This window comes from Vibrio sp. B183 (assembly GCF_000740665.1).
Classification (GTDB): Bacteria; Pseudomonadota; Gammaproteobacteria; order Enterobacterales; family Vibrionaceae; genus Vibrio; species Vibrio coralliilyticus.
Map to the genome: position 1 here is coordinate 1 of NZ_JPQB01000018.1, position 57,671 is coordinate 57,671.

The window sequence follows — 57,671 nt, forward strand, 5'->3', positions numbered from 1 at the left end:
CTATGCAGGTGGATTTTTACTCGCTGCTTATAACTTCCTTTCTGCCGTTGCTATCGGCGCTTGTTTTATAGCCAAACTCTAGACAGAAAGATATCTACGTCCTGAGCTAAAAGTAGCTTTATAAAACAACCTGAGCGTTACATTAGATAATAAAAGAGCCGATGTTCTCACATCAGCCCTCTATGCCTGAGTAAATGACACGCCTCAGTTAATATTGCTCCTCAGACCATCCATCAGAATCGGACATATCCGGTGCGCCTGGAATACTGTTCTCTTCATCGGCCCATTCACCAAAGTCGATCATTTGGCATTGTTTACTGCAGAATGGACGGTAAGGGCTTTGTTCTCCCCACTCGACGTCTGTACCGCATTTTGGGCAAGGTACGATGGTAATTTTGGACATGAGATTATCTCTGAAAATGTTGAACTCTGGTCGAGTATAGCGCTATCTCAGTTAGCTACATACTGCCAGACGGAATTGAATGTTATCAACGGAAGCTTGTCCTGAAGCAAAGTTGATGAATTTAATCGCAAAACGGTTTTTATGGCCGGAAATCATAGGGAACACACCGTATTGCATTGGAATTTCGAGGCGTAGAATATTGGCATCCTCTGCATCACTTTGGTAGAAACCAGCGGCGGCTTCTTGTGGTTGGAAGTGGCCTGTTTCACGAGTTAGGCGCAACCAAAGTTTGAGTGCATCTGTCAGGGGCTGAAGTGTATCCAGCCAGAGGTTGGTGTCTCTGGTTTTCTGCTCTACAGGTAAGTGAAGCCAATGGTGCAGAGCTGGTAGGTCAAAGCAGCATGATCCGCCGGGTAAGTTGAACCTTTGACGTATAGCACTGAGAAAACGATCTTCTTTCAGGCTTTGACCAAAACGTTCTGCAGCCATCAACTTACTGTGCACATTATCGACTTCAGCCAGGATGTTACTTAGCATGTCCTGATCGACCCCCTCGACATCAAGCCATGAGCGATAGGTTAAGCGCTGTTTCTCAATGTCTTTAGCCAGTTCACTTTTTAACTGTATTTGTTCGAAGATTTCTAATAGATCAAACAAGGAACGAAAGAACAACAAGTGCTGCATGTCATCACTAAATTGAGAAGAAACACTTAACTGGTTCAGCAAAGCTTCAACGCGTAAATATATGCGAGTTTTCTCATTTAATGGATGTTCAAAAAAGTGCGTTGTCATTACATGCGGCCTTAGATTCTTCTTCCTTTATTCTCACCGATTTTCCCTACATATTTCTAGGTACTTTTGATGTAATTCTGTGATTTGAGGCAAAAGTTCTTGGTTTGTTGCATTATTTTTAATCACATCATCTGCGATCGCCAGCCGTTGTGTACGACTAGTTTGCGCAGCTAAGATTGACTCCACTTGCTCCAGTGGAACACCGTCTCTTTCCACTGTTCTCCGCATTTGGGTTTGTTTGTCTACATCAACTACCAAGACTCTATCTGCCAAGCTTTGCAGGTTGTTTTCGACCATTAACGGAATCACCAACAAACCGTAGGGTGATGTAACCTTAGCGATATCAGCCTGCATTTTTTCGCGAATCATGGGGTGAAGCAATCCATTGATCCAAGCTTTTTCCTCTTCATTAGCAAAGATGACTTCTCTAAGCTTAGCTCGGTTTAATGTTCCGTCATGTAATAAGATACCTGACCCCCAACGCTCCTCAATGGCTTTTAAGCCTTCACTTCCGGGTTCAACCACTTCCCTAGCCACGACATCAGCGTCAACAATCTCAATGCCAAATTGGCTTTGAAAAAGGTTGGCTACGGTGGTTTTTCCACTGGCAATGCCGCCAGTCAATCCGACAACAAAAGGCATATTAGATCCCCAAGATTTGTGTGAAGTACCAATTTATGATGTTCTCTCCCCACATGGCACTGACCCATCCCGCAATAGCGAGATAAGGGCCGAATGGAAAAGCTTTATCTATACCTTGCTTTTGTAGTCGCAGTTGAATAATGCCAAAGACTAGGCCCACTAATGAGGAAAGTAACACGATAACAGGCAAGTACTGCCAACCTAACCAAGCGCCTAGTGCGGCAAGAAGTTTGAAATCTCCATAGCCCATGCCTTCTTTACCAGTGAGTAACTTGAAGCCCCAGTAGACAGACCATAAACATAAATAACCCGCCATAGCCCCAATAACAGAATCTTGCAGGGAAACCGGGCTGAAGTCTAATAAGGCAAGAGCAATACCTGACCAAATGAGCGGAAAGGTAAGCTGGTCTGGCAGCAGCATGGTATCAAAATCAATGAATGTTGCCGCAATCAGGACGAAGGTAAAAAATAGCAGGGCGATGGCAAAAGCGCTCAGTTCAAACTGATAAGCAATAGCAAAGCTCATTGCACCTGACAGCAACTCAACCAACGGATAGCGAGGGCTAATTTTGGCCTGACAGGCACGACATTTACCACGCAAAAGTAGCCAGCTAATAACCGGGATATTGTCGAGATTACGGATTTGCGTTTTACAGCTTGGGCAGGTGGAGCGAGGAATACTGAGGTTATAGGTACCGTGTGGAGGAGCGATACCGTATTCTGGGAAGCTTTCAGCACACTCGTGTCGCCACTCTCGCTCCATCATTTGTGGTAAACGGTGGATTACTACGTTGAGAAAACTGCCAATGATCAGGCCAAAAATAGTGGCAAGTGTGGGAAACAACCACGGGTAATAGTTAAACAGATCCATAAATGATTCAGCTGGTTGTGCACGTCGTATTTGAGTTATGGCGGATATACTATCCCATAATGTTCATTAAGTTAAAGATAGGCAGATACATAGCGATCACCAAACTTCCCACCAACCCGCCAAGTAGCAGGATGAGCATGGGCTCGATAGCTTTGCCCAGATTCTCGATGACAGACTCAACCTCTGCTTCATATTGATTGGCGATTTGGTTGAGCATCTTGTCAAGTTGACCGGATTCTTCCCCTATCATGATCATTTGCAATAGAAGCTCGGGAATGTTGCCTGACCGACGCATCGCCGCATTCAATGCAACTCCAGTGCTTACCTGCTGTGTGACTTGTTCGATGATTCGCTGATAGTGACGGTTATCAGTGGTACGTGCCGCGATATTTAAGCTTGAAATGATGGGTAATCCAGAGTTCAGGCTAATAGCAAGCGTATGACTGAAGCGAGCTAACGAAGCTTTCACTAGTACATTGCCAACAATCGGTAAGTGGGTTTTGATCTCATCAAGCCAAAAGCGAAAGCGACTCGAACAGCGATAACCAAGCGTAATGCTCAGGGCTGCGAGAAGAATGCCTGTCGTGAGATGGATGCTGTGATGTTGCGTTGTCTGAGATAAAGCCAGCACTTGCTGAGTGAACCAAGGCAGCTGTGCCCCGTATCCGCCAAACATGCTCTCAAATTCAGGAATAACTTGGGTGAGCATTAAGAATGCGACAATTAACGCCGTCATGACCACTATGCTGGGGTATATAGCAGCACGCAGAACTTTGGCCTTGAGCTGTTCTGACTTTTCTCGATAGCTCGCAATCCGTTCCAGAGATTCGGAAAGGCGACCTGTCTGTTCTCCCACTCGAACAATATCTAGGTAAAGACAATCAAAATATCGAGATGATTGCTTGAGCGACTGCGAAACAGATTGACCAGACTGGAGTTGTTGCTGAATAAGCCACAGGACGGATTTCATTTCAGCGCAATGAGTGTTTTTCGCAATCAGTTTGAGCGATGTAGTAATGTTCAAGCCGGACATCAGCATAGTTGACCATTGACGAGTGAATCGGGTTATGTCACTGGCTTTTATGCGGTGATTCATTCGCTGATAGCTGGAAGGAGAACGATGATTAATGAGACGTACTTGAACGTTGCGCTCATTAAGTTGGTCAATCACCTGCGCCTCACATATTGCCAGCATTTTCCCTCTAACTCGAACACCTGATGTGTTGATACCTTGCCATTTATACAGTCTCAATTTGGCTTTGAAATGAGAGTCTTCGGCTTTCATACGGGTTACTAAATTAGCACTCGCTGCAGTTCTGCCTGGCTAGTGATACCTTGGGACAGCTTTTCTAAGCCCGAATGCGGTAATGTTTGCATGCCTTGTTGTATCGCTAAGTCCTCAATCTGGTGAGCTGTGGCGTCGTCGTTAATAGCTTGCGCAATTTCAGGTGTCACTGTGAGTACTTCATAAATACCAGTTCGTCCTGAGTAGCCTTGGTTGCAGTCCTGACAACCTTCAGAAGAAGCCTCATATTGACCTGTCTGGACTTTTGTAGGGCGCTTGCATTGAGGGCATAGGCATCTGATCAAACGCTGAGCAATGATGAGGCTAAGAGAAGCAGCAAGGTTGAAAGCTTCTATTCCCATATTCTGAAGGCGAAGAATAGCTTCTGCTGCTGAGTTGGTATGGAGTGTTGAAAGGACTAAATGGCCTGTTTGAGCCGCTTTGGTGGCTATCTCGGCGGTTTCTCGATCGCGGATTTCCCCCACCATAACCACATCGGGGTCCTGACGTAGAAAGGCTCTGAGTGCGTGAGCGAAATCAAAGCCGATTTGAGGTTGAATTTGCACCTGATTGATTCCAGTTAGGTGAATCTCTACGGGATCTTCTGCCGTCGCGATGTTGATCTCATTCTGATTGATGATGTTAAGTCCACTGTATAAAGACAGAGTCTTACCGCTTCCCGTAGGGCCTGTTATTAGAATTAGTCCCTGAGGCTTGCTCAGCGCCTGACGATAGCTTTCGCTTTGAATGTGATTGTAGCCAAGGCTGCTTAAGTCAAAGCTGGTCATTCTGTTGTCGAGCAATCGAAGGACAACTTTTTCACCCCATATGGTAGGCAGAGTCGATACACGTATGTCGATAGAATCAGTTCGAGTCACATTGAGAGTGATACGACCATCTTGCGGGAGTCTGCGCTCGGCGATGTCCAGTTTAGCGAGGATTTTGAGTCTGGCGGTTAACCTTTGGCATAGGTGCTGAGGAGGTCGCTGCACTTCAACAAGCAAGCCATCACAACGAAACCGGACGCGAAACCATGATTCATGAGGTTCAAAATGGATATCAGAAGCTTGCTTACGTACGGCATCCAGCAGTATCTGCTGGATATAGCGACTGATTGGCGAGCTATCGTGATTGAGATCCTCACTGTCTATTAATTCATGTTCTTCAGCTTCGACTAATTGTTCAAGGTCTAGGACGCTAACCTCTTTGTAGCCTAAAGATTCACTGGCGCTTTGAGCTCCATATAGGTTGTTTATCGCACGGGCTAAAGTCGGTAACTCGGCCAATACGAGTTTGATTGCTAGGCCAGTTGCAAAACGAAATTCTTGTTCTATCTCGGAAATGGAAGGATCGGCGAGCGCTAGAGTAAGATGTTGTCGCTCTACTTCTAGTGGCAGTGCCGTGTGGCTGCGAATTAAGTCGCCAATGCCGAGCTGCTCGCAACAAGTTCGATAATCGAAGTCATCTAACGACACGATGGGGAGAGCATAGAGCTCACTGATAGCTGCTGTCAGCTGTTTGGATGTCAGGTCACTAATCTCTAGCAGAGCAGAATACGCCTCAATTTGTCGGGTTTCTGTAGCTGATATTGCTTGCAGGGCTTGTTCTTCAGTAATTTTATTGGCTTTTTTCAGCAAGAAGGGCAGTTCACTCATGGCTAGTGACTCGGGCACCAGTTTTGGCTGTCTGTACCGCTGCAACTGACAGTCCACGATAGCCCGCTGTTGGAAGCATCAGGAGTCAGACTTACGCTGGCGTTACTCGGCAGTGATCCTTTCGCTCCAGACAACGCGGCTTTGATGATGCTGATAGCTCCGCTTGCCTGAGCTGAAACGTAGAAACCGTTGAAATTTTGCTGAGAGGGTATGCCGTTACTGCCCGAAGTGCAGCTAGCGGCTAAAGCATTATTTGACAAGCATATCCCCACAGCTGTCTTCATTGAAGAAGTGGCACTTAGCATATCGCTTGCGTGGGCACGCATGGTGTAGTTTTGGTAGGCAGGTACGGCAAAAGCAGACAATATGCCGATGATCGCTACAACGATCATTAGCTCTATCAGGGTAAATCCTCGTGGTGTATTGACTCTGGATAAAGTCATGTTGCTCTCCAACGCTGTTCGATTTGAGTCGCTGAAGAGTAATTGTTAGAGAAAGATTGAGAATACTTTGGTGAAGTGGGGAGTCGAGTAGGTAAGTGGTGATTAGTTAGTATTTCACATGCGAGTTTCACGTGAAGTCGATCTGAGACACTTTTGGCTCGGGAGAGGTACGGCTTTCAAAACGAAAAAAGAGAGGCATCGCCTCCCTTTTTCTCTAATTCATTGGACTATTTAAAGCGCATCGACAAGTCCATGGCTTTGACGTGCTTGGTGAGAGCGCCAACAGAAATGTAGTCGACCCCCGTTTCAGCGTATTCACGCAGGGTTTCTAGAGTGACATTACCTGAGTTTTCTAGCGCAGCGCGACCAGCATTAATTCTTACCGCTTCACGCATCATGTCGGTAGTGAAGTTATCAAGCATGATGATGTCAGCACCGGCCTCAATGGCCTCAGTCAGTTCTTCTAGGCTTTCTGTTTCAACTTCAACAGGTTTACCCGGATTCAACTGCTTAGCGTTCTTAATCGTTTGAGCGATGCCGCCGTTGGCAATAATGTGATTTTCTTTAATTAGATAGGCATCGAAAACACCGATACGGTGATTGAAACCACCACCACATGCAACAGCGTACTTTAGTGCGCTACGTAGGCCTGGGATGGTTTTACGGGTATCCAGCAGTCGACAATTTGTGCCTTCGAGGTGCTTTGCGTACTCTGCAGTAATAGTGGCACAACCTGATAGGGTTTGGATAAAGTTCATCGCATTACGTTCGCCGGTTAGTAACGCGCGTGAAGGACCAGAAAGGTGACAAAGTACCTGATTAGGTTCAACTGCATCGCCATCTTGCACGTGCCATTCAATCTTTACTTCACCACCCAGTTGCTTGAACACCTCATCAGCCCATGCTTGACCACAAAATACGCCGTGTTCACGGGTAATGATGGTGGCTTCGTTGTGAGCATCAGCGGGGATTAGACTTGCGGTGATATCAGCGGCTGGATCTAAAGTACCACCGAGATCTTCTTTTATGGTTTCGGTAACGGAGCGAGAGATTTCCAGAGGTAAATGCTGCTTCAAATATTCAAGACGTTCTTGGCTATTGTGGGTTTCTTTCATTGCAAATCTAATAGGCAGTTGAACATAAGGTGCGCATGATACGATGACTGCGAGGGAAATTCAGCCATTATTCTGGTATTTCACCATTGAAAGTCTAAAATCAAGAGCTTAGTAAGCAAAAGGAGACAAACATGATTGATGAAAGCGGTTGGTATCAAGGTGCCAGACATGTTCCGTCTCCCTTTTTTGATCAACGAACCGATGTAACGGATATCTCCTTGCTGGTGGTACATAACATCAGCTTGCCACCAGGCCAATTCGGCGGGCCTTACATTGAGCAGTTTTTTACGGGGCAACTGAACGCTGAAGAGCATCCGTTTTTTAAGGTTATTCATCAGATGGGCGTCTCTGCGCATTGTCTGATAAGGCGTAATGGTGAAGTGGTGCAGTTTGTGCCGTTTACAGCAAGAGCGTGGCATGCGGGGGTATCAAGTTTTGCGGGGCGAGAAAAGTGCAACGACTACTCAATTGGTATTGAATTGGAAGGTTGTGATTACATCGCGTATACCGATGAGCAATATCAAGCCCTCAGTGAACTGACCCAATCGATACAACGTCAGTACCCTAAAATCACCTTACCCAGAATCACAGGTCATCAATATATTGCCCCATTGCGCAAAACTGATCCGGGTTTGGTGTTTGATTGGGTGAGGTATCGAAACGCGCTACGTTCTTAGCAATAATAACGAACTTCGTCCTTCGGGAACGAGCTGCAGGAAAACTGGAGTTGAGCCCTCAATCGAAGTGGGCAAGTTTAGTTTATCCAGTTATCCGAAGAGCGAAGTCCGTTCCCGCCTCCCGCTTTTATAGCGTTTCCTGATATTCCACTAAAACTTGTTCAATCCAAGTCGCAATGCGCTCGTCGCTTAACTCATACTGAGAATCTTCGTCTAGAGCGAGGCCGACAAATTGGCTGCCATCTTCCGTCAGCGCCTTTGATGCTTCAAACTCGTAGCTTTCATCGTTTGGCCAGTAGCCAATCAGGTTAGCGCCTGTCTTCTTCAGTTCGTCGTGCAACATGCCCATTGCATCCAGATACCATTCGCCATAGCCTTCTTGATCGCCTAAGCCGAACAATGCGACGGTCTTGCCATTTAGTGATACGCCATCGATTTGATCCCATATCTCATTCCAGTCTTCTTGAATTTCGCCGAAATCCCAAGTTGAAATGCCTAAAATCAGAAAGTCATAATCAGCCATCTCTGCCAGAGGCGTTTCTTTGACATTGCGGATATCCACCAGTTCTTCACCTATGATGGCACGCATTTTCTCCGCTGCCATTTCTGTGTAGCAAGTCGTAGAACCGTAAAACAGACCAATTTTCATCACTTTCTTTTTCATTATTTTGAATCAATAGCGAATTCTAAACACAAAATGGCGAGCTTTGCAGCGAATATCCATATCGAATGGCAATTTTTATGGCTTTATTGCTGCGTGGCACTTACATTGAGCGCATATCATAAAGTTGAGGATTACTGTGTCAGAAGTGATGTCGCCCGATCAGGGGATGGTGGAGCAGTTTCTGGATGCGATGTGGTTGGAGCGAGGGTTGTCGGATAATACGCTGGCATCTTATCGCAATGATCTATCCAAACTACTCCAGTGGATGACTGAAAATAACTACAGGCTCGATTTTATTAGCCTGTCTGGTTTACAGGACTACCAAAGTTGGTTAATGGATCAGGGATACAAGCAGACCTCACGAGCCCGTATGCTGTCTGCAATTCGTCGCTTATTTCAGTATCTGCATCGAGAAAAAGTGCGAGCGGATGATCCTAGTGCTTTATTGGTCAGCCCTAAGTTACCTAAGAGGCTACCCAAAGACCTGAGCGAAGAGCAGGTTGAAGCACTGCTGAATGCGCCGGATCCAAACGATGCGATGGAACTGCGTGATAAAGCCATGTTGGAATTACTCTATGCGACAGGCTTGCGTGTTACCGAATTGGTCAGCTTGACGATGGAAAACGTCAGCCTTCGTCAGGGCGTTGTTCGTGTTACAGGTAAGGGCGGTAAAGAGCGTTTGGTACCAATGGGTGAAAATGCAGTTGATTGGATTGAAACTTTTATCCAACAAGGCAGGTCTGAGTTACTTGGGGAAACTACATCTGATGTCGTCTTTCCGAGTAAACGAGCACGCCAGATGACTCGACAGACATTCTGGTACCGTATTAAGCACTATGCGGTTTTGGCTGGTATCGATACCGAAATGTTATCGCCTCACGTATTGCGCCATGCTTTTGCGACGCACTTGCTCAACTACGGCGCCGACCTGCGCGTAGTGCAGATGTTACTCGGGCACAGCGACTTGTCGACGACACAAATTTATACTCATGTAGCGACAGAACGGCTAAAACAGCTACACAGTGAACATCATCCAAGAGCATAAGGGATTATCTCTTATCATATTAAAAATAAGGTGAATTGAATGAGCGTACTACGCCGAATGACTCTACTTACGTTACCACTGCTTGTGGCAGCACAGGCAGTATCTGCAGCGGAAGTAAAATTTGATAAAGCTCAGCTTGAAGAGCGTTTTGGCAAGCTAGGACTAGAAGTGAAACAAGTCGTTCCTGCAGAGATCGATGGTTTAGTGGAAGTGCAGACTAGTGGCGGAATTCTTTTCGCTTCGCCAGACGGTGAATACTTTTTAGCGGGCACACTTTATAAGCTTGATGGTAATGGTCAGTATGAAGATGTGCTGGCGAAACGTCAGGCACCGATCAATGCGGCTAAAATTGAAACCTTCAAAGACAGCATGATCGAGTTTAAGGCCAAAGACGAGAGATACGTTATCACTGTCTTCACGGATATTACTTGTGGTTACTGTGTTCGTCTTCATAGCCAAATGAAAGACTACAACGACTTGGGTATTACTATTCGTTACATGGCTTACCCACGTCAGGGCGCAACGGGCTCTGTTGCGGATCAAATGGCAACGATTTGGGGTGCGGATGATCCACAAGCTGCCATGCATAACGGCAAGGTAAAACGTGAATTCCCTGAAAAGAGCAAAGATTTCGCCAAGTATCAGGAAATCATCAAAGAGCATTACGCGCTTGGACGTGAGTTAGGTATCAGCGGTACGCCAGCGATTTTCCTACCAAACGGTGAAATGGTTGGTGGCTACTTACCACCAGAGCAGATGCTGCAACGCCTGCAACAAACACAAAAATCGTAACTTAATCTCCAGAGTTACGTTTTGAGCGCCTGACAAGCGATCTTGTGATGAGAATCCTATGTCATGAATTAGGTTGATATAAGATTCTCATCTGTTAACTTGTTCGCTATTCAGGCGTCCTGCCCAAGAACAAGGCTCAATCCAATCTATGATCGAAATCCAACGCCGGCCTGAGGTTGATCTCAGTCTGCTATCCACCGACATTGCTCCACTTCTTAAGCGTATTTATATCTCACGTGGTATCACCAGTGCTCAGCAGTTAGAAACGACGGCTCGTGCCTTGCATTCTTATCAAAAACTGCACGGGATTGACGCCGCGGTCGAGCTGCTATTTGAAGCTATTCAGGGTAATAAACGCATTATCGTTGTCGGAGATTTTGACGCCGATGGGGCAACCAGTTCGGCCTTGTCTGTGATTGCATTACGCATGCTAGGCTCCAATAACGTCGATTATTTGGTGCCGAATCGTTTTGAAGATGGTTATGGTCTTAGCCCTGAAGTTGTTGATCAGGCAATTGAGATTGGCGCTGAAGTGATCATGACGGTCGATAACGGCGTTTCTTCAATTGATGGTGTGCGATACGCCAAAGAGCAGGGGCTTAAAGTATTAGTTACTGACCACCACCTACCGGGCCATGAGCTACCCAACGTCGATGCGATGGTCAACCCAAATCTCGAAGAGTGTGCTTTTCCTTCGAAAGCGTTGGCTGGCGTGGGAGTAGCGTTTTATCTCATGATGGCGTTGTGCGTTCATATGAGAAAGCAGGGATGGTTTGCCGAGCAGGGCATGGCAGAGCCTAAACTGATGGAGCTGATTGATTTGGTTGCTCTTGGTACGGTTGCTGATGTTGTACCTCTGGATGAAAACAATCGTATTCTGGTTCACCAAGGTCTGCAGCGTATCCGTGCTGGCAAAGCAAGACCTGGCATTCAAGCATTGATTGAAGTCGCAAAGCGAGATGCGCGTCGACTAGTCGCTGCCGATTTCGGTTTTGCTCTAGGTCCGCGTATCAACGCCGCTGGCCGTTTGGATGATATGTCGTTTGGCGTTGAGCTTTTGATGGCTAACAACATCCATGCTGCACGTCGTATGGCGAGTGAGCTGGATGGTCTGAATCAAACGCGTAAAGAAATTGAAGAAGGCATGAAGCAGGAAGCGATGGCTTTTTGTGAGCGTCTTCAGTTTGGTGACAAGGATATGCCTCATGGACTGGTGCTTTTTCAGCGTGACTGGCACCAAGGTGTGATTGGCATTTTAGCATCTCGAATCAAAGAGAAGTTTCATCGTCCTGTGATTGCCTTCGCGGATGGTGGAGAAGGGAGCATTAAGGGCTCATGCCGTTCGATTCCAGGCCTGCATATGCGTGACACTCTCGATCGTATTGATACTCAAAATCCCGGCCTGATCCTCAAGTTTGGTGGTCACGCCATGGCTGCAGGCCTGACGATCATGGAAAAAGACTTCGAACGATTTGCTCAGTTGTTTGATGAGGCTGTGAAACAAGAGTTGGACGACGCCGCACTCAAAGGTGTGATTTTGTCTGACGGTGAATTGAAGCCAGAAGAGTTTTCAATGCACATCGCAGAGATGCTTCGTGCTGGTGGACCATGGGGGCAAGCGTTTCCAGAACCCTTGTTTGATGGTGAGTTTAAAGTACTGCATCAGAAGCTGGTGGGAGATAAACACCTTAAGCTGATGCTGGAACCTTTACATAAAGGTCACCCGACCAACATCATGATTGATGGGATTGCTTTTAATGTCGATCTGCGTCGCTGGCCAGATGCGTCAGTGAAAACCGTACGTTTGGCTTACAAGCTTGATATCAACGAGTTCCGAGGTAATCAGTCGTTACAATTGATGATTGACCATATCGAAGCGAAATAAAGACCTAGGCAGCGCTCTGTGAATAACGGGAGCGCTTTGCTGCTCGAAGCGGGAACAGGTTCGTCTTACCGAATGAGAGTTGAGAACGAATTACGCCCTAATGCATTCTAATTTGAAGGGAAGACCGTGCTTTGTCCTTTGAGAGTAAGGTGTCGTAGATTTATCGGAAGTGGCTGACGGCACTTTTCACTAAAGGAATAGAATAATCCCGCATCCCGCATCCCGCATCCCGCATCCCGCATCCCGCATCCCGCAACTTCCCATCTTTTCACGACATATTCCGTTCATATTTTTTTAAAACTGACCAATTAAAGTGTGATTGCTAGCACGATTTATTCCCATCTGTTTACATTTTGTAATTGGTCAGACCAATTTGATTGCTGTTTTAATCAGCTAATGTTATCAAAGTGTTGATGCATGGCTTGTTCTATGATGTGGGTCAATTTTTGACTGGAACTTGCGTTTTAATTATGTTAATTTCGTCGCCAACTTAAAATTGGTAATACCAATTGACTGCAAAGAGTAGAAGAACAACAACTATGGCTTATCAAAGGATTCGTCAGCCAAAACTCTCTGATGTAATTGAACAGGAGTTAGAACGGCTGATTGTGGAAGGAACATTGTCTCCGGGGCAGCAGTTGCCACCAGAGCGCGAACTGGCAAAGCAGTTTGATGTGTCTCGTCCTTCAATCCGTGAAGCAATTCAACGCCTCGAAGCTAAACGTCTTCTTACTCGTCGCCAGGGTGGTGGCACATTTGTTAGCGAGAATATCTGGACGAGTTTTTCAGATCCTCTGCTAAATTTATTGTCTAGCCATTCGGAAACACAGCTGGATTTACTGGAAACGCGCCATGCGATGGAAGGTATCTCTGCTTATTTTGCAGCAGTTCGTGGCACCGATGAGGACTTTGCCCGTATTCAGGCTTGCCTGAAAAACATCAGTGAAGAGCAAACGAAGAAAAATGTTGAAGCGGAAGCGGCTGCAGTCATGCAGTTTTTGATCGCTTTGACTGAAGCGGCGCACAACGTTGTCCTGCTTCATATTGTTCGCAGTTTGGCCCCTTTGCTGGAGCAAAACGTCCTTCAGAATCTTAAGCTCTTACACCGCCGCGATGAAGTGGTGGAAAAAGTAAGTAAACACCGAGCTAATATCGTTGATGCGATCGTTTCTGGTCAGCCAGAAAAGGCGCGTGAAATGTCGCACTCACACTTAGCTTATATTGAAGAAACATTGTTGGATTTGAGTCGTGAAGAGTCTCGCCGTGAGCGATCTTTGCGTCGAATTCAGCAGGGTAACGACTCGTAAGAGCGTTACTTAAATAAGTAGATCCAACCAACAGAAGGATAGATCGCCATGTCTGATATGAAGCATGACGTAGACGCACTGGAAACTCAAGAATGGCTACAAGCCCTTGAGTCAGTTGTACGTGAAGAAGGTGTAGAGCGTGCTCAGTTCCTACTAGAGCAAGTTCTGGACAAAGCACGTCTAGACGGTGTTGACATGCCAACTGGAATCACAACCAACTACATCAACACGATTCCTGCAGATCAAGAACCAGCTTACCCAGGTGACACAACACTTGAGCGCCGTATTCGTTCCATCATCCGCTGGAACGCAATCATGATCGTTCTACGTGCATCTAAGAAAGACCTAGAGCTAGGCGGCCACATGGCGTCTTTCCAGTCTTCTGCTGCATTCTACGAAGTATGTTTCAACCACTTCTTCCGCGCTCCAAACGAGACGGACGGTGGCGATCTAGTGTACTACCAAGGTCATATTTCACCAGGTATCTACTCTCGTGCATTCGTTGAAGGCCGTCTAACTGAAGAGCAGCTAGATAACTTCCGTCAAGAAGTAGACGGTAAAGGTATTCCATCATACCCGCACCCTAAACTGATGCCTGAGTTCTGGCAGTTCCCAACGGTATCTATGGGTCTAGGCCCAATCTCTGCGATCTACCAAGCGCGTTTCCTCAAGTACCTTGACGGTCGTGGTCTGAAAGATACGACAGCTCAACGCGTATACGCGTTCCTAGGTGACGGTGAGATGGATGAGCCAGAATCACGTGGTTCACTGTCTTTCGCAGCGCGTGAGAAGCTAGACAACCTATGTTTCCTAGTTAACTGTAACCTACAGCGTCTAGACGGCCCTGTAATGGGTAACGGTAGCATCATCCAAGAGCTAGAAGGCCTATTCAAAGGTGCTGGCTGGAACGTTGTTAAAGTTATCTGGGGTAGCAACTGGGATGCACTACTTGCTAAAGATACATCTGGCAAGCTTCTACAGCTAATGAACGAAACTGTAGATGGTGACTACCAAACATTTAAATCTAAAGATGGCGCATACGTACGTGAGCACTTCTTTGGTAAATACCCAGAGACAGCTGCACTAGTTGCAGACATGACAGACGACGAAATCTTCGCACTTAAGCGTGGTGGTCACGAGTCTTCTAAACTGTACGCAGCATACAAAAACGCGGCAGAGACTAAAGGTCGTCCAACAGTAATCCTAGCGAAGACTGTTAAAGGCTACGGCATGGGTGAAGCGGCTGAAGGTAAGAACATCGCGCACCAAGTTAAGAAGATGGACATGACTCACGTATTACACCTACGTGATCGTCTAGGTCTTCAAGACATCCTAACTGACGAAGCGGTTAAAGAACTTCCGTACCTGAAACTTGAAGAAGGTTCTGCGGAATACGAATACCTACACGCTCGTCGTAAAGAGCTAAAAGGTTACACGCCACAGCGTCTGCCTAACTTTACTCAAGAATTTAAAGTACCTGAGCTAGAAGAATTCGCGCCGCTACTAAGCGAGCAGAAGCGTGATATCTCTACAACTATGGCTTATGTACGTACGCTTAACATCCTGCTTAAGAACAAGAACATTGGTAAGAACATCGTTCCTATCATCTGTGACGAAGCACGTACGTTTGGTATGGAAGGCCTATTCCGTCAGATCGGTATCTACAACCCGCACGGTCAGGAATACACGCCAGAAGATAAAGGCATCGTTTCTTACTACAAAGAAGCGACATCTGGTCAGGTTCTACAAGAAGGTATCAACGAGCTAGGCTCAATGGCTTCTTGGGTTGCTGCTGCGACATCTTACAGCACCAACGATCTGCCAATGATTCCATTCTACATCTACTACTCAATGTTTGGTTTCCAACGTGTAGGCGATATGGCATGGATGGCGGGTGACCAACAAGCTCGTGGCTTCCTACTAGGTGCTACTGCTGGTCGTACAACGCTAAACGGTGAAGGTCTACAGCACGAAGACGGTCACTCACACATCATGGCGAACACAGTTCCTAACTGTATCTCTTACGACCCAACATTCGCGTACGAAGTTGCGGTAATCATGCAAGACGGTATCCGTCGCATGTACGGTGAGAACCAAGAGAACGTGTTCTACTACCTAACGGTAATGAACGAAAACTACGCAATGCCAGCAATGCCAGAAGGCGCTGAAGAAGGCATCCGTAAGGGTATCTACAAGCTTGAGTCTTACGCAGGTGACAAGTCTAAAGTTCAGCTAATGGGCTCTGGTACTATCATGAACGAAGTACGTAAAGCAGCGACTATCCTAAGCGAAGAGTACGGCATCGCGTCTGACGTGTTCTCTGTAACGTCATTCAACGAACTGACTCGCGACGGCCAAGCGGTAGAGCGTGACAACATGCTACACCCAGAAGCTGACGCAAAAGTGCCTTACATCGCAGAAGTGATGGGCAGCGAGCCAGCAATCGCAGCGACTGACTACATGAAGAACTACGCAGAACAAGTTCGTGCGTTCATGCCTTCTGAGTCTTACAAAGTACTGGGTACTGATGGCTTTGGTCGTTCAGACAGCCGAGAGAACCTACGTCGTCACTTCGAAGTGAACGCAGGTTACGTTGTTGTAGCAGCGCTAAGTGAACTGGCTAAGCGTGGTGATGTTGAGAAGTCAGTAGTCGTTGAAGCGATTGCTAAATTTGACATCGACACTGAAAAAACTAACCCGCTATACGCTTAATTGAGAAGGTAAATAAGAAATGGCAATCGAAATTAATGTACCAGACATCGGTGCGGATGAGGTTGAAGTTACTGAAATTCTTGTAAGCGTTGGCGACAAGGTTGAAGAAGAGCAGTCTCTGATCACAGTTGAAGGCGATAAAGCTTCTATGGAAGTTCCTGCATCTCAAGCGGGTATCGTTAAAGAAATCAAAGTTGCTGAAGGCGACTCAGTTTCTACTGGTTCTCTAATCATGATTTTCGAAGCCGAGGGTGCAGCTGACGCTGCACCTGCTACGGCAGAGGCTGCACCAGCAGCGGCTCCAGCTCCAGCAGCTGCGGCCCCTTCTGTTGCAAGTGAACTGAAAGAAGTTCACGTACCAGACATCGGTGGCGATGAAGTTGAAGTCACTGAAATCATGGTTGCAGTTGGCGACAGCATCGAAGAAGAGCAATCTCTAATCACTGTAGAAGGCGATAAAGCATCTATGGAAGTACCTGCACCATTTGCTGGTACGCTGAAAGAGATCAAAATTGCAGCAGGCGATAAAGTATCGACTGGCTCACTTATCATGGTATTCGAAACAGCAGGCTCTGGCGCTCCAGCGGCACCTGTTGCAGCAGAAGCTCCAGTAGCAGCGGCTCCAGCGGCGTCTGCAGCGAAAGAAGTGAACGTTCCAGATATCGGTGGCGATGAAGTTGAAGTGACTGAAATCATGGTTGCAGTTGGCGATACAGTGGAAGAAGAGCAATCTCTAATCACTGTTGAAGGCGACAAAGCTTCAATGGAAGTTCCAGCACCATTTGCGGGTACGGTTAAAGAAATCAAGATTGCAGCTGGCGACAAAGTGTCTACTGGCTCTCTAATCATGGTCTTTGAAGTGGCGGGTGCTGCACCTGCTCCTGCAGCGGCTCCAGCTCAAGCGGCGGCACCTGCAGCAGCTCCTAAAGCAGAAGCACCAGCGGCAGCAGCTCCAGCAACGACTGGCGATTTCCAAGAGAACAACGAGTACGCACATGCATCTCCAGTTGTTCGTCGTCTAGCGCGTGAGTTTGGCGTTAACCTGTCTAAAGTTAAAGGTTCTGGCCGTAAGAGCCGCATCCTGAAAGAAGACGTTCAAGCCTACGTGAAGGATGCGCTTAAGCGCCTTGAGTCTGGCGCAGGTGCAGCAGCATCTGGCAAAGGCGACGGCGCAGCGCTTGGTCTACTACCTTGGCCAAAAGTTGACTTCAGCAAGTTTGGTGAGACTGAAGTTCAGAAGCTTTCTAAGATCAAGAAGATCTCAGGTGCAAACCTACACCGTAACTGGGTGATGATTCCTCACGTTACACAGTGGGACAATGCTGATATCACAGAGCTAGAAGCGTTCCGTAAAGAGCAGAACGCTATCGAAGCGAAGAAAGACACTGGCATGAAGATCACACCACTTGTGTTCATCATGAAAGCTGCTGCTAAAGCGCTTGAAGCGTTCCCTGCGTTCAACTCTTCTCTGTCTGAAGATGGCGAAAGCATCATTCTGAAGAAATACGTGAACATCGGTATTGCAGTAGATACGCCAAACGGTCTGGTTGTTCCTGTCTTTAAAGACGTGAACAAGAAAGGCATCTACGAGCTATCTGAAGAGCTAATGGCTGTTTCTAAGAAAGCACGTGCAGGTAAGCTAACTGCGGCTGACATGCAAGGTGGCTGTTTCACTATCTCAAGCCTAGGTGGTATCGGCGGTACTGCGTTCACGCCAATCGTAAACGCACCAGAAGTCGGTATCCTTGGCGTGTCTAAGTCTGAAATGAAACCTGTTTGGAACGGTAAAGAGTTCGAACCTCGCCTACAGCTTCCACTGTCTCTATCATACGACCACCGTGTGATCGATGGTGCTGAAGGTGCGCGCTTTATTACCTTCCTAAACGGTGCGCTATCAGACATCCGTCGTCTGGTTCTTTAATTGAATTGAGATGATTGAGAGGCGGCCTTTTTAGCCGCCTCTGTTAATAGAAACATCTGACGATTGAGTGAAGGAGAACGTTTTCCTTACTGAATTGTTGGCTAGCTCACAGGCTAAATGGAATTGCTTTTCACACCATTAACATCTCTGTAAACTGTTGGCGGTCTGAAAATAACTGTTTAAAACCAACCACTCTTAAACAAAAGAATCAATACCCACTCAGCCTGTTAGGGATAATGACTACAAGAGGTCAAAATGAGCAAAGAAATTAAAGCCCAAGTTGTTGTACTTGGTTCTGGTCCTGCTGGTTACTCCGCTGCCTTCCGTTGTGCAGACTTAGGTCTTGAGACTGTAATTATCGAGCGCTACACCACTCTTGGCGGTGTATGTCTAAACGTGGGTTGTATCCCATCTAAAGCACTTCTTCACGTATCTAAAGTTATTGAAGAAGCGAAAGCTATGGCAGATCACGGCGTTGTATTCGGTGAGCCGCAAACTGACATCAACAAAATTCGTATCTGGAAAGAGAAAGTTGTTAACCAACTGACTGGCGGTCTTAGCGGTATGGCTAAGATGCGTAACGTGACGGTTGTTAACGGTTACGGTAAATTCACTGGTCCTAACTCTATCCTTGTAGAAGGCGAAGGTGAAACAACAACTGTAAACTTCGATAACGCTATCGTTGCTGCAGGTTCTCGTCCTATTAAACTGCCATTCATCCCGCATGAAGACCCACGTATTTGGGACTCTACAGATGCACTAGAGCTGAAAGAAGTTCCTGGAAAACTACTTATCATGGGCGGTGGTATCATCGGTCTAGAAATGGGTACAGTTTACCAGTCGCTAGGTTCTAAAGTTGACGTTGTTGAGATGTTTGACCAGGTTATCCCTGCGGCAGATAAAGATATCGTTAAAGTTTACACTAAGCGTGTGAAGAACAAGTTCAACCTAATGCTAGAAACGAAAGTGACAGCAGTTGAAGCGAAAGAAGACGGTATCTACGTGTCAATGGAAGGCAAGAAAGCACCTGCAGAAGCAGAGCGCTATGATGCGGTTCTAGTGGCTATCGGCCGCGTACCAAACGGTAAGCTTATCGACGGCGAGAAAGCAGGTCTAGAAATTGATGAGCGTGGCTTCATCAATGTAGACAAGCAGCTTCGTACAAACGTACCTCATATCTTTGCTATCGGTGACATCGTTGGTCAACCAATGCTTGCTCACAAAGGTGTGCATGAAGGCCACGTTGCTGCTGAAGTTATTGCTGGTAAGAAGCACTACTTCGATCCTAAAGTTATTCCTTCAATTGCTTACACTGAGCCAGAAGTGGCATGGGTTGGTAAGACTGAGAAAGAAGCGAAGGAAGAAGGCATCAAGTACGAAGTGGCGACTTTCCCTTGGGCTGCATCAGGCCGTGCAATCGCATCTGACTGTGCTGACGGTATGACTAAGCTTATCTTCGACAAAGAGACTCACCGTGTAATTGGTGGTGCTATCGTTGGTACTAACGGTGGTGAACTACTAGGTGAAATCGGCCTGGCTATCGAGATGGGTTGTGATGCAGAAGATATCGCGCTGACTATCCACGCTCACCCAACTCTACATGAGTCTGTCGGCCTAGCTGCTGAAGTATTCGAAGGTTCTATCACTGACCTTCCAAACAAAAAAGCAGTTAAAAAGAAAAAATAATTTCTCTGAAGACTGAATAACAAAAGCCGCTGAGTAATCAGCGGCTTTTTTCATTTTAGGTTTTTTGCAGACACAAAAAAGCCGGGTGAACCCGGCTTTACGATGACACTGGTTAATCTACTTGTAGATGCAAAGCATATCTAGGTAGCTTTGTGTCAGGCGGTTTACAGACTCATCATCTTGAGTACGGTTAGCCTGCACAAACAGTGAGTAGCAGATGCCGTGGAATAGTGTCGCTAGGTCTGCTGGGTCGTGATCATCACATACTTCACCGCGCTCGATTGCTTTGATAAACATGTTCTGAACTAGAAGCTGGTTGGTACGGTTTGTCGTAACAAACAGTGGCCATACTTCATCACGTGTCGATGCACTCCACTCGAACCAAACTTTAAGCCAGTGGCAGTCGTTGACAACAAGGTCAACCATTGCCGAAGTTAGGTTGCGTAGGTTTTCTTTTGCATGAATATCAAGATCGATATTATCTGATAGGAAGTTTGAGAACTGACGAACTACGTAGTTAAGTACATCATCAACCAAGTCTTCGCGGGTTGGGAAGTAGTTAAAAACAGTAGCAACAGAAACCTGAGCGATTTCTGCAATGTCAGCATGACCACCGCGACCAATACCACGACGAGCAAACACCTCTAATGCGATTTCCATCAGTTGTTGTTTACGTTTTTGTGGTGAAAGACGCGTACGCGGTCTCTTAGCTATAGAATCCATAGTTATATTTCCTTGCCAATTGAGTTGTATATGTGGGCTTTTGCCCTAATTAGTATTTTATTATTGCTTTCGCAGTAATGAGTGTAATGGTGCATATGAATTAGGTCAACGATTTCAGTTCATTTAATAATCATTTTTATTAATACCGTGCTAATGATCATGTAGTTGCATATGTTTATTGCAGCCTTTAATCAAGCAAACGTTTCTCCTGCTGCATAGTGGTGTTAAACTACGCGCTTAAAATCATCTGGCGGTATATAAACTAGTATTTAGTGAGTATTCGCTAATGCAGAAAATGAGATTGGTATGAAACATACAGTAGAAGTAATGATTTCTGAGCAAGAAGTTCAGGAACGCGTAAGTGAATTAGGTAAAGAGATTACCGCTCACTACCAAGGCAGCGAAGATTTGGTGCTGGTTGGCCTGCTACGTGGCTCATTTGTCTTTATGGCAGACTTGGCTCGAAAGATTGAATTGACTCACCAAGTTGATTTCATGACTGCTTCTAGTTACGGCAATACGATGGAAAGCTCGCGAGATGTGCGCATTCTGAAAGATCTGGATGATGACATCAAAGGCAAAGATGTGCTGATCATTGAAGACATCATTGATACGGGCAACACGTTAAATAAAATCAAAGAGATCCTGACTCTGCGTGAACCTAAGTCAATTGCGATTTGTACTCTGCTTGATAAGCCGTCTCGTCGTGAGGTGGAAGTTCCAGTCGATTGGGTTGGCTTTGCTATCCCAGATGAGTTTGTTGTTGGTGTGGGTATTGATTACGCGCAGAAATACCGTCACCTACCTTACATTGGTAAAGTGGTTCCTCAGGAATAAATGGAAGCCATCTAATACGAATGTAAAAAGACCCGTCTTGTGCGGGTCTTTTGTTATCTAACCTAGTACAGGTGAAGATAGGATTTTATCTAAGGCTTCCTGATGACTGCTTTCTAACGTTTCTCTACTTGAGCAGCGTACACCTAAATCTTGCAGCTTGCCATTGCCGATACCGTAAACAACTCCGTGGATTTGAATCTCCTGGCCGCGTTCCCATGCTCCTTGCAAAATTGTTGAGTTGCCAAGGTTGTATACCTGTTCAGCAACGTTAATTTCGCACAGTTTGTCGCCCCACTGCTCACGTGGCAACGACTCGATTTCTGTTTTGTATTTAAGGTAGTTATCGCGAATGTGCAGCAGCCAGTTATTGATCAACCCTAACTGAGGGTTGTCGATTGCTGCGTTTACTCCTCCACAGCCATAGTGGCCGCAGATGATGATGTGTTTTACTTTCAGTACATCCACTGCATACTGAACGACAGATAAACAGTTCAGATCCGTATGGACAACTTGGTTTGCGACATTTCGGTGAACGAATAGCTCGCCTGAATACAGGCCGGTTAGGCGCTCAGCAGGCACTCGGCTGTCAGAGCAACCGATCCAAAGGAATCCAGGGTTCTGGCCTTCTTCAAGTTTTGCAAAGTACTCTGGTCGTTCAGCCTTAATGGATTCAGACCACTTTGAGTTATTTTCAAAAAGCTGTTTTATTTCCGGCATCTTACAATCAATCCTTAACAATTCTTTCGCTACTATACACAATGTTACAATTTCGTTCCTGTCAAAACTGTGTAAAAAAGTACTCATCTGACGTGTTCTATCGTTAAAAACCATAAACTTAGTAGCGAACCTAACAAAGAGTTATAACGTGTGCCTGTTGGAACTAGAATGGCACTAACTTTGACCTAGGGTATTTGCTAGAATTTAATTTTCGATGGTGTTTCTCAGAAGATGGCGTCAATGTTTGCCCAAATTAACCACTTTTGGTGGGGTTATTCGGAAGGCCGTCTATTTTATGAGTAGCTCTCATTACCGAGTATCAAAGTAGCATTAATTAAGCAGTGGGGCTGAATTGTGTTTGGAAGTCGTTTTGAAGATATCAATATAAAAGGGGATGTCTTTGGTGGTGTCACCACCGCGATCATTTCTCTGCCATTGGCATTGGCGTTTGGTGTTGCCTCTGGTGCTGGCGCTGAAGCTGGCTTATGGGGCGCTATCTTGGTCGGATTGTTTGCCTCTTTATTTGGTGGTTCCAATTCGCTGATTTCCGAGCCTACAGGTCCAATGACGGTGATAATGACAGCCGTCCTTACCAGTATGATGGCCAAATATCCTGAGACAGGGATGGCGATGACGTTCACGGTTGTGATGATGGCCGGTGCGTTTCAAATATTACTTGGAACATTGAAGCTCGGAAAGTATGTTACCTTGATGCCGTATAGCGTGATTTCTGGCTTTATGTCAGGAATCGGCGTCATCCTGATTATCCTACAGCTATCGCCACTACTTGGTCATGCTGCTCCTTCAGGTGGTGTATTAGGAACCTTATCCGCTCTCCCTGACACCGTTGCCAACATGAAGTTTAGCGAGCTATTTCTTGGCCTGCTGACCTTAGGGATCTTGTTCTTCTTCCCGAAAAAATACCGTAAATACGTTCCGGCTCAACTAGTGGCATTAATTACCGTTACTTTGCTATCCGTTATTATCTTTGATACTGAGGCGATCCGCCGCATTGGCGAGATACCTGCAGGTTTGCCGTCACTAGTGATTCCGCATATCGATGCTTCGATGTTTACCGAGATGGTTATTGATGCGCTAGTGTTGGGAACACTTGGGTGTATTGATACTCTGTTGACCGCCGTTATCGGAGATTCACTGACGCGTAAAGAGCATAACTCGGATAAAGAACTGCGTGGTCAAGGCTTGGCAAATATGATCTCTGGCCTTTTTGGTGCACTGCCGGGTGCTGGTGCAACCATGGGGACTGTAACTAACATTCAGGTCGGCGCTCGTTCCCCTCTGTCTGGTGTGATTCGTGCGTTAATGCTAGCGCTGGTGGTGTTGGTCGCTGGTGGCCTAACAGAGCCTATTCCAATGGCAGTTTTGGCTGGTATTGCTGTTTACGTTGGCTTCAACATCCTAGACTGGAGTTTCATCCAGCGCGCGCACAAAGTCAGCTTTGCCGGTATGGCTATTATGTATGGTGTGATGCTGCTGACGGTGTTTGTCGACCTGATTGTGGCGGTTGGACTTGGGGTCTTCATTTCAAACATCATTATCATTGAGCGTTTGAGCCGTGAGCAAGCGCGTCAGGTCAAAGCCATCAGTGATGCTGACGAAGATGACGTCCCTCTTACGGATAGTGAACGAGGCTTACTGGATAGAGCGAATGATAAAGTGCTGTTCTTCTATTTGTCTGGGCCGATGATTTTTAGCGTTTCAAAAGCGATCTCACGCCAGCATAGCAGTATTTCCGATTATGAAGTGATGATACTCGACCTGACGGATGTGCCTATGATTGATGTAACTGTCGGACTAGCGCTGGAAAATGCGATTAAAGATGCTCTTGAAGCGAATTGCCAAGTTTATCTTCTGTGTCCAAATGAAAGCACTCGTCAGCAATTAGAAAAATTCCATGTTATTGATTTAGTCCCTGAAGAAAACACCTACAGGTTCCGCTACGAGGCTCTCAAAGCGGCGTTGAAACACGTCGAGAGCGATGAGCATCAGTTTCAAGCTGTTTAAACTGATGAATACCTACCCACGCCGCTGACTCTCAGCGGCGTTTTTGCAACAAGGTTACAGCACTTCATATTTCCAAATAAATCGAATCGTGTAATTGTATTCATCGTTATTCAACGATAAACTGAATTACATTCGCGGCGCTCTAACGGCATACGCACGTTACCCACATCCGCACAAAACCAACAATTACACTGAAAACTATGTACGCATTAGAAATTGAACAACTCCGCAAAACCTATGCGGGGGGATTTGAGGCTCTGAAGGGTATTAGCCTCAATGTCGCCAAAGGCGACTTTTATGCCTTATTGGGGCCTAATGGTGCCGGTAAGTCTACGACCATTGGGGTGATCTCCTCTCTGGTCAACAAAACGTCTGGTAAGGTCAAAGTGTTTGGTTACGACATTGATCAGAACTTGGAGCTGGCCAAGCAGAATTTAGGTTTAGTACCTCAGGAGTTCAACTTCAATCAGTTTGAAACGGTTGAACAAATCGTGCTACAGCAGGCAGGGTACTATGGCGTATCCCGCACTTTGGCGAAACGAAGAGCCGAAAAGTATTTAACCAAGCTCGATTTGTGGGAAAAACGTAACGAACGTGCACGAAACTTATCTGGCGGAATGAAGCGTCGCCTGATGATCGCTCGTGCTTTGGTCCACGAGCCTAAGTTGTTGATTCTGGATGAGCCGACTGCTGGAGTCGACATTGAACTGCGTCGTTCTATGTGGGAGTTTCTTAAGGAAATTAACCAAGAAGGCATCACGATTATTTTGACGACTCATTACCTTGAAGAAGCTGAAATGCTATGTCGCAACATAGGTATCATCAGTAAAGGTGAGCTGATAGAAAACACCACAATGAAAGCATTGTTGAACAAACTTCATGTGGAAACCTTCATTCTTGATTTGGAAGATGGAGTGGAAGTGCCTCCTCTGAAAGGCGTGAACAGCCAGAGTGTCGTCAACGGTTCACTGGAAATTGAAATCGAGAAGAGTGAAGGGCTCAATGCCATTTTTAGTCAATTGACGGAGCAGGGCATCAAAGTGCTGTCGATGCGTAATAAGGCCAATCGATTAGAAGAGCTGTTTGTGAATATTGTCCGCGAAGGAGGCCAGTAAAATGTACCGTATTTATTGGACTGCTTTTTGTAGCCTATTGACCAAAGAGGTTAATCGTTTTACTCGAATTTGGGTTCAGACCTTAGTGCCGCCAGCGATCACTATGACTCTGTACTTCATTATTTTTGGTAGCCTGATTGGTTCTCGAATTGGTGAAATGAACGGCTTTAGCTATATGGAATACATAGTGCCGGGCTTGATCATGATGTCTGTCATCACCAACTCATATTCCAATGTGGCTTCTTCCTTTTTCAGTGCTAAATTTCAGAAAAATATCGAAGAGCTATTGGTGGCTCCCGTCCCTAACTATGTGATCATTTGGGGATTTGTCATGGGCGGAGTAGTACGCGGTTTACTGGTCGGTACCATTGTGACTTTTGTGTCGCTGTTCTTTGTTGATCTGCAAGTAGATCACTGGGGCATTATCATCGCAACCGTATTTATGACGTCAGTGGTGTTCTCATTGGGTGGCTTGATAAATGCGGTTTACGCGAAGACGTTCGATGATATTTCGATCATCCCCACCTTTGTGCTGACTCCGCTCACTTACCTCGGTGGTGTCTTCTATTCGATTAGCCTGTTGCCTGAATTCTGGCAAGGTGTGTCGAAAATAAACCCAATTGTCTATATGGTCAATGCATTCCGTTATGGTTTCTTGGGTGTTTCGGATGTTGGGATTGTGACCTCATTTGGTGTGCTCGGTGTGTTTGTTGTTGCTTTATACGCCGTTGCTCACTATTTGGTGACCAAAGGCATTGGGCTGCGAAGCTAATTGTCAATTCGCTTATTGAACCAAAAAGAAAAGGGTTGACGCTTTAACGTCAACCCTTTTTTTGTGCTTGCTTCTCGTTATTCAGCGCTTTCTGACGAGGCTTCAGTGTTTTCTTCTTCCTTCGCCTCTACCACCATTTCAACGACTTGATTGTCGATCAAACGGGCTTGGCCTAAGAAAGCGGACATTAAGATCACCGCTTGAGTCGTTTCTGCTGTGACGGCTTGGAGAGTACGCGCATCACGGATAAAAATCTCATCCGGCTGTAACCCAGCAGCGCGAAGCTGATCGCTGGCATCTTCAATCACAGAAGCGTAATCATCACGTCCACCACGTATAGCGCTGCTGATCCAACGCATTGTACGTGCGAGTACCGGCGCACGTTGTCGTTCATCAATCGTCAGCAGGCCGTTGCGTGAGCTCATCGCTAGACCATCCATTTCACGTACCGTAGTGACGCCAACGATATTAATGTCCATTGCCAAATCTTCAGTCATTTTGCGAATGACAGCCAGCTGTTGGAAGTCTTTCTCACCGAAGCAAGCGGCGTCGGGTTGGACAATATTAAATAGCTTGGTTACCACTGTCGCAACACCACGGAAATGACCGGGGCGCGAGGCACCTTCAAGGATATTCGACAACCCAGTGACTTCGATTGAAGTTTGTTTGTCTAGACCCTCTGGATAAATGACTTCTGGGGTTGGTGTGAAAACAATCTCAACGCCTTCACCACTCAGTTTGCTGAGGTCATCTTCCAGGGTACGTGGGTAGTTGTTAAGGTCATCACTGCGGTCAAACTGCATCGGGTTGACAAAAATGCTTACCACGACGACGTCAGCGTGCTCACGCGCTTTACGAACTAGAGTGAGGTGACCTTCATGCAGGTTCCCCATTGTCGGAACAAAGGCGATTTTGCGGCCGTCACGCTTATACTGTTTGATTTGCTCGCGAAGAGCGGCAATTTCAGCAAAAGTTTGCATCAGTCAAATCCTTACGCAATTGTGTGGGCTTCACCTGGGAATGCGCCACTTTCAACTTCGTCTTTGTACATAGCTACAGCTTTACGCATGTCGCCCGTTTCAGCAAGGAAGTTCTTTGAGAACTTCGGCATGTAATTGGCTGAAATTCCAAACATATCATGCATGACTAAGATCTGGCCGTCGGTGGCATTGCCAGCACCGATACCGATGACAGGTACGTCACATACTTCAGTAATGCGCGAAGCAAGATCACGTGGCACACACTCAAGCAAGATCACCTGCGCACCCGCTTCTTGAAGTGCCAATGCGTCGCGAACCATACGGTCTGCTTTGTCTTGATCACGCCCTTGAACTTTAAAACCACCAAAGATATTGACCGATTGTGGCGTCAGACCTAAGTGAGCACACACAGGTACGGCACGCTCGGTTAGCATTTTGACTGTATCGACTAGCCAATCGCCGCCTTCAATTTTGACCATGTTTGCACCAGCTCGCATGATCTGAGCGGCACTTTCGCACGCTTGCTCAGGTGTCGCGTAGCTCATGAATGGCATATCAGCCATCAGCAGGCAGTTAGGGCTGCCAGCACGCACACAGCGAGTATGGTAAGCAATCTCTTCCACTGTCACTGGGAGTGTGTCACGTGTGCCTTGCAGAACCATGCCCAGTGAATCGCCAACCAGTAGTACTGGCATTTCTTCACTTTCGAACAGTTGAGCGAAGCTCGCGTCATAAGCTGTAGAAGTAGCAAATTTACGACCTTCCTGCTTCCAGTTCATTAGGTCGTTTATGGTGATTTTTTTCATGATTTTTCCTTTTAAGGAGTTGGCTATGATTGCCAAATACGCAGACCGTTTTGCTCAACGACTTTTAATAGGTCTTCCAGTCTGGTCCCACATGGGAGGGTTAAATTTGGTGCGATTTCCGCGAGCGGGTAGAGCACGAATTCGCGCTCCTTCATTCCATAGTGAGGAACAGTCAGACGCTCGGAATCCATCACCTCATTGCCGTAAAGAACAATATCTAAGTCCAGGGTTCTTGGGCCCCATCGCTCATCTTTACGGACACGCCCTTGCTCTTGCTCGATAGCTTGAGTGCAATCGAGCAGTTCAAGTGGCGTTAATTCAGTTGTGATTTCGACCACCGCATTGATGTAATCCGGTTGGTCTTGCGGCCCCATTGGGGTACTGCTATACAAGTTTGAGCTTTGCTTAAACTGGGATTTTGGCAGTTGCTTAAGCGCTCCGATAGCATCATTCGCCTGTGTAACGGGATCAGCAAGATTACTGCCCACCGCAATAAAAACAGTGCTCATGATGTTGAAGCCTTGGTTTTTTTCTTGCGAAATGGTTTACGACGACGCTTTTTGCCCTGCTCAGGAGACTCTGCGTCCAAATCTGCCACCATGGACTGGCGTATGTTGCGTCCTGCGTTTTGGAAGGTTTCCCACCATTTGGCTAATTGTTCAGTTTCACCACCTTCAACTTCACCTCGCATTTCAAGAAAATCAAAGCCAGCACGGAACTTGTTAAGTTCCATTAAGCGGAAAGCGCGTTTGCCATTACGACGTGGCATACGCAGTTGCAATTGCCAGATTTCGCGAATCGTTGCGGTATGGCGGCGAGGGATGGCTATCGTACGAACCTGTTCATCGAGGATGTAATTACTGGCTTCCATTATCGCATCATAGGCAGAGAGTTTACGTTTCTCCATCAGTAGTTCGGCACGGGTTTGCAGTGGGTACCACAACATAGCCGCGAACATGAAAGCAGGATTAATTCGTTTGCCTTCTTCGATGCGTTGATCGGTAGAATCTAAAACGAGATCCAGCATCTGCTCGGTTTTTGAGGAGTATTCCTCTGTGAAGTCTTCAGAGATAACAGGGAAGAGTTGCTGGAATAGGTTGTACTCACGCATCAGGTGGTAGGTTTCTAAACCATAACCTGATTGCAGCATCTTGAGTGATTCTTCGTACAGGCGTGCCGATGGAATATCACGTAGCAGTGGTGACATTTCTTCAATAGGTGCTGCTGTATCTTCCTCGATATCGAAGTCTAGCTTTACGGCAAAGCGAATGGCACGCAGCATGCGCACTGGATCTTCGCGATAACGCGTTTCAGGATCGCCAATCAGGCGCACTAATCTGTCTTCTAAATCTTCATTACCGCCAGCATAGTCATGAATCGCATAATCACCGATGTTGTAGTACATCGCATTGATAGTGAAGTCACGGCGTTCCGCGTCTTCGTCAATGGTGCCATAGACGTTATCGCGCAACAGCATGCCTTCTTTCGATTGCTGAGAAATATTTTTGCTGGTTTCTTGATGGTGACCGCGGAAAGTCGCTACTTCAATAATATCGCGGCCAAACATGATATGCGCTAGACGAAAACGGCGGCCAATCAGGCGGCAGTTCTTGAACAACTGGCGAATTTGCTCAGGTGTGGCATTGGTTGCGATATCGAAATCTTTTGGGTTCTGTGCAAGCAGCAGATCGCGCACGCCTCCACCGACAAGGAAGGCATCAAAGCCTGCACCATGAAGTCGGTATAGCACCTTCAATGCATTGTCGCTGATTTGCTTGCGAGAGATATTATGCTCTTGGCGAGTAATAATGTTCAGAGATAACTCTGGATAACTGTCTTTTTCGCTTGGTGTATAGTCGTTTTTAGTCATGTGCATCTGTTACTCATTAGCGAGGCATGTCTTGAAATACCTAGTGTTGAGTATGCCTGTATAGGACTTGCTGATGATTCCGTTTATGCCCTTGGGGCGAATTTGCGGCTAATAATAGCTTACAGTGAGCGGTTTGAGAATCTTGCTTTGATTTCAGTCGTGTCAGGTAACTGGTTGATATGCCAGTTTTTGACTCCCCACTCTATGATATCTTCTATATCAGCCTGTTCAATTTCCCTATTAATATCAAAACCTAAGAAGCGCATGGCTTCAATCAAAGCGGGTTTTGGGTTGCCATTATCAATCGCTGGCGCATGGTTCTGCTTGGATAACTTATGACCATGTTCATCGAGTGCTAAAGGCAGGTGCAGATAACGAATGGGTGTTTTTCCCAGTATCTGATAGAGACTGAGCTGTCTCCCCGTTGGCTCGATCAAATCGGCGCCACGGACGACTTCAGTCACCCCTTGCTCAATATCATCCAATACTACTGCAAGGTTATACGCAAATAATCCGTCTCGGCGCTTTATAATAAAATCTTCATCTGCCAGTTGCGAGGGAATGTTGAGTCGGCCGTGTTTGCGATCATCAAAATGGTAGACTGGATGCGTCATCTTGAGGCGAATCGCACACTCAGAATGATTCGTCAGTGTGAGCTGACGGCAGGTTCCGTTGTAAAAGCCACCCATTGCTTTCACCTGCTTACGCGTGCATTGGCAGTAATACGCTTGCTGTGCGTCTAGCCATCGCTCTATCTGTTCTTGATACAAATCGTGTCGCTGGCTTTGATAGACCACCTCACCGTCCCAGTGAAGGTGATAGGCGTCGAGCGTGTTGAGGATTAAGTCGGAAGCTCCGGGCATTTCTCTCGGTGGATCAAGGTCTTCGATTCGAACCAACCATTGTCCTTGTTGAGATTTGGCCTGTAAGTAACTGCCTAGCGCGGCAACCAAAGAGCCGAAATGAAGCGGGCCTGAAGGTGACGGGGCAAAGCGTCCTATATAACTCATACACTTTTTGTCGCAATAAAACTAAAAAGGGAGCATACGCTCCCTTGATTCTTTGGTCAAAAGCAGTGGTTTAGCCTTGCATCTGCTTTTCTTTGATCTCGGCCAGTGTCTTACAATCAATACACAGATCTGCGGTTGGGCGAGCTTCCAGACGACGAATACCAATCTCGATACCACAAGAGTCACAGAAGCCAAACTCATCTTCTTCGATTTTGTTCAGCGTTTTCTCGATCTTCTTGATTAGACGACGTTCGCGGTCACGGTTGCGCAGCTCTAGGCTGAATTCTTCTTCCTGAGACGCACGGTCAACTGGATCTGGGAAATTTGCCGCTTCGTCCTGCATATGGTGAACGGTGCGATCAACTTCTTCCCTGAGCTGGTTGCGCCATGCTGTCAAAATTTTCGTGAAATGAGCCAGTTGCTCTGGTGACATGTACTCTTCACCAGCTTTCTCTGTGTATGGCTCAACCCCTGCAATGGCTAGGATGCCTAGCGCTTTTTTCTTCGATTCTGGCATGCAGCATCTCCTACTAACACCTAGTCAACTGCGCTCGCAGTTAAATTTTAAGGCGGCTATCTATAGCAAAAAGAACAATTCGAGGCAAACTCTAGAGAGTAAACTTGCTGCCTATGTGAAGGCGACATCATTTTTTCTCTCAATAGGTGAAATTGATACGTTCCACCAGCTTCATCTCGGTGTTTGAAAGCTCCGCTTTGTAGCACAAAACTTCCACCCCTTGCTCCTGTGCGCTTTTCAACAATTGTGAATATTTTGCGTCTATATGGTGTGCTGGAGAGACTTTTTCAATCCCTGAATGTAAAACAGTGAACAAAAGTACTGCTCTGCTTCCATTTTGCGCCATTTCTGTGAGCTCTCTCAGGTGCTTTTGACCACGGGTGGTCACAGCATCGGGAAAGTAGCCTTGTCCTTGTTTTTCCTCATCAAGTAGCGTAACGCTTTTCACCTCTATATAGCACGTTGGTTGGTGTTGTGATTTGAGCAAGATATCAATCCGGCTATTTTCACTACCGTATTTGACCTCTGTTTTGAGCTGCTCATAACCTTGTAATTCTTCAATAACACCCGCTTCAATTGCTTCAACCGCCAATTGATTGGCACGTGCAGTATTGATGCAAATACGATGCCCATTCGAAGTTTGTGTCAGTTCCCAACTATTGGGGTATTTGCGTTTAGGGTTATCGGATGTGGAGTACCAAACGGTGTTACCAGCAGTCGCACAGTCGGTCATTGCCCCTGTGTTGGCACAGTGAATGGTACGTTCGCTGCCATCTGGCAAGGTAATGTCAGCCAGAAAGCGCTTGTAGCGCTTAATTAAGATTGCAGATTCGAGTGGGGGATCAAACTTCATTTAGAACTGGATTTATGTACAATATTCACATCATTACACCATAAGGTTTTTCCATTGTCACAGCTGCCTATCGAGAGCGTGATGCATGAGCTACTCTCAAGCGTGCGAACTCGTTCTCAAGTTATCCTCAAAGCTGCGCCCGGTGCCGGTAAATCCACCTACTTTCCTCTGCAATTGCTTCGTGAGAATGTTGTTGAAGGGAAAATCATCATGCTCGAACCCAGACGTCTTGCTGCGCGTAACATCGCTCGTTATTTGGCTCAGCAACTGGGAGAAAATGTCGGGCAGCAGGTGGGTTATAGAGTGCGGGGAGAAACCAAAGTAGGCCCAGATACTAAGTTGGAGATTGTGACTGAGGGCATTATGACCCGAATGATCCAGTCAGATCCTGAACTCGATGGTATCTCACTGCTAATTTTTGATGAATTTCATGAACGTAGCATTCATGCTGATACCGCATTGGCGTTCAGCCTCGAGATTCAAGAAGCATTTCGTGAGGATCTAAAACTGGTGGTGATGTCGGCAACACTTGATCAGCGGGCGTTGAGCCAACTGATGCCGGATGCGATATACATTGAGTCTCAAGGTCGCAGTTTTCCTGTTGAATATCGCTATCAGCCGCTAAAACCGAATGAGCGATTGGAAGAGGTGATGGCTAAGCAAATTGCTTCGCTGCTCAGCAAAGAATCTGGCTCTGTTTTGGCTTTTTTACCTGGTGTTGCGGCAATAAAGCGTGTGGCTGAGAGAATGGGTGAGCTACCGGACAACGTTGAAGTGTGCCCTTTGTACGGACAACTTAGTTTTGCTCAGCAGCAAGCGGCAATTCAGTCTGCACCCAACGGTAAACGTAAGGTGGTGTTGGCGACCAATATTGCTGAAACGTCATTAACGATCGAAGGCATTCGTTTGGTCGTGGATGCTGGGTTAGAGCGAGTGGCGAAGTTTGATTTAAAAAGCGGTGTGACGAAACTGGAACAAAATAGAATTGCTCAATCTTCAGCGGAGCAGCGCGCAGGACGTGCCGGGCGTATTGAGCCGGGGATTTGCCTGCGTCTGTACAGTGAAAGCCAGTTGAATCAGCAACCAGAAGTACCTTCGGCGGAAATTCTTCACTCAGATTTGGCTGCATTAACATTAGAGTTAGCACAGTGGGGCGCAGCGGATGCCACTGAGCTGAAATGGCTCGATGTCCCTCCTCAGAGTAGCCTGAATCAATCTCGCCGTTTGCTGAACAAATTGGGGCTTTTAGATGACAAACACCAGTTAACAGAACATGGTCGGCTGGCAAGCGAGTTCGGTGTTGAACCGCGAATCGCTGCGATGCTGATGCACTCTGAACAACAACGCTGGAAAAATACTGCCTCGGCGGTGGCTGCTCTGCTAGAGGAACCTGAGCGCAACGTGCTTGATTTCATGCACAGTATTGATCGCTTTAAGCGCGGCCTTCACAGCAAACAGAAAATCGTGCTGCAGCGTGGACAAGCTTTGGCGCGTAAGTTATCTGTGAACTTTTCGCTTCAAGACGTTGATGAATCTCTAGTCGCAGTGATTTTGGCGACGGCTTTTCCGGACCGTATTGGCCAACTGAGAAAAGGGCAGGCGGGTAAGTTCTTATTGGCGAACGGTCATGGGGCTGAAATGGCCGATGACGAACGCCTCGCGACCGCTGAGTATTTGGTGGTGGCTGATTTGATGCGTAGCCACTCTGATGCCTCAAGAGTTTTTCTCGCCTCGGAACTGGACATCACTGCAATCGAGAAATGGCTTCCTCACTTGATTGAAGAGAAAGAGAGTGTCGATTGGGATGACAACAAAGGGCGATTGATAGCAGAACATCAACGTAACCTTGGGCGATTGGTGATTGAACGTCGTCCACTCCCTGAGCCAGATAAACAAAAAATTACTCAGGCTTTACTCAACTGTGTCCGTCGAAAAGGCTTGGGCGTATTAAACTGGTCAGCAAGCAGTCTAGAAACCTTAGAGCGTATTCGCTGCGCAGCTGAATGGTTACCAGAACATCAATGGCCCGGTGTTTCTGATGCAGAATTGTTGGACAATCTAGAACAATGGTTAGAGCCTTATCTAGTTGGAGTAAGTTCACTCAAAGCGTTAGCTAAAGTGGATTTGGAGCCTGCCCTAATGGCCTATATTGCTTGGCCACTCAGTCAGGAAATCGACCAATGGTTACCGACTCACTACATCGTACCTACAGGTTCGAAGAAGAAGATACGTTATCAATTCGGTCAAGAGCCGGTACTTTCGGTGCGAATGCAGGAAATGTTTGGCGAACAGAGGTCGCCTCACATTGCTGAGGGGCGTAAAACCTTAGTGGTGGAATTACTATCCCCAGCACAGCGACCGCTGCAAGTAACGCAGGATTTAGCTAGCTTCTGGGCGGGAGCATACAAAGAAGTGCAAAAAGAAATGAAAGGGCGTTATCCAAAGCACGTTTGGCCAGACGATCCGGCTAGCCATATGGCAACGACCAAAACTAAGCGACAACTGAAATAATGACCAAGAAAAAAACACCTGCGAGCAGCAAAGCCAAAACAACTAAGAAGCCAGTTCGCAAAAGGGCGACAGCGAGACGCAAGCCAACAAAAAAAGGCCAACGTAGCTGGTTGAAAATTGTATGGGGAGTGACCTGGAAGCTTGGTCTTGCTGGGTTTGCCTTACTGCTGTTTGTCGGTATTTACTTAGACAGTGTGGTTAAACAGCGTTTCGAAGGTCAGCTGTTTGATCTGCCGACCGTGGTTTACGCTCGCATTCTTAACCTTTCTCCGGGTGATTCGATTTCGATTCAGGAAGTTCGCAACGAACTCGATGTGCTCAACTACCGTAAAGTACGCCAGCCTCGTTATCCTGGTGAGTATTCGTCGTCGTCAACCAAAATTGAACTGATTCGCCGTCCATTTGAGTTTACTGATGGGCCGGAGCCTGATCGTCATGTGATGCTGCATTTTGACCGTTCTGGCTTACTTCGTATTCAGTCGCTCGAATCCTCCGGTGATCTGGGCTATTTGCGGATCGAGCCGAAGATGTTGGGCATGCTGGAAAAAAATCATGATGAGCAGCGTCTGTTCTTGAGGCGTGACCAGTTTCCTGAAGTCATGGTTGATGCATTACTGGCTACTGAAGACCGAGACTTTTATCAGCATGATGGAGTATCCCCGTTTGCGATTGCCCGAGCATTAGTTGCCAATGTCAAAGCGGGTCGTACGGTGCAAGGCGGGAGTACCCTGACTCAGCAGCTCGCGAAGAACATCTTTCTCTCCAGTGATCGAACGCTTTGGCGTAAGATCCGTGAAGCCTACATCGCATTGATCATTGATTATCGCTACAGCAAAGATCGTATTCTGGAAGGCTATCTTAATGAAGTGTATTTAGGACAAAGCCGCGGGGAAGCCATTCACGGCTTTGGGCTGGCTTCCCGTTTATATTTTGGACAGCCGATTCAAGAATTGCGTATTGACCAGCTCGCCTTGCTGGTGGGCATGGTAAAGGGGCCATCTTACTACAACCCGGTACGCTTCCCTGAACGCGCCAAAGAGCGTCGAGATTTAGTGCTTCGCCTGATGATGCAGCAGGGGATCCTGAGTGCTAACCAGTACGATATGGCAGCCAGTCGCCCACTGGATATTCAGGATAATCCGCGCATTGCCAGCCGTCAGCCAGCTTACTTTCAGCAACTGAAGATAGAGCTCAAAGAGAAAGTCGGTGATGCGTTTCAGTCGGATATTGGTCTCAGGGTGTTTACCTCTCTCGATCCAGTTTCTCAACAAGAGCTGGAACAGGCCATTGCCAAGAAAATACCTCAGCTAAGCAAAGTCGCTGGCAAGTCACTTGAAGGGGCGGCAATCGCCGTTGACCGCCATACCGGAGAAATTCGCGCTATGGTCGGAGGTAAACGGACAGGGTACGACGGATTCAATCGTGCGCTTAACGCCAGTCGTCAGATAGGTTCGTTAGCTAAACCGGCGGTCTATCTCACCGCTTTAGAGCAGCCTGACAAATACAATCTGGCGACGACTTTACACGATAAACCGATCAGCCTTAAAGGTTCTAAAGGCAGTGTTTGGTCGCCGCGCAACTATGACCGTAAGTTCCGAGGAGATGTGCCTTTGTACATTGCATTGGCAAAATCCCTCAATGTACCGACCGTTCAGTTGGGCATGCAGCTCGGTATTCCAAATGTTGTTAATACCTTGGAGAAGTTGGGTGTTGATCGAAATGAAATTCGTCCTGTGCCATCAATGTTCCTTGGTTCCTTCACATTAACACCATTCCAGGTCGCACAGATGTATCAGACGTTGACCAATTCGGGCAAGAGAGCCCCCTTGTCTGCGTTGCGTTCTGTAGTCGATTTAGAAGGTAATGCCCTGTATCAGTCACTGCCTCGCATGTCTCAAACTATCGACCAGCAAGCAGCTTGGCTGACAACCTACGCAATGAAGCGCGGCGTTCTCGAAGGAACAGGCCGTTATCTCAACAGCCAGTTTGGCTGGGCGGCGTTAGCTGGAAAAACGGGAACCAGTAACGATACGCGTGACAGCTGGTTTGTTGGTGTCGATGGACGCGAAGTAACCACTATCTGGCTTGGGCGAGATGACAATAAACCGACCAAACTCACGGGCTCCAGTGGTGCGTTAAGAGTCTATGCAGAATATCTCAATCACCGCATGCCGGAAAAACTGACGTTACCTTGGCCAAAAGGGATCAGTACTCTTGGTTTTTCTCATACTGAGCAAGGCAGCCTGAAACTGGACTGCGATAATCAGTTTAAGTTGCCAGTTTGGGACACAAACAATGTGCTCAAGCAGCAGTGTGACAGCAAACCCACTCAATGGATTAAGAAAATATTTAGTTGGTAAACAGTTGGTTGTGTCAATAATATAAAACTATCGGCTTCTGTAGGTTTGCGAATGAGACGGGAACTCTAGAGTGAAAAAACTAGTCTGGCTTCTATTTACATCTGCGTTTGTGTTACCAAGCGCGGCGTTTTCTGATACAGGAGAATATGTTGCACCAGAACGGCCAAAAATCGCGGTGGTTCTAGCAGGTGGTGGTGCCAAGGGGGCGGCGCACATCGGTGTTTTGAAAGCGCTTGAAGAGCTCAGAATTCCTGTCGACTATATAACGGGTACCAGTATGGGGGCCTACGTGGGCGGCTTGTACGCAACAGGTATGAGTGCGGATGAAATTGAAAGCCTGACTGAGACCATAGATTGGAACAGTGGCTACCGTGATCGGGTTGATCGTAGCCAACGTCGTGTACGTGATAAAGAATACGAAGACCGATTCCAACTGACGACAGATTTAGGCCTCGGTTGGAGTGGAGTGCGTGCCGCGCGCGGTATTGTACAAGGGCAGGGAATGCTCAGAATTCTGCGTGAGTCGTCTGGCAACCTTCCACCGTTTGAGTCTTTCGATGAACTCGCCATTCCTTATCGCTCAGTCGCAACCGACATTCTGGAGCTCAAACCTGTTGTTATACAAAACGGCTACCTCGTTGATGCCATGATGGCCAGTATGTCGGTTCCGGGGGCGTTACCGCCTTACGAACTCAATGGTCAGCTTCTGGTGGATGGTGGTGTAACCAACAACATGCCTGTCAATGTTGCACGAGATCTAGGCGCAGATATCGTTATTGCGGTTGATATTAGTACCGATTACAAAGACGAAGAAGACTTCACAACGTTGTTCACCGTAGCGGATCAACTGTCGAATTATTTAGTGCGCAGCACAACTAACCGTCAAGCCAAAACGCTGACGGAAGACGATGTTTTCCTTAAGCCTCAAGTTGGCGATATGGAAACGACAGAGTTTGACAAGATGCCCGAAGCATTTAAAAAGGGTTATCAAATTGCCATTCAAAACCAAGAATTACTCAAACGCTACAGCGTGTCTTCATCTGAGTATCAGAATTACGTTGATCACAAAGAGGATGTACGCAGAAAACTGAGGTATGGCGATGAAATTAAGGTCGATAAAGTCGTTATCCATAACCACACTCATTACAGTGATGATGTATTAAAAAAGCACTTGGGTCTTGATTCGGGTCATCGCTATAAAACGTCCGAAGTCGAGCAGGGTGTTCAGAACCTTTATGCGCTGGATCGTTTTGAATTGATTACTTATCGCTATGACAAAATTGACGATCAAGATGCCTTGATTGTTAACGTCAAAGAAAAGTCTTGGGGGCCGAACTATGTGAACTTCCGTTTCTTCCTTGAAGATGACTTTGACACTGACAGCCAGTACGCGATAGGGATATCGACCAATTTTACTGATCTGAATGAATACGGTGCAGAGTTTACCCTCAATGTTGAAATGGGCACGGATAAACTCTTAGAAGGTGAGCTTTACAGTCCGTTATTTTCCAGTTCAGATCTCTTTACCACTTTGGGTATGACATTTAGCAATGAGAAGGTCAATGTGCCACCAGATGGGGGCGATGTACCGTCACTAAAAGCGACTCAAGATTTTATCCCGATATCTTTCACTGAATGGGAGTCTGAGTGGGCTATTGGTTACCAAGATACCTTGTGGCGCCGATTTAAAGTCGGTGTCAGATACACTGATGGTTCTGGAGAACTCGCGTCGCTGCCATCACTAGGCGATGTGTCATTTAAGAGATTAGGCGCATTTGCCAATTATCGCATCGACACCTTAGATAACTACAGTTTGCCCAGTAGGGGTTTGTACCTGAATCTGGATTACTTAGTGTCACATGATGAAAGCGTCGGAAGTCCAGGCAGTGTCTTCGATGGTCATGACGAAGATACGGCTTATGAATATGGCGCTAAGATCATCTATGCCAATAGCTTTTCTCGCCATACTTTGGTCGCAAACCTCGACGTTGGAGTGGTAGAAAGTAAAAACTCCTCTCTTATTATCGACCCCAAAGAGCTCGGCGGCTTTCTCAATTTATCAGGTATTCCACGTAACAGCTTGATTGGTCAGAACAAAGCATTTGGTAGCTTGGTGTACCGTTATCGCTGGTTTGACAATGATTTTGGTCTGTTCTCTTCCCCGTTTTATTTGGGGGCATCGTTTGAATACGGCGGTGTGTGGTCAGATCCAAGCGTCAAGCTTGATACCGCACCACTATATGCCGCGGGCTCAGTGTTTGCGGGGGTTGACTCCCCAGTTGGGCCAGTCATGTTTGGTTATGGTCGAACAGAACAAAACTTCGATTCTATATACCTGATTATAGGGACGAGCTTTAAATAGTTATTCAATAATTGATTTCGTCAATCTCCCATTCTCAAAGCAGGGAATTGACGGAATTAAGCAAGGAAAATCATAGAACTTTAGTCTTAAGTTGCTATGTTGGTCAAAATGATGAGATTTTAATTTATCGTTAAATTTGCTATTCTACCGCCCACAGTTTGGCCTCTCTGGCACTGTTTCTCACTCAAAATGAATGAAAAATATGGCAAAAGGAGAGCCAAGTTTCCAAGGATGTTCACTTCGTTACGTTGAATAATAGTAATAATAACGGAGGAACCGCAATGAGAGGAAAAAGTCGTGCTTGAAGCCTACCGTAAACACGTCGCAGAGCGTGCTGCTGAAGGAGTTGTTCCTAAACCACTAGACGCCGAGCAAGTTGCTGGTCTTGTCGAACTTCTGAAAAATCCCCCTCAAGGTGAAGAAGCTGTAATTCTTGACCTACTAGAGAATCGTATCCCACCTGGCGTAGATGAAGCTGCATATGTCAAAGCAGGTTTTCTGACGGCTATTACCAAAGGCGAAGTGGAATCACCACTGGTAAGTCGTGAAAAAGCAGCTGAGCTGTTGGGTACGATGCAGGGCGGCTACAATATTGCTCCGCTAGTTGACCTTCTTGATGATGACGCTTTGGCATCTATTGCTGCAAAAGCACTGTCTCACACTCTACTTATGTTTGATGCTTTCTACGACGTAGAAGAGAAAGCGAAAGCAGGTAACACTTACGCACAGCAAGTACTGCAATCTTGGGCTGATGCTGAGTGGTTTACCTCTAAAGAAAAAGTAGCAGAAAAAATTACCGTTAAAGTATTCAAAGTCACTGGTGAAACTAACACTGATGACTTGTCTCCGGCACCTGATGCATGGTCACGTCCAGATATCCCAGTGCACGCGAAAGCGATGCTTAAAATGGAGCGTGACGGTATCAACCCAGATCAACCGGGTAGCGTTGGTCCAATCAATCAAATTGAAGAGCTGCAAAAAGATGGTATTCCATTGGCTTACGTCGGTGATGTCGTGGGTACAGGTTCTTCACGTAAGTCGGCTACGAACTCTGTGCTTTGGTTCATGGGTGAAGATATCCCTTACGTTCCAAATAAGCGCACAGGCGGTATCTGTTTAGGCGGTAAGATTGCACCAATCTTCTACAACACGATGGAAGATTCTGGTGCGCTTCCAATCGAACTTAATGTGCAAGACATGAACATGGGTGATGTGATTGAAATTTACCCGTATGAAGGTGTTGTACGTAAAGATGGCGCAGAAATCTCAAACTTTGAGCTGAGCAAGGTACTTCTTGATGAAGTGCGTGCTGGTGGTCGTATCCCGCTGATCATTGGTCGTGGCCTAACAAGTCGTGCTCGTACTTCACTAGGTCTTGAAGAAACTGATCTGTTTGCTAAGCCTGTAGACCCGTCCGCTTCTAACAAAGGTTACACACTGGCTCAGAAGATGGTCGGTAAAGCATGTGGCGTTGAAGGTGTTCGTGCAGGTCAATACTGTGAGCCTAAGATGACCACCGTAGGTTCTCAGGATACAACAGGCCCTATGACGCGTGATGAGCTAAAAGACCTTGCGTGTCTTGGCTTCTCGGCTGATCTAGTGATGCAGTCTTTCTGTCATACTTCTGCGTATCCAAAACCAGTCGACGTAAACACGCACCATACTCTGCCTGATTTCATCATGAACCGTGGTGGTGTTTCTCTTCGTCCAGGCGATGGCGTTATCCACTCATGGCTAAACCGTATGCTTCTTCCTGATACTGTTGGTACAGGTGGTGACTCACATACTCGTTTCCCTCTAGGTATTTCATTCCCAGCTGGTTCTGGTCTAGTTGCGTTTGCTGCAGCGACAGGTGTTATGCCTCTGGATATGCCAGAATCAATCTTGGTTCGCTTTAAAGGTGAAATGCAGCCAGGTATCACACTACGTGACTTGGTTCATGCGATTCCTTACTACGCAATTCAGCAAGGTCTATTGACGGTTGAGAAAGCAGGTAAGATCAACGAATTCTCTGGCCGTGTACTTGAAATCGAAGGTGTTGAACACCTAACCGTAGAGCAGGCATTTGAGCTTTCAGATGCTTCTGCAGAGCGTTCAGCGGCAGGTTGTACAGTTAAGCTGTCTCAAGAGTCGATTGAAGAATACCTAAACTCGAACATCACCATGCTTAAGTGGATGATTTCTGAAGGTTACGGTGACCGTCGTACTATTGAGCGTCGTATCACGGCGATGGAAGAGTGGTTGGCGAATCCTGACTTGATGGAAGCAGATGCAGACGCAGAATACGCTCACATCATTGAAATCGATCTAGCAGAAATTGATCAGCCAATTCTGTGTGCTCCAAACGATCCGGATGATGCCCGTCTACTCTCTGAAGTTCAGGGTACAAACATCGATGAAGTCTTCATCGGTTCTTGTATGACTAACATCGGTCACTTCCGTGCTGCAGGTAAGCTGCTAGAGCAATTCGGTGGTCAGTTAGATACTCGCCTCTGGGTTGCGCCACCAACGAAGATGGACCGCGATCAGCTAACTGAAGAAGGTTACTACGGTATTTACGGCCGTGCTGGCGTGCGTATTGAAACGCCAGGTTGTTCACTATGTATGGGTAACCAGGCACGTGTGGCAGATAAGGCGACAGTAATGTCGACTTCGACACGTAACTTCCCGAACCGTTTAGGTACTGGTGCTAACGTTTATCTAGCTTCTGCTGAGCTTTCGGCAGTTGGTGCGATTCTAGGTAAGATTCCAACCAAGGAAGAGTATCTAGAGTACGCTAAGCAAATCGATGCGACAGCAGCAGACACATACCGTTACTTGAACTTCCATAAGATGGATCAGTACACCAAGAAAGCGGATTCAGTGATTTTCCAAGAGCCTGCATAAGCGCTTAGAAAGGATGATGAAAGCGTCTGCCTCGGCAGGCGCTTTTTTTGTGCTTTTAGGATTGTCTCTATATACTCTGCGCTCCGTTTTCATGAGGCAGCACGATGGAATTTGAATTTATCCGCAATACATTGATGGGCGAATACTACGTTAAGTCGAGCATGGGCCATGAAATTGTTGGTCGCTGGTTGCAGGAAGAAATCGGTAAGGATTGGCAGAAGATAGAGCAGGTCGAGTCTATGCTAGTCGCTGTACACCAGTCTCCACTTCAGGAACACACTATGCTGGGTACTGAGATTTCCATCTCTATTCATGGTGATGAAGTCACCATTCAGGAGAATGTGTTGGCGCATGGAGAAGCGATGGCAGAAGACAGCGAGTTTGATTTTTATGACAGTGAGAGTACGGCCTGTTGTGGCTTAGATGACTTTGAGCTGTTAATTGATCAATGGAAAGAGTTTCTGACCACCAAATAGATCTGCACTGATATAGTGAAGAATGAAATCATTGCCTCATTATTGTGATAAAGGCGCACCATAACGGTGCGCCTTTTTGCGTATTTGGCGTCCTGTAATGAATAAATCATTATTTATCAGTCTCTTAATAAGTTGGCATGTCACTTGGATTATAAAAATAAAAAGGATGACAGCTTCAGAGAGGATGCGATGAAACTTATTAATGCGATTATCAAACCATTCAAATTAGACGATGTTCGAGAAGCACTTGCTGATGTCGGTATCGAAGGTATGACGGTATCAGAAGTGAAAGGATTTGGGCGCCAGAAGGGCCACACCGAGCTTTATCGTGGTGCAGAGTACCAAGTGGATTTCTTGCCCAAGGTAAAGCTAGAAATCGCAACACAGGCTGAAAATGTAGACCGTGTGATTGAAGCTGTATCCAAAGCGGCGCACACCGGAAAAATCGGTGACGGAAAAATCTTTGTCTACGACCTGAGTCAGGCAGTACGTATTCGTACTGGCGAAATGGACGCTGAGGCACTTTAAGAATTCAAAGGACTGGAGACATAAAAATGGAATTAACAACTACAGTAACGGAATTACGTTACGCACTGGACACTTTTTTCTTCCTCATTTCAGGTGCGTTAGTAATGTGGATGGCAGCCGGTTTTGCCATGCTAGAGGCGGGATTGGTTCGTTCAAAGAACACCACTGAGATCTTAACCAAAAACGTTTGTCTATACGCGATCGCATGTACCATGTACTTGGTAGTTGGCTACAACATCATGTATGTCGACAATGGTGAAGGCGACTGGTTACCTTCATTTGGTGCGCTGATTGGAACGCAAGGCGAAGGTGCTGATCACTCATTAGAATCTGACTTCTTCTTCCAAGTGGTATTCGTAGCTACAGCAATGTCTGTTGTGTCTGGTGCAGTTGCTGAGCGGATGAAGCTGTGGTCATTCCTGATTTTCTCAATGGTACTTACGGCATTTATCTATCCAATGGAAGGCTACTGGACTTGGGGTGGTGGCTTCCTGTCAGAAGCGGGTTTCAGTGACTTTGCTGGCTCAGGTATCGTACACATGGCGGGTGCAGCCGCGGCATTAGCAGGCGTATTGCTACTAGGCGCTCGTAAAGGCAAATACGGCAAAAATGGTGAGATTTACCCAATTCCGGGTTCAAACATGCCTCTTGCAACACTGGGTACCTTTATCCTTTGGTTCGGTTGGTTTGGTTTCAACGGTGGCTCCCAGTTGATGGTTTCTGACTTTGAGAATGCAACGGCAGTAGGTCAAATCTTCCTCAACACAAATGCAGCAGCAGCGGCTGGCGCAATTGCAGCCCTTCTTGTGTGTAAAACTACATGGGGTAAAGCAGACCTGACGATGATCCTCAACGGTGCACTGGCTGGTCTGGTTGCAATTACTGCGGACCCATTGTCTCCATCTCCTATCTATGCAGTAGCTATTGGTGCAGTATCAGGTGCGCTAGTTGTGTTCAGCATCATTGCTCTTGATAAGCTTAAGGTTGACGATCCAGTGGGTGCGATTTCGGTGCACGGTGTGTGTGGTTTCTTCGGCCTGATGGTTGTACCACTGAGTAATGGTGATGCAACGTTTGGTGCTCAGCTATTGGGGGCGGCGGTTATCTTTGCTTGGGTATTCGGTGCAAGTCTTGCTGTATGGGCTGTTCTGAAAGCAACGATTGGTATCCGAGTGTCTGAAGATGAAGAATTGGAAGGTATGGACATGCACGATTGTGGTGTTGGTGCATATCCTGAATTTGTGACTGTGAAGTAAGTCAGAGCAAGACATAAACTGTTACAAATAAAATACTCAAAAACCTGCTCTACTGGGCAGGTTTTTTTGTTTTGTGTCATTGTTTTCTAAATCATCATGAATATAATAACGCAACTGATAAACGTTATCATTACGAAGTTAAAGGACTGAACCAATGAAAAAACTGCTGACTCTTTCTGCTTTAGCATGTGCAACATTAGCACCGACTGCGATGGCTGCTGAAGAAGTGAACGTCTACTCTTACCGTCAACCTTTCCTAGTTGAACCTATGTTCAACGAGTTCACTAAAGAAACAGGCATCAAAGTAAACGTTAAGTTCGCAAAGAAAGGCCTAGCAGAGAAACTAGCTCAAGAAGGCGAGTACAGCCCAGCTGACGTGATTCTTACCGTAGACATCAGCCGCTTGTCTGAGCTAACTAAGCAAGGTTTGGTTCAGTCTGTAGAAAGCGCTGTTCTTGAAAAGAACATTCCAGCTCAGTACCAAGATGCTGATAATGAGTGGTTTGCTCTGACAACTCGTACTCGTAGCGTTTATTCTTCACGTGACCGTGTTGGTAAGCTAGGTGATGATTTCACGTACGCTGATCTTGCTAAGCCTGAATTTAAAGGCAAAATCTGTACTCGTAGTGGTAAGCACCCTTACAACGTTTCTCTAGTCTCTTCTATGATTGCTCATAAAGGCGAAGCGGAAACTAAAGAGTGGCTAGAAGGCGTTAAAGCTAACCTAGCGCGTAAACCTCAAGGTAACGACCGTGCGCAGGTTAAAGCGATCAAAGAAGGTCTATGTGATGTTTCTCTGGGTAACAGCTACTACCTAGGTAAGATGGTTAACGATAAAGAGCAGAAAGCGTGGGCTGATGCTGTTTACATTAACTTCCCTAACCAGAACACAACTGGTACTCACGTAAACATCTCTGGTATGGCAATGGCTAAGTACTCTCCGAACAAAGAGAACGCACTTAAGCTGATGGAATTCCTAGCGGGTGATAAAGCTCAAAGCATGTACGCTGAAGTGAACTACGAGTACCCAGTGAAAGAAGGCGTTAAGCGTTCTGACCTAGTAGCGTCTTGGGGCGACTTCAAAGCTGATACTATTTCTCTAGATGAAATTGCTGACCACCATGCAGCAGCAATCAAGCTTCTTGATGAAGTGAAGTTCGACCTGTAATCGTTCGACGCTTTATATACACAGCCTCAAGTCGCTCTTTTACAAGGGTAACTTGAGGTTGTTTGTTTATAAGGGTATAACAGACCCTTAAGCGTATTAAAGGTATATGAGATGTATTAGCAAGTGCATTTGATTGATGTATACCTGTGATTGTTAGGCGATGAAAGAAAATAATTATTTATGGAAAACCAGTAGTGGGACGTTAGCCCTGCTACTGGTTTTGCCGATCTTAGCGATATTCCTTACCTCTATTGGCGAGACGGATGACCTGTTCTCGCATCTGATGTCGACGGTAATGCCAACCTATACCTTTAATACGGTAGTCTTGGCCGCAGGTACGATGGCTCTGTCTCTAGTTTTTGGTATTCCTTCTGCTTGGATCATGGCCATGTGCCGGATACCCAGCGAGCGGATTTTACAATGGGCCTTAGTGTTGCCTCTGGCCATGCCGGGCTACATCGTTGGTTACATCTTTACTGATTGGCTCGATTTTGCCGGACCAGTACAAATCTTGCTGCGTGATTTAACAGGTTGGGGGCCCGGAGATTATTGGTTCCCTGATATCAGAACTTTGACTGGTGCTATCATCGTGCTGGCATTGGTGCTTTACCCTTACGTTTATCTACTGTGTCGTGCTGCATTTATGGAGCAAAATGTCTCTTTGCTGCAATCAGCGCGTTTACTAAAATGCTCTCCTTGGGAAAGTTTCCGTCGTATCTCGCTTCCACTTGTCCGCCCCTCAATTGCCGTCGGTCTCTCGTTGGTCGCAATGGAAACCATTGGTGATTTCGGTACGGTGAGCTATTTCGCCGTCAATACTCTGACCACTGCGGTTTATGATACCTGGCTCGGTTACTCAAGCTTGACTGCGGCCGCTAAGATCTCTGCCATTATGTTGGTGTTTGTAATTCTCCTGCTTAGCGCAGAGCGCTACAGTCGTCGTAAACAAAAACTATTCCAGAATCAGTTCAGTAGCCGAGAGGACTTTCGCTACGAGTTATCAGGCTGGAAGAAATGGCTGGCGTTGACTTGGTGTTGGGGTTTAGTCGCGATTGCATTCTTGTTCCCACTGTTGCAATTGGGGATTTACGCTTACAAATATTTTGCACAGAGCTGGACACCGGAATTCAGAGAATACGCGCTGAATAGCCTATACGTCTCGTTATCGGCAGCCGTCATTGGTGTGATTGTCGCGGTCATTGTGAATTTTTATAATCGCTTAGCAGCTAACCGTCAGGGGCTGGCGTTCATGCGCTTGTCTTCGATGGGGTACGCGGTACCAGGTACTGTTCTGGCGATTGGGGTGATGGTTCCCGTTTTGTTTATGGACCATTTGGTCAATGACATTGCTAAATTTATGCAATGGGGTAGGCCGGGGTTAATTTTTTCTGGCTCAATGTTTGCGCTTATTTTTGCCTTGGTCGTCCGATTCTCTGCAGTCGCAATCGGCAGTATTGAAAGCAGCTTAAACAAAGTCTCACCTTCTCTAGATATGGCTTCTCGCACTATGGGGTGTAATTCCAATCAGATGTTGTGGCGAGTGCATTTTCCTCTGATTCGCCGTGGAGCCTTGATTGCCGGTTTGTTGGTTTTCATTGAGTCAATGAAAGAGCTGAATGCAGCGTTACTGCTTAGGCCCTTTAACTTCGAAACATTAGCAACTTATGTCTACAACTTTGCCTCTGACGAACAACTTGAGTTGGCCGCTTTACCTGCGGTGCTACTGGTATTAGTCGGATTGATTCCCTTAGTTATGGTTAACCGTTCACTGGAGCATACACACTGATGAGCTGTGCATTATCAATCAATAACTTAACTTGTAAGTACGATGAACAGACAACCGTATTGGAATCTCTTTCGCTAGAGGTGGAACACGGTGAGATTGTTTGCTTACTGGGCGCGAGTGGCTGCGGGAAGACCACTTTACTTAAAGCGATTGCGGGCTTATTACCGCTCAGTTCTGGCTCAATGAGTTTGAACTGCATGACAATTGATGACGGTAAACACTGGCTGCCGCCTGAGCAGCGTAATATTGGTATGATTTTTCAGGATTACGCTCTTTTTCCGCACTTAACCGTTGAGGAAAATGTGGCGTTTGGTCTGAAGGCATTGGCTAATGGTGACAGAAAAGCCAAAGTGGCAGAAATGCTTGAGCTGGTTCACCTGACAGGGTTCGAAGAGCGCTATCCACATCAGTTGTCCGGTGGACAACAGCAGCGTGTTGCTATTGCTCGTTCATTGGCATACAAGCCTGACTTACTGCTGTTAGATGAACCTTTCTCTAACATTGATACTCAGGTTCGCCACGAGTTGATTGCTGAAATCCGTAAGATCTTCAAAAAGCATGGCGTCACGGCGATATTTGTTACTCATAGTCGGGAAGAGGCGTTTGCCTTCGCCGATAAGATGGCCGTGATGAACCACGGTGTGATTGAACAATACGGTACGGCGAGTGAGCTTTACTATCAGCCTTCGAGCAAATTTGTTGCGGATTTCTTGGGTGGTGGCAGCTACCTGATTGCTAAGCGTGTGTCTGAGTCTGAGTTTGAAACTGAGTTGGGCTTGGTTGAGGCGCAAGCTCAGCAAGAAATTCAGCTACAAGCGGAATGTGAGCTGTTGCTGCGTCCACAGCATGTTCAGATCAGTGCGACTGAGGAGAGCAGTGTGACGGTCTTGGAGCAACAGTTTATGGGGGACCATTGCCGTTATGTGATTGATGCCAGCGGTAGCCGATTGTTGGCCAGCTCAGCGGAGCCACTGTCGATAGGTCAACCTGTCTCGGTTAAAGTTGAAACGCAAGGCGTATTGGCTTTTTAAACAACAAAACACCCAGCAAATCGCTGGGTGTTTTGATCTCTAGGCTAGTTATAGTTGTAAGAATGTTTTGAACTGCTCAACGATGCCTTCTGCGGTCTCCTTGTCCGCCATCTCTGCAAAGATACGCAGAAGAGGTTCGGTACCAGAGAATCGGGCAATTACCCAACCGCCATTTTTGAAATATACTTTAGCGCCGTCTTCGTAGCTCACACGTTCAATTTCAAACTCAAACTGTGGTAGTTGTTTCTCGACATATATCTTGTGATGCAGTGTCTGCTTTTGCCCGGCTTTAAAGCTACAATCTCCTTCAGCCGTATAGGCGTAGCCGTATTTGGTATAAATTTCATCAAGAAGCTCAGAAAGCTTTTTGCCTGTCACTGAAATCATCTCAACCAGCAAACTGGAGGCGAACACGCCATCTTTACCTTTGATATGGCCGCGAATGGTCAAACCGCCCGAGCTTTCACCACCGATCAACGAATCATCGGCTTCCATTTGCGAGCTGATGTGCTTAAAGCCGACGGGTACTTCAAAGCTCTTCTCACCATGGTCTGCTGCTATATTGTCGAGGATATGAGTGGTCGCAATGTTACGAACTACGGAGCCAGACCAGCCTTTGTACTCAAGCAAATAGTAGTAAAGCAGGATCAGCACTTCATTAGGGTGAATGAAGTGGCCTTTTTCGTCGATGATGCCGAGACGATCAGCATCGCCATCGGTGCCAATACCAATGTCGTAACCTTGCTCTGCAACAAGATGTTTTAGACGATATAACGTGGCAGCGCTGGGAGAGGGCATCAAGCCGCCAAAGTCGGGGTTTTTGCCATCGTTAATCACATCGACGTCACAGCGGCCATTGATTAATACTGTTTGCAGCGCGTTTTTAGCCACCCCAAACATAGGATCAATTAATACACGTAAATTGGCTTTTTTGATCGCTTCTATGTCGATAAAGTCGATGATCGAGTCGACGAATTCGTTCATTGGGTTAATGATCGTAATCAGTTTATCTTCAACCGCCTGATCAAACTCTACGCTTTGCACTTTATCGCCAGTTAAAGCTGCAATTTGAGCTTCGATCTTTTCAGTGATTATCTCATCCGCATCACGGCCCCCTTCAATAAAGACTTTAATGCCGTTGTAATCTGCTGGGTTGTGGGACGCGGTAATGCATGCCGAGTAGGCGCACCCCATCGCTTTGGCTTTAAACATCACAATTGGAGTCGGAACAAATTTGTCGATGAAGCTGACGGGAATATTGTTAGCGGCAAGTACCTCGGCGAACCAGCGACCCGCTTTGTCAGATAAAAAACGACGGTCGTAACCAATAATGAACCCTTTGTCGGCGACTTTCTCATGGTTGATGATGTTTGCCAGCGCTTGGGCAACCAAGCGAACATTATTTTTGGTAAATTCTTCACCGATAAATGCGCGCCAGCCACCAGTACCAAACTTAATCATTGCTTTAATCCTTTATTCAACAAAAGAGCCTCTGTGAGAGAGGCTCATTGGGTGGTTAACCAAGTACAACGACGACGTCGTTTACGCTGCCTTTTGGCTGTACGGGTATCGCGGAGCCAGACACTTCTTCTCCATTGACTAGGATCGATTTGACCCCTTTGCTCACTGAGTCTGGGTTCTCCACTCTGATGTTGTACGTCGCCTCTAGCCATTGACGAGTCACTTCGAAACCCGGCCAGTTGGTTGGGATACACGGATCAATAGTCAGTCCATCAAAACCTGTACGTACGCCAAGAATAAAGTTGGTTACTGCGAAGTAAGCCCAACCCGATGTGCCAGTTAGCCATGGGTGATTCGCACGCCCGTGATCTTGGTGGTCACGACCCATAATGAACTGCACGTAAGAGTAAGGTTCTGCAATCCGTTTTTCGATGATGTCGTTTTGGTTGTATGGGTTGAGTGCATCGTAGAATTTCATTGCACGGTCACCACGCCCCAATTTTGCTTCTGCAACCCAAGCCCATGGGTTTGGATGTGAGAAGATAGCGCCGTTTTCTTTCACGCCTTGATAAACGCGAGTCACGAAGCCGATGTCATCGTTAGGAGTGGCGAAAGACGGCGAGTTGAGGTGTAAGCCATATTCAGAGAAGAGGTTCTCATCTACGGCATCCATTGCTTTCTCGCCGCGTTCTTGAGATACCGCGCCAGAGAGTACGGCTAAGGTGTTTGACTCAAGGTGTACACGACCTTCTGCTTGTTGGGCTGTACCGATTTTGTCACCGCTCTTGGTTAAGCCACGAATGTACCAACCGCCTTCATCATCCCAAAGGTGTGCTTCACACGCTTCGCGGACATTTGCCGCCATTTCGGTGTATTTCTCAACATCAGTGTCTTTACCTAGATATTTCGCTAGGTCGATGAACTCTTGCAGAGCCCAGAAGTGGAGGAACGACACCATTGAAGATTCGCCACCACCTAGGTTTAGACAGTCATTCCAGTCTGCGCGTAGACCTTTACAGATACCGGTTTGACCTACGTATTCAGCAGAGAAATCTAGGGCAGCTTTCATGTGGTCATAAACGCTGGCATCGCTACCATCTGCGTAAGGGATCATTTCGTCGAAGAAGCTGTGCTCGCCGGTTTCCATCACGTATTTACAGATGGTTGGCACTAACCATAGGTGGTCATCAGAACACGTGTCTTCAATGCCGTGGATCTTGTCTTCGTCGGATGGGGTAGGAACAACCGTTGGTGACTTAGACGGTTTCACGTCTGCTTTCTCTGGATCGAACCAGTCTGGATCGAATAGATGCAGACCATAACCCGCTTTCACCTGACCGCGCAGTAGATCAACGATACGCTTGCGTGTCATTGCTGGGTTGGCGTGAGGGACTGAAATTGCGTCTTGTGCGGTATCGCGGTAACCAAGGCCAGTACGACCACCCACTTCGATAAAGGATGCAAAACGAGACCACACGACACAGGTTTCAGCTTGGTATAGTGTCCATGCATTAATCATGGTATCCAGACCTTCATTTGGCGATTTCACTTGGAATTTGCCACAACGCTCATCCCAGTGGGCTTTGATACCAGCGAAGGCGTTGTCGACTTCTGCTAAGTCTTGGTATTTAGCGCGCAGGCGTTTACCGTTGCCTTTGCCGATACCTAGAATGTAAGCAAAGCGAACTTCTTCACCCGGTTGGATGGTGAATTGCTTGTGCAGAGAACCACAGTGGTTATAACAAGTCTGAGCCGTGTTGGAGCATTGGCCTTTTTCGACGGCGATTGGGTTAGCTTCGTCGCGGTAAAGACCTAGGAAGCTGTCACGCTGACCATCGTAAGAATCTGGAGAAAACGTCGAAGCAAGGTAGTAGAAACCTTCGAAGTCGTTGGTGTTGTAGTACAGGTCGTATTCAATTACGCCTTCATTGTAAGTCGTACCTGCGGAGTACAGAGACATCTGATGGTTTTGGTTATCAGATTGGATATGGCTGAATGAGAATTCAACAAAAGAGAACGCGCTGATGGTACGTGGTTTGTCTGAGGTGTTCTTGATCACCACATCCCAAATTTCCGCGTCTTCGCCTTTAGGGACGAAGAGTGTTTTCGTCGCGGTAATGCCGCTGTATTCACACTTGAACTTAGAGTATGACAAGCCATGACGGACTTCGTAGTTTGCTTCATCTAGGCTTTTGGCCACTGGTTGCCAAGATATTGACCAGTAATCCCCTGTTTCATCATCACGCAGGTAAACGTAATGTCCTGGGCGATCGAATGTCGCATTCGGGCGAAATTTGGTAACACGGTTGTATTCTGGCGAGTTGTAGAACGAATAGCCGCCTGCATTGTGCGAAATAACCGTACAGAACTTCTCAGTGCCTAGGTAGTTTGTCCATGGCGCAGGGACGTCAGGGCGAGTGATGACGTATTCACGATTCTCGTTATCGAAATAGCCGTATTTCATGTTTTATTCCTTTTCCTACAGCCACTGAAACAGCGGCCTAATGTATTTGCTAGAGAAAACTGCTAAGGGCTATGGCCGTCAGCAAAAGTTACTTCCAAGGGTTGCGATAATTGATGCCTTGTTTATCGAGTAAAGATAAATGGCCTTTCAGCCTTGCTTGATAGTCGTGCCAGTCGCGATGTTGTTTCATTGTCCAGCAAGCTTCTGCTATTGCTGTCAGGCGAGGGAACACCATGTAGTCCAGCCGTTGCTGGTGGGAGACAAGTTCGCACCATAGAGCGCACTGAATACCAAGAATACGTTTACGGATTGGGTCTTCTTCTGGAACATCGGCCAGAGGTTCATAGCGATACGCGCTTTCGAGAGGAATGACATTCGCCCAGTCGACGCCAGGTTCCTCAGGGGAATAATCCTGAGCCATATCCAGATAGGTGGATTGGGCCGGTTGTAGGACAACATCGAAGCCTTGTTTGGCGCACTTGAGGGCTGCCTCTTCACTCAACCAAGAATAAATCACGGTATCTTTGCTGACTTTATCTCCGTGCTGAGCTTCTTCCCAGCCGACCATGCGCTTGCCCAAAGAGCGTAATTTTTGCTCGGCATATCGCAGCAGGTGTCCCTGAAGTTCTTTGGTATTCTGGTAACCTTCAGATTCCATTAATGCTTGGCAATTCGCGCTCTGAAGCCAAACGCCATCAGGCACTTCATCGGCGCCAATATGCACCCAAGGGGCTGGAAATAGACTGGCGACCTCTTCAAGCACTTTATCGAGAAACTCATAAGTCCCCGGTATTGCAGGAGAGAGAACATTGTCGGTGTAATGTTGAATGCTGCGGTATTCCGATTTGTCGCTCGGATCGAGCAATAACTCAGGAAGGGCTTTAATCGCTGCTCGGCAGTGACCCGGTATATCAATTTCAGGAATCACGGTAATGCCTCGCTCTTGAGCATAAGCAATCACTTCTCTTACCTGATGCTGAGAATAATACCCGCCATATACTGGCGAAAGATGACTAAACTGCGGCTTGAGTGCCGACTCTCTTCCCCGAAATGCCCCCACTTGTGTGAGTTGAGGAAAGGCGTTGATCTCCAGTCTCCAGCCTTCATCATCGGTTAAATGCCAGTGAAAAGTATTGAACTTGTAGTGGACGAGCTGGTTAATTAACCGTTTGATATCGTCGATTGAATGGAAATGGCGAGCACAGTCGAGCATCATGCCTCGGTATTTAAAGCGAGGCTTATCCACTACTTTGACATAAGGCACTGATAATTGGTCGTTATCTTGTGTTATGAGTTGCATTAACGTGGCACTGGCATGTACGAAACCTGCCGCCGATGCCGATTCAATCCTGACGCCTGTAGCGGATACGATCAGCTGATACTGACTTTCATCCAGTGTTGGATTATTGCGAAACAGGATTTCGCTTTGACCAATGGCCTTGGCCTGATAGCCGAATAGATTGGTCAGCTCTTCCTCCAGCCAAGTCGCGGCTTTTTCCGCTTGCGCAGTTTGTAGTGTAATCTGGCTGGTGGTCGATAAATGAAAGGTACCACCCTGATAACTGATCTGGTTGGGTGCCGGGATCAGTGAGTGCTCTGCAGCAGGTATCGGGTCAAGTTGGGTGCGCTCTTGATAGGGGGAGGCGAGAGCAATAGGCGTCAACGTCACTGCTAACTCACTTGCACCATTGTCACTGACAATCAAAGCATCTTTGAGGCCGTCAGTGTAAAAGCGCAATGGCGCTGTATTGATGCTAAATTCGCAGTAATAATGCTGATTTGCGTCGAGTGTGTAGCTATCCGGAGTAACAACGCAAAAGCTGCCTGTTTGTTTGATCGAACCATGACTAAAGCTATCAGGAAGGATGTAGCGGTCAATGATGAACTGCAAATGCCAATTGTTTAGTGCTTGATCCGACAGATTGTGCAGCGTCAGACCAAATCGACAGTATTGCTTATGCTCTGACAGAACGGTGAGGTCAATACGATAACTCATGGTATCCCCTTTAATACAGGTTATGCTCTGGTTTGCCAGCAAACATTAATGCCCCTTCAATGGCATCAAACTGGGGTTCAACAATCCACTGTTGAACGGGAGGCGAAAGCCAGTCATGCATACGCTCTGCTATGCTTCCCATTAGGCAGATTCGGTTGGCCCCTTTTTTATGTAAGGCGAGAATGAACATTTCAATGTCGGCTGCAGTTTGCTGAAGCAACGAGATAGCTAATGAATCGGCTTGGGCCGCATGGCGAAAAATCATTGGCGAAAACTTGCCATAGTCACGGGGTAAAGCGTTTTTCGACCAACTAACAATTTGGTCGACATCGTTGGAGAAGTGGGTCATAACTTCTTGGCATAACGGTGTTTTTTCACCAATACCATCTTCAGCAAGGAGCACTTTTTGAATCAGTGTCAGCCCCATCACGGCGCCACCGGCTTGATCGGAGATAGGAAACTCTCTTCCCCCTACAACATGCTGCTCATTGCCGGATAAATAAATGCCACAAGATCCTGTCCCAGCAATCATAATGGCTCCACTGTCACCATTGTGAGCGCCTAAGCAAGCCCCATAAGCATCGGTGTTGAGTACGATGGAAGCAAAAGGGTGGGCTTGAGCCATAAATTCATGCCAAGCGGATCTTTGTTCTGCACCAGCCAAGGCTAACCCTAAATGCATGTGTTTTAGTTGAGATGAGTCGAGTCCGGCTTCTTGTGCAGCGATTGTGACCGCGTCGACAATCGACTGAAGTGCCACATCGACCCCTAAAAGAATATTGGCGCTGCCACTTTTACCTTCTCCAAGTTTTTTACCGTGTTGATCCCTGATGCGTGCTCGGCAAGATGTACCTCCGCCATCAATTCCGACAAAATATTGAGTCATGTTACTGCTCCTCTACGCGACTGAAATGAGCTTGCTGAGCCATGATGGCAAGTAAGTACCATGCACTATGAGGAATCCATTGCTCGCCCCAGCGCCAGTTTTGTAGCATGTCGTCCTTTTGTCCGGCCGGGTTAAATGCAATATCCTCTGAATCATCGAAGCCTGCCGTTATGCCGTTACAAATCCCTCCTTTGGCATTAAAAAATCCAAGGTGTGGTAAATAGTCGGGGTTGTTGCGTCCGTGCCCATCTAACATGCACATGTCATACGGGTTAAGGCCGAGAATCCAATTGAGAGCATTTTGGGAAAACTTGTTGAGCATATGTTTTTGCTCGGCGTCGCATAGATGTGGCTGAGCGAGATACGCCATCACGGACAATGAAGCTAAACGGGCATTTTCTCCCTGCCACCAATAGCCACTCTCATTATTCTGAGCGATGAAGAAAGCGTCCTGTTTTGCTTGGTTGACGCCTTTTACATACTGCCGCGGATAGCCAAAAGGGTTGGCGACTTTAGTGGAGATAGACAGCTCAAATTGGCACGCATGTGTGATGGTGTCGACTGTTGATTGGCGTCGTTGTGGATCATCTTCAACCTCTAAATACAGGCACAGAGCAATGACAGGTAAGCCGGCTTCCGCTGCATGATAATAAGGGCGTGAGCCGTCCTTATTCGCTGACCAGAAATTCTGGATAAGTTCATCTGATTGTTGTCGCTGCGTTAAACGTGTCGCCCAGTATCGGCTTTCTTCAAGATAGAGATGATTTTGTGTCGTTTTGTACAGTTCAGCGCAGGCCATCAGTGCGCAATACTCATCAATGATGTTTTCTTCGCCATCATTGAGGTAGTGGCAATTGAGTTCTTTCAGGTGGTGGTAACCGGACTCAGCTGCATCAAGGTATTGCTGAGTGGTAAAGTCGCCATGGATATCCAAACGTGCTGCTGCCGCTAATGCTGCGATGGCTATACCACCGCCTTGACGAAAGCCAGCCTGAAAGTCGTCTGATTTGTGACCGTCTTGCGTTGCGTAAGAGCATATCTCACGCTGCTGTGGGTCTTTCGACCACTTATCAAATACTGTGGTATAGAAAAATCCCGACTCGTGCTGCATCCGGACCAGAAAGTCGGTACCGAATAAAGCTTCTTCTTTGAGACGTAACTGCGTAAATGCTGCCAGCTTTGAGCTGGTCTCACATAGCTCAAGACCTTTGAGTATATTCCACACCACCATTGGAATTTGTTGTGGGTTCAAGTAGTTGGCATAAGAGAGGTGACTTAAATATTTGCTGACATCACCCGAGGCATCGTACCATCCGCCACGGACGTCCACAGTTTGACTGCTGTTTAATAGCGGTATGTTTTGATCCTGACGATCGTAGATGCCGCTGCTGCGTTGGGATTTAAAATAGTGCAGTACGTCGGACAGTGTAGAGGTGAAGAGCAGATCTTGATCGATCAAAAAAATAGAGGACTGACAACTATTGTATTTGAGGTAGTAGCGCCCTAGTGTTTTCACGTTGGAAAAATCAATGCGAAAAAAATATCCCTGGTGCCAATTTGCGACTCGAGTGCCAGTCTCGACATCCAGTGACGCAACAGTCTGATGACTATCTGCACACACCAAAAGGGCAGTGGAAGATGGTAGGTTGGGTACATCTGCCATCAGAATAGCCTGCTTTGGTCCCAGGGATTCATAACCAATGTGGTTAGTAAGTAGCAGCATTAAAATCTCCGAGTGAATCTGATGAGCCAGCTTCTTAGGCTGGCTTCAATATGGTTTTAGCTTTGATATAGGTAACAACGCACAAAGTGGTTGTCTGACAGTTGAGTGACTTCTGGTAATTGTTCACGGCATTGGCTAGTTGCATGCTGACAGCGTCCAGCAAACGGGCAGCCTAAGGAATTAGGTGTCCAAAGAGGGATCTCACCTTTATTGCCTTTTAGCTGCTCATGGATCGACTTGCTTGGATCCGGTACAGCGGAAACCAGTAACTGAGTGTATGGATGTTGAGGGTTGTGGATGATCTCTTCTGTGTCTCCCCACTCGACCATATGACCGACGTACATTACGGCAAGATCTTCAGCGATGTAGCGCGCAGTTGCGATGTCATGAGTGATGTAGAGCAGTGACATCTGCTTTTCAAATTTCATCTCTTCCATCAGGTTGAGAACGCCAGCTCGAATCGAGACATCCAACATGGATGTCGGCTCATCAGCGAGCACGACCTCTGCACCCACGGCAATATTACGCGCTAGGTTAACCCTTTGGCGCTGGCCGCCGGAAAGTTGATGCGGGAATTTTTGCGCGGTTTCCTTAGGAGGAATAAGCCCCACCTGTTCCAGCAAGTCGTAGACACGCTCTTCCAATTCCTTCTTATTT

The 57,671-nt window shown here is 46.8% G+C and carries 46 protein-coding genes (1 of these 46 running past the window's edge); 22 read left to right on the plus strand and 24 right to left on the minus strand.

Annotated features, from left to right (window positions below):
- Positions 1-208: 208 nt before the first annotated feature.
- From yacG to nadC, 8 genes are all read right to left on the minus strand, one after another.
- Complete coding sequence (yacG, locus tag IX95_RS19420) at positions 209-403, minus strand: DNA gyrase inhibitor YacG (RefSeq protein ID WP_019277521.1); 195 nt, start codon at positions 401-403, stop codon at positions 209-211.
- A gap of 51 nt (positions 404-454) precedes the next feature.
- Positions 455-1,195 carry a cell division protein ZapD gene (gene zapD / locus IX95_RS19425; protein ID WP_006958141.1) on the minus strand — a complete coding sequence of 247 codons (741 nt, stop codon included), beginning with the start codon at positions 1,193-1,195 and terminating at the stop codon, positions 455-457.
- Between the two features lie 33 nt (positions 1,196-1,228).
- Positions 1,229-1,837, minus strand: coding sequence for a dephospho-CoA kinase (coaE, locus tag IX95_RS19430; RefSeq protein WP_038163302.1), 609 nt, complete (start codon positions 1,835-1,837; stop codon positions 1,229-1,231).
- Position 1,838: 1 nt separating this feature from the next.
- On the minus strand, positions 1,839-2,708 hold the full coding sequence (locus IX95_RS19435) for a prepilin peptidase (protein WP_006958139.1): 870 nt from the start codon (positions 2,706-2,708) through the stop codon (positions 1,839-1,841).
- Positions 2,709-2,757: 49 nt separating this feature from the next.
- On the minus strand, positions 2,758-3,993 hold the full coding sequence (locus IX95_RS19440; RefSeq protein ID WP_038163303.1) for a type II secretion system F family protein: 1,236 nt from the start codon (positions 3,991-3,993) through the stop codon (positions 2,758-2,760).
- Positions 3,994-4,001: 8 nt separating this feature from the next.
- On the minus strand, positions 4,002-5,648 hold the full coding sequence (gene pilB / locus IX95_RS19445) for a type IV-A pilus assembly ATPase PilB (RefSeq protein WP_038163304.1): 1,647 nt from the start codon (positions 5,646-5,648) through the stop codon (positions 4,002-4,004).
- 2 nt (positions 5,649-5,650) lie between these two features.
- Positions 5,651-6,091, minus strand: coding sequence for a pilin (locus IX95_RS19450; protein WP_038163306.1), 441 nt, complete (start codon positions 6,089-6,091; stop codon positions 5,651-5,653).
- A 227-nt stretch (positions 6,092-6,318) separates the two neighbouring features.
- Positions 6,319-7,206 (minus strand): carboxylating nicotinate-nucleotide diphosphorylase, encoded by an 888-nt coding sequence (nadC, locus tag IX95_RS19455; protein WP_038163308.1) that lies wholly within the window; start codon positions 7,204-7,206, stop codon positions 6,319-6,321.
- Between the two features lie 131 nt (positions 7,207-7,337).
- Between nadC and ampD the strand changes: the two genes are divergently transcribed.
- The gene (gene ampD / locus IX95_RS19460) at positions 7,338-7,883 is read left to right on the plus strand and encodes a 1,6-anhydro-N-acetylmuramyl-L-alanine amidase AmpD (protein WP_006958131.1); all 546 of its coding nucleotides are present in this window, start codon (positions 7,338-7,340) and stop codon (positions 7,881-7,883) included.
- A gap of 127 nt (positions 7,884-8,010) precedes the next feature.
- Here the strand turns inward: ampD and fldB are convergent, their stop codons facing one another.
- Positions 8,011-8,532 carry a flavodoxin FldB gene (gene fldB / locus IX95_RS19465; RefSeq protein WP_038163561.1) on the minus strand — a complete coding sequence of 174 codons (522 nt, stop codon included), beginning with the start codon at positions 8,530-8,532 and terminating at the stop codon, positions 8,011-8,013.
- A 163-nt stretch (positions 8,533-8,695) separates the two neighbouring features.
- On the opposite strand from fldB, the gene xerD reads away from it, so the two are divergent.
- The 7 genes from xerD to lpdA all read left to right on the plus strand — a co-directional run bounded on the left by xerD (position 8,696) and on the right by lpdA (position 19,895).
- Positions 8,696-9,592 (plus strand): site-specific tyrosine recombinase XerD, encoded by an 897-nt coding sequence (gene xerD / locus IX95_RS19470; protein WP_081885467.1) that lies wholly within the window; start codon positions 8,696-8,698, stop codon positions 9,590-9,592.
- A gap of 39 nt (positions 9,593-9,631) precedes the next feature.
- Positions 9,632-10,384 (plus strand): thioredoxin fold domain-containing protein, encoded by a 753-nt coding sequence (locus tag IX95_RS19475; protein ID WP_038163315.1) that lies wholly within the window; start codon positions 9,632-9,634, stop codon positions 10,382-10,384.
- Between the two features lie 148 nt (positions 10,385-10,532).
- Positions 10,533-12,269: a single-stranded-DNA-specific exonuclease RecJ gene (gene recJ, locus IX95_RS19480; RefSeq protein ID WP_006958127.1), complete on the plus strand. Its 1,737-nt coding sequence runs from the start codon at positions 10,533-10,535 to the stop codon at positions 12,267-12,269.
- 539 nt (positions 12,270-12,808) lie between these two features.
- Positions 12,809-13,576: a pyruvate dehydrogenase complex transcriptional repressor PdhR gene (gene pdhR / locus IX95_RS19485; RefSeq protein ID WP_006958126.1), complete on the plus strand. Its 768-nt coding sequence runs from the start codon at positions 12,809-12,811 to the stop codon at positions 13,574-13,576.
- A 48-nt stretch (positions 13,577-13,624) separates the two neighbouring features.
- Positions 13,625-16,288: a pyruvate dehydrogenase (acetyl-transferring), homodimeric type gene (aceE, locus tag IX95_RS19490; RefSeq protein WP_021457056.1), complete on the plus strand. Its 2,664-nt coding sequence runs from the start codon at positions 13,625-13,627 to the stop codon at positions 16,286-16,288.
- 19 nt (positions 16,289-16,307) lie between these two features.
- Positions 16,308-18,209, plus strand: a complete 1,902-nt coding sequence (gene aceF, locus IX95_RS19495; RefSeq protein WP_038163316.1) for a pyruvate dehydrogenase complex dihydrolipoyllysine-residue acetyltransferase — start codon at positions 16,308-16,310, stop codon at positions 18,207-18,209.
- Between the two features lie 255 nt (positions 18,210-18,464).
- Entirely contained in the window at positions 18,465-19,895 is a 1,431-nt protein-coding gene (gene lpdA, locus IX95_RS19500; protein ID WP_038163319.1) for a dihydrolipoyl dehydrogenase, read from the plus strand.
- A gap of 117 nt (positions 19,896-20,012) precedes the next feature.
- On the opposite strand, the gene IX95_RS19505 is transcribed toward lpdA, so the two are convergent.
- Positions 20,013-20,618: a LuxR/HapR/OpaR family quorum-sensing transcriptional regulator gene (locus IX95_RS19505; protein ID WP_006958122.1), complete on the minus strand. Its 606-nt coding sequence runs from the start codon at positions 20,616-20,618 to the stop codon at positions 20,013-20,015.
- A gap of 306 nt (positions 20,619-20,924) precedes the next feature.
- Between IX95_RS19505 and hpt the strand changes: the two genes are divergently transcribed.
- Positions 20,925-21,455 (plus strand): hypoxanthine phosphoribosyltransferase, encoded by a 531-nt coding sequence (hpt, locus tag IX95_RS19510; RefSeq protein WP_006958121.1) that lies wholly within the window; start codon positions 20,925-20,927, stop codon positions 21,453-21,455.
- 57 nt (positions 21,456-21,512) lie between these two features.
- Here the strand turns inward: hpt and can are convergent, their stop codons facing one another.
- Complete coding sequence (gene can / locus IX95_RS19515; RefSeq protein ID WP_006958120.1) at positions 21,513-22,172, minus strand: carbonate dehydratase; 660 nt, start codon at positions 22,170-22,172, stop codon at positions 21,513-21,515.
- Between the two features lie 354 nt (positions 22,173-22,526).
- Here can and IX95_RS19520 point away from each other — a divergent pair, with 354 nt between their 5' ends.
- The 3 genes from IX95_RS19520 (at position 22,527) to IX95_RS19530 (ending at position 26,084) form a co-directional block, all read left to right on the plus strand.
- Positions 22,527-24,197, plus strand: a complete 1,671-nt coding sequence (locus IX95_RS19520) for a SulP family inorganic anion transporter (RefSeq protein ID WP_021457058.1) — start codon at positions 22,527-22,529, stop codon at positions 24,195-24,197.
- A gap of 200 nt (positions 24,198-24,397) precedes the next feature.
- Positions 24,398-25,312: an ABC transporter ATP-binding protein gene (locus IX95_RS19525; RefSeq protein ID WP_038163321.1), complete on the plus strand. Its 915-nt coding sequence runs from the start codon at positions 24,398-24,400 to the stop codon at positions 25,310-25,312.
- Between the two features lies 1 nt (position 25,313).
- The gene (locus IX95_RS19530) at positions 25,314-26,084 is read left to right on the plus strand and encodes an ABC transporter permease (protein WP_006958117.1); all 771 of its coding nucleotides are present in this window, start codon (positions 25,314-25,316) and stop codon (positions 26,082-26,084) included.
- Between the two features lie 77 nt (positions 26,085-26,161).
- On the opposite strand, the gene panC is transcribed toward IX95_RS19530, so the two are convergent.
- The 7 genes from panC to sfsA form a co-directional block, all read right to left on the minus strand.
- Positions 26,162-27,064, minus strand: a complete 903-nt coding sequence (gene panC, locus IX95_RS19535; protein WP_038163325.1) for a pantoate--beta-alanine ligase — start codon at positions 27,062-27,064, stop codon at positions 26,162-26,164.
- Positions 27,065-27,075: 11 nt separating this feature from the next.
- Positions 27,076-27,870 carry a 3-methyl-2-oxobutanoate hydroxymethyltransferase gene (gene panB / locus IX95_RS19540; RefSeq protein WP_038163327.1) on the minus strand — a complete coding sequence of 265 codons (795 nt, stop codon included), beginning with the start codon at positions 27,868-27,870 and terminating at the stop codon, positions 27,076-27,078.
- 23 nt (positions 27,871-27,893) lie between these two features.
- Positions 27,894-28,379, minus strand: a complete 486-nt coding sequence (gene folK, locus IX95_RS19545) for a 2-amino-4-hydroxy-6-hydroxymethyldihydropteridine diphosphokinase (protein WP_038163330.1) — start codon at positions 28,377-28,379, stop codon at positions 27,894-27,896.
- Entirely contained in the window at positions 28,376-29,746 is a 1,371-nt protein-coding gene (pcnB, locus tag IX95_RS19550; RefSeq protein WP_038163332.1) for a polynucleotide adenylyltransferase PcnB, read from the minus strand. Before pcnB ends, folK begins: the two co-directional genes overlap by 4 nt.
- Before the next feature lie 113 nt (positions 29,747-29,859).
- Positions 29,860-30,750 (minus strand): tRNA glutamyl-Q(34) synthetase GluQRS, encoded by an 891-nt coding sequence (gene gluQRS / locus IX95_RS19555; RefSeq protein ID WP_006958113.1) that lies wholly within the window; start codon positions 30,748-30,750, stop codon positions 29,860-29,862.
- 70 nt (positions 30,751-30,820) lie between these two features.
- The gene (dksA, locus tag IX95_RS19560) at positions 30,821-31,267 is read right to left on the minus strand and encodes an RNA polymerase-binding protein DksA (RefSeq protein ID WP_006958112.1); all 447 of its coding nucleotides are present in this window, start codon (positions 31,265-31,267) and stop codon (positions 30,821-30,823) included.
- A gap of 139 nt (positions 31,268-31,406) precedes the next feature.
- Positions 31,407-32,120, minus strand: coding sequence for a DNA/RNA nuclease SfsA (gene sfsA, locus IX95_RS19565; protein WP_038163336.1), 714 nt, complete (start codon positions 32,118-32,120; stop codon positions 31,407-31,409).
- Between the two features lie 54 nt (positions 32,121-32,174).
- Between sfsA and hrpB the strand changes: the two genes are divergently transcribed.
- From hrpB to IX95_RS19615, 10 genes are all read left to right on the plus strand, one after another.
- A complete protein-coding gene (gene hrpB, locus IX95_RS19570; RefSeq protein WP_038163338.1) occupies positions 32,175-34,631 on the plus strand; it encodes an ATP-dependent helicase HrpB in 2,457 nt (818 codons plus the stop codon).
- The gene (mrcB, locus tag IX95_RS19575; protein WP_038163340.1) at positions 34,631-36,991 is read left to right on the plus strand and encodes a penicillin-binding protein 1B; all 2,361 of its coding nucleotides are present in this window, start codon (positions 34,631-34,633) and stop codon (positions 36,989-36,991) included. The genes hrpB and mrcB overlap by 1 nt, the downstream gene beginning before the upstream one ends.
- Before the next feature lie 70 nt (positions 36,992-37,061).
- Positions 37,062-39,353 carry a patatin-like phospholipase family protein gene (locus IX95_RS19580; protein WP_038163343.1) on the plus strand — a complete coding sequence of 764 codons (2,292 nt, stop codon included), beginning with the start codon at positions 37,062-37,064 and terminating at the stop codon, positions 39,351-39,353.
- Positions 39,354-39,650: 297 nt separating this feature from the next.
- On the plus strand, positions 39,651-42,239 hold the full coding sequence (gene acnB / locus IX95_RS19585) for a bifunctional aconitate hydratase 2/2-methylisocitrate dehydratase (protein ID WP_038163345.1): 2,589 nt from the start codon (positions 39,651-39,653) through the stop codon (positions 42,237-42,239).
- Positions 42,240-42,343: 104 nt separating this feature from the next.
- Positions 42,344-42,715 carry a YacL family protein gene (locus IX95_RS19590; RefSeq protein ID WP_006958107.1) on the plus strand — a complete coding sequence of 124 codons (372 nt, stop codon included), beginning with the start codon at positions 42,344-42,346 and terminating at the stop codon, positions 42,713-42,715.
- Positions 42,716-42,904: 189 nt separating this feature from the next.
- The gene (glnK, locus tag IX95_RS19595; RefSeq protein ID WP_004742633.1) at positions 42,905-43,243 is read left to right on the plus strand and encodes a P-II family nitrogen regulator; all 339 of its coding nucleotides are present in this window, start codon (positions 42,905-42,907) and stop codon (positions 43,241-43,243) included.
- Positions 43,244-43,269: 26 nt separating this feature from the next.
- Complete coding sequence (locus IX95_RS19600) at positions 43,270-44,499, plus strand: ammonium transporter (RefSeq protein WP_038163350.1); 1,230 nt, start codon at positions 43,270-43,272, stop codon at positions 44,497-44,499.
- A 154-nt stretch (positions 44,500-44,653) separates the two neighbouring features.
- Positions 44,654-45,667 carry a Fe(3+) ABC transporter substrate-binding protein gene (locus IX95_RS19605; protein ID WP_038163353.1) on the plus strand — a complete coding sequence of 338 codons (1,014 nt, stop codon included), beginning with the start codon at positions 44,654-44,656 and terminating at the stop codon, positions 45,665-45,667.
- A 160-nt stretch (positions 45,668-45,827) separates the two neighbouring features.
- Complete coding sequence (locus tag IX95_RS19610) at positions 45,828-47,453, plus strand: ABC transporter permease (protein WP_038163357.1); 1,626 nt, start codon at positions 45,828-45,830, stop codon at positions 47,451-47,453.
- Positions 47,453-48,484 (plus strand): ABC transporter ATP-binding protein, encoded by a 1,032-nt coding sequence (locus IX95_RS19615; RefSeq protein ID WP_038163360.1) that lies wholly within the window; start codon positions 47,453-47,455, stop codon positions 48,482-48,484. The genes IX95_RS19610 and IX95_RS19615 overlap by 1 nt, the downstream gene beginning before the upstream one ends.
- Before the next feature lie 48 nt (positions 48,485-48,532).
- Here the strand turns inward: IX95_RS19615 and IX95_RS19620 are convergent, their stop codons facing one another.
- The 6 genes from IX95_RS19620 to IX95_RS19645 form a co-directional block, all read right to left on the minus strand.
- Entirely contained in the window at positions 48,533-49,945 is a 1,413-nt protein-coding gene (locus IX95_RS19620) for a phosphoglucomutase/phosphomannomutase family protein (RefSeq protein ID WP_038163363.1), read from the minus strand.
- Between the two features lie 55 nt (positions 49,946-50,000).
- Positions 50,001-52,409, minus strand: coding sequence for a GH36-type glycosyl hydrolase domain-containing protein (locus IX95_RS19625; protein ID WP_038163365.1), 2,409 nt, complete (start codon positions 52,407-52,409; stop codon positions 50,001-50,003).
- 88 nt (positions 52,410-52,497) lie between these two features.
- Positions 52,498-54,405, minus strand: coding sequence for a beta-N-acetylhexosaminidase (locus IX95_RS19630; RefSeq protein WP_038163368.1), 1,908 nt, complete (start codon positions 54,403-54,405; stop codon positions 52,498-52,500).
- A 10-nt stretch (positions 54,406-54,415) separates the two neighbouring features.
- On the minus strand, positions 54,416-55,291 hold the full coding sequence (locus IX95_RS19635; protein WP_038163370.1) for an N-acetylglucosamine kinase: 876 nt from the start codon (positions 55,289-55,291) through the stop codon (positions 54,416-54,418).
- 1 nt (position 55,292) lies between these two features.
- Positions 55,293-57,014 carry a glycoside hydrolase family 9 protein gene (locus IX95_RS19640; RefSeq protein WP_038163372.1) on the minus strand — a complete coding sequence of 574 codons (1,722 nt, stop codon included), beginning with the start codon at positions 57,012-57,014 and terminating at the stop codon, positions 55,293-55,295.
- Between the two features lie 56 nt (positions 57,015-57,070).
- Positions 57,071-57,671, minus strand: partial view of an ABC transporter ATP-binding protein gene (locus IX95_RS19645; protein ID WP_038163374.1) — the 3' portion only. It continues 395 nt past the right edge of the window; only the last 601 of its 996 coding nucleotides appear in the window; the start codon falls outside the window, past its right edge — the gene reads right to left on this strand; the stop codon is at positions 57,071-57,073.

Excerpts from the sequence above, each read along its gene's own strand:
- IX95_RS19590 (WP_006958107.1), top strand. The coding sequence starts at position 42,344 with ATGGAATTTGAATTTATCCGCAATACATTGATGGGCGAATACTACGTT.
- recJ (WP_006958127.1), top strand. The coding sequence starts at position 10,533 with ATGATCGAAATCCAACGCCGGCCTGAGGTTGATCTCAGTCTGCTATCC.
- mrcB (WP_038163340.1), top strand. The coding sequence starts at position 34,631 with ATGACCAAGAAAAAAACACCTGCGAGCAGCAAAGCCAAAACAACTAAG.
- IX95_RS19435 (WP_006958139.1), bottom strand. The coding sequence starts at position 2,708 with ATGGATCTGTTTAACTATTACCCGTGGTTGTTTCCCACACTTGCCACT.
- pilB (WP_038163304.1), bottom strand. The coding sequence starts at position 5,648 with ATGAGTGAACTGCCCTTCTTGCTGAAAAAAGCCAATAAAATTACTGAA.
- aceF (WP_038163316.1), top strand. The coding sequence starts at position 16,308 with ATGGCAATCGAAATTAATGTACCAGACATCGGTGCGGATGAGGTTGAA.
- lpdA (WP_038163319.1), top strand. The coding sequence starts at position 18,465 with ATGAGCAAAGAAATTAAAGCCCAAGTTGTTGTACTTGGTTCTGGTCCT.
- IX95_RS19615 (WP_038163360.1), top strand. The coding sequence starts at position 47,453 with ATGAGCTGTGCATTATCAATCAATAACTTAACTTGTAAGTACGATGAA.
- pdhR (WP_006958126.1), top strand. The coding sequence starts at position 12,809 with ATGGCTTATCAAAGGATTCGTCAGCCAAAACTCTCTGATGTAATTGAA.
- can (WP_006958120.1), bottom strand. The coding sequence starts at position 22,172 with ATGCCGGAAATAAAACAGCTTTTTGAAAATAACTCAAAGTGGTCTGAA.
- pcnB (WP_038163332.1), bottom strand. The coding sequence starts at position 29,746 with ATGCACATGACTAAAAACGACTATACACCAAGCGAAAAAGACAGTTAT.
- aceE (WP_021457056.1), top strand. The coding sequence starts at position 13,625 with ATGTCTGATATGAAGCATGACGTAGACGCACTGGAAACTCAAGAATGG.
- hpt (WP_006958121.1), top strand. The coding sequence starts at position 20,925 with ATGAAACATACAGTAGAAGTAATGATTTCTGAGCAAGAAGTTCAGGAA.
- coaE (WP_038163302.1), bottom strand. The coding sequence starts at position 1,837 with ATGCCTTTTGTTGTCGGATTGACTGGCGGCATTGCCAGTGGAAAAACC.
- panC (WP_038163325.1), bottom strand. The coding sequence starts at position 27,064 with ATGCAAACTTTTGCTGAAATTGCCGCTCTTCGCGAGCAAATCAAACAG.
- panB (WP_038163327.1), bottom strand. The coding sequence starts at position 27,870 with ATGAAAAAAATCACCATAAACGACCTAATGAACTGGAAGCAGGAAGGT.
- IX95_RS19440 (WP_038163303.1), bottom strand. The coding sequence starts at position 3,993 with ATGAAAGCCGAAGACTCTCATTTCAAAGCCAAATTGAGACTGTATAAA.
- IX95_RS19620 (WP_038163363.1), bottom strand. The coding sequence starts at position 49,945 with ATGATTAAGTTTGGTACTGGTGGCTGGCGCGCATTTATCGGTGAAGAA.
- IX95_RS19530 (WP_006958117.1), top strand. The coding sequence starts at position 25,314 with ATGTACCGTATTTATTGGACTGCTTTTTGTAGCCTATTGACCAAAGAG.
- gluQRS (WP_006958113.1), bottom strand. The coding sequence starts at position 30,750 with ATGAGTTATATAGGACGCTTTGCCCCGTCACCTTCAGGCCCGCTTCAT.
- IX95_RS19625 (WP_038163365.1), bottom strand. The coding sequence starts at position 52,409 with ATGAAATACGGCTATTTCGATAACGAGAATCGTGAATACGTCATCACT.
- zapD (WP_006958141.1), bottom strand. The coding sequence starts at position 1,195 with ATGACAACGCACTTTTTTGAACATCCATTAAATGAGAAAACTCGCATA.
- IX95_RS19610 (WP_038163357.1), top strand. The coding sequence starts at position 45,828 with ATGAAAGAAAATAATTATTTATGGAAAACCAGTAGTGGGACGTTAGCC.
- IX95_RS19505 (WP_006958122.1), bottom strand. The coding sequence starts at position 20,618 with ATGGATTCTATAGCTAAGAGACCGCGTACGCGTCTTTCACCACAAAAA.
- sfsA (WP_038163336.1), bottom strand. The coding sequence starts at position 32,120 with ATGAAGTTTGATCCCCCACTCGAATCTGCAATCTTAATTAAGCGCTAC.
- IX95_RS19605 (WP_038163353.1), top strand. The coding sequence starts at position 44,654 with ATGAAAAAACTGCTGACTCTTTCTGCTTTAGCATGTGCAACATTAGCA.
- IX95_RS19635 (WP_038163370.1), bottom strand. The coding sequence starts at position 55,291 with ATGACTCAATATTTTGTCGGAATTGATGGCGGAGGTACATCTTGCCGA.
- IX95_RS19525 (WP_038163321.1), top strand. The coding sequence starts at position 24,398 with ATGTACGCATTAGAAATTGAACAACTCCGCAAAACCTATGCGGGGGGA.
- IX95_RS19475 (WP_038163315.1), top strand. The coding sequence starts at position 9,632 with ATGAGCGTACTACGCCGAATGACTCTACTTACGTTACCACTGCTTGTG.
- nadC (WP_038163308.1), bottom strand. The coding sequence starts at position 7,206 with ATGAAAGAAACCCACAATAGCCAAGAACGTCTTGAATATTTGAAGCAG.
- folK (WP_038163330.1), bottom strand. The coding sequence starts at position 28,379 with ATGAGCACTGTTTTTATTGCGGTGGGCAGTAATCTTGCTGATCCCGTT.
- IX95_RS19450 (WP_038163306.1), bottom strand. The coding sequence starts at position 6,091 with ATGACTTTATCCAGAGTCAATACACCACGAGGATTTACCCTGATAGAG.
- ampD (WP_006958131.1), top strand. The coding sequence starts at position 7,338 with ATGATTGATGAAAGCGGTTGGTATCAAGGTGCCAGACATGTTCCGTCT.
- IX95_RS19640 (WP_038163372.1), bottom strand. The coding sequence starts at position 57,014 with ATGCTGCTACTTACTAACCACATTGGTTATGAATCCCTGGGACCAAAG.
- dksA (WP_006958112.1), bottom strand. The coding sequence starts at position 31,267 with ATGCCAGAATCGAAGAAAAAAGCGCTAGGCATCCTAGCCATTGCAGGG.
- xerD (WP_081885467.1), top strand. The coding sequence starts at position 8,696 with ATGTCGCCCGATCAGGGGATGGTGGAGCAGTTTCTGGATGCGATGTGG.
- glnK (WP_004742633.1), top strand. The coding sequence starts at position 42,905 with ATGAAACTTATTAATGCGATTATCAAACCATTCAAATTAGACGATGTT.
- yacG (WP_019277521.1), bottom strand. The coding sequence starts at position 403 with ATGTCCAAAATTACCATCGTACCTTGCCCAAAATGCGGTACAGACGTC.
- IX95_RS19600 (WP_038163350.1), top strand. The coding sequence starts at position 43,270 with ATGGAATTAACAACTACAGTAACGGAATTACGTTACGCACTGGACACT.
- IX95_RS19630 (WP_038163368.1), bottom strand. The coding sequence starts at position 54,405 with ATGAGTTATCGTATTGACCTCACCGTTCTGTCAGAGCATAAGCAATAC.
- fldB (WP_038163561.1), bottom strand. The coding sequence starts at position 8,532 with ATGAAAATTGGTCTGTTTTACGGTTCTACGACTTGCTACACAGAAATG.